The following is a 57,671-nucleotide window of genomic DNA, read 5'->3' as shown; positions in this document are numbered from 1 at the left end:
GATAGTGACTATTAAATAACTATTTAACAACACTAAAATAATTCTATATCACCTTCTACAGGTGTTTGGTCTATACGGTTTCTGTAAGCACTTTCACGGCGCGCAATAGTATCATTATGTAAATTATCAATCGTTTTAACAAAAGCCCGGCCACTTAGCGGTTCAAACAAAATTTTGCGGGGAAAAAAAGAACCTAAATCTGAACCTTCAACAGGTATTCCTTCATCTGCAAGATATTTCATCACAAAGCTAATATTTTTTTCGCCTATATCAGACATGTGCTTTAAGACTTTACCGCCACCAAATACCTTAGCGCGTAAATTTACTTTTCGACCACCATTTTTCAATATCATATTAATGAGGTGTTCCATTGCAAAGTTGCCATAACGCGTTGCATCAGATGCCATACTGCGTTGTCCCCAATCAACTTCATGGGCTTCTTTATCGGTTAGCGGCAACATAAAATGATTCATGCCACCGATACCGCTATGTTCATCCCAAATACAGGCTGAAATACAAGACCCTAACGTGGTCGCTATAGCAACATTATCTCGAGTCATATAAAACTCACCTGGAAGAATTTTAGCGATAACTTGTTGTCTTTTTGGATCCCAATAATGATTTATATGGGCAAACTCTGCTAAACATTGTTTTAAGCATTGCTTAACATAAATATTGTCTTGTCGATTTAAAACCATGATTATTTGTTCACTTATTATAGAACGGCTAAAATGCTTTTCTAAAAATGGTACGTCCGACACTTTCAAAATGTTGTTGATATTGACCTAAATTTTCACTATGCCCTAAGATAAGCAAACCACCCGGTGCTAGCATTTCATAATAACGGGCAAATAATTCTTGCTGCGTTTTTTTGTCAAAATATATAATCACATTTCGACAAAAAATGATGTCAAATGGCCCTTTCATTGGCCATTCATGTAATAGATTCAATTTTTTAAAGGTAATAAGTGCTTGTAACTGTTTACCTACCTTTACTTTACTTTCGTTAATGCCAATACCTTTGGTAAAATATTTTTCTTTAAACTTCCTGGGAACATCTTCTATGCGGCGTTCATCATAAGTCCCTTCTTTAGCAACAGCTAACACATTACTGTCAATATCTGTTGCTAATATTTTTACATCCCATTGACTTAATTGGCTTTTCATTGCTTCGAGCACCATAATAGCAATACTGTAAGGTTCTTCTCCAGTGGAGCTTGCAGACGACCAAATTCTCAGGCGTTTATCATGCGATAGGCGATTACCGAGTAACTTAGGTAGTTCATCTTGCGTCATATAATCAAAATGATGTTGCTCACGAAAAAAACTGGTTAAATTCGTGGTAATCGCATTGATAAAGTAATCTTGCTCTTTTTCTGTATCTGTCTTTAATAAGTTGCAATAAGCCGTAAAGGAGGGAAGTTTACGCTCACGAATAATACGAGTAAGACGACGGTACACCATCTCTTTTTTACTGGCATTGAGTACAATACCAGCTGTGTCATAAACAAATTGACAAAGATAATCAAAGTTATCGCCACTTAATTGAAACGCTTTATCACGCTCTGTCATTGATAGTATGCCCTAGAACTCTTCCCACTCTTGATCAGATTCTGTTTTGGTTCGAGTCACCCTTGCTCTGGGCGCTGGTCTGGTTGGTTGTCTGCTCGCGGCTCTTGTTGGTTGTCTACTTGCAGGCTGTCTACTTGCCGGTCTTCTACTTGTTTGTTGTGAGCGACGAACGGGGGTTTGAATCTCTTGTTCATCATCTTCGCCATTATTAAAGAAGGCAACTTGATCAAGGAGTGCTTGTGACTGTTCTTCCATTGACTTACTCGACGCTGCCGCTTCTTCGACTAATGCAGCATTTTGTTGAGTCATTTCGTCCATTTGACTAACGGCTGCACTGACTTCGCCAATACCGGCCGATTGCTCTTTACCCGCACTGTCAATATCGCTGATCATTTTACTGACTTCTTCAATAGCATTAACCAATTCAGTAAAAGTTTGACCGGTTTCATCAACTAACTTAGTCCCTTGACCTACCGCTTCAACACTGTCGTTTATTAAACCTTTAATCTCTTTAGCTGCACCGGCTGAACGTTGCGCTAAGTTGCGAACTTCTGCAGCAACCACCGCAAAACCACGACCTTGTTCACCCGCTCTTGCCGCTTCAACTGCAGCATTTAAGGCCAACAAGTTGGTTTGAAAGGCAATTTCATCAATAACACTAATAATGTCAGCAATTTTTTTACTCGACTTATTAATATCACTCATCGCCGTGATAGCATTTTTTACTACTGCGCCACCATTACTTGCTTTGTCCATGACCGAAGCTGACAACTTACTCGCTTCAGATGCATTCTCTGCATTCTGCTGCACAGTACTGGTTAGTTCTTCCATAGCAGAAGCTGTTTCTTCAAGGCTAGAGGCTTGAGATTCTGTTCTGTGGCTAAGTTCATTGTTTCCTTCAGCAAGTTCACGAGCCGAATCAAAAACATTGGTTGACGCGCTGCGGATATCACCAACCATATTACTCAATACATCAATAAATTCATTAATAGAAGTGCCAATAATATTAAATTCACCTACCAACTCTGTTTCAATATATTGCGTTAAGTCACCGTCAGATAAGGTCATTAACGTTTCTTTAATTTGAGCAATAGCTTGCTTTCTTCCGGTGATATCTGCGGCATATTTAACGACTTTCATGGTCTTGCCGTTTAAATCTAAAATCGGGTTGTAAGACGCTTGTATCCAAACTTCTTTTCCGCCTTTGCCTATGCGTAAGTATTCGCCACTGTCGAATTCACCGCGATTAAGTTTTTGCCAAAACTGTTGATATTCAATAGTCGACTTATGAGCAGGCTCAACAAATAAACTATGGTGTTGCCCCTGTATTTCACTAAGTGTATAACCTAACGCCGATAAAAAGTTGTCATTGGCGGTAATAATAGTTCCGTCCATATTAAATTCAATCACCGCTTGTGATTTACTTATCGCGGCAATTTGTCCAGAATAATCAGCACTTATTAATTTTTGTTTTGTTACGTCTGAGGCGAATTTTACCACTTTAAAAGGTTTATCATTTAAGTCTAATATAGGATTGTAAGAAGCTTGTATCCAAACTTCTTTACCACCTTTACCGATGCGTTTATATTCTTTTGAGTCGTATTCACCGCGATTTAAGCTTTCCCAAAAGAGTTTATATTCAACACTATTTTTGAGCTCTGGCTCAATAAACATGCTGTGGTGCTGGCCTTTTACTTCTTCTAGGGTATAACCGAGCGTTGATAAAAAGTTTTCATTCGCGGTTATAATAGTGCCGTCCATATTAAATTCAATCACAGCTTGCGCTTTACTTATCGCTTCAATCTGACCTAAAAAGTTTGCGTTGGCTAATTTTTGTTCAGTAATGTCCGTTGCAAATTTCATCACTTTATAAGGAACACCCTCTTTATTAAGGAGAGGGGTATAAGACGCCTGTATCCAAACTTCTCTGCCGCCTTTAGCAATGCGTTTATAAGTTTTTGATTCAAAATCACCACGATTCAAGCCTTCCCAAAAATTTTGATATTCTTCACTTATTTTAAAACTATGTTCGACAAACATACTGTGATGCTTACCTTGCACTTCTTCTAAGCTATAACCTAAGGTCGATAAGAAGTTTTCATTGGCGGTAATAATAGTACCGTCCATATTAAACTCAATTAGCGCTTGAACTTTATTCAGCGCTTCTATCTGAGCTAACATGTCTGCAAATTGCAATTCTTTAGCCTGCTCAACTGAAATTTCGGTATCTTTACCCATGGTAGTATTCTTCCCTATCGATTGAATGTTATCTTTTATTTTTATAGGATTAAGCACTAACTCAATAACAATGCTTCCTGCTAAACGTTTAATTGTCGAAATCCAAGCTCTTTTGAGCGCAATTTTTAACTCTTTATCGAGTATCATTGTTAATGCTAGCAACAAGGCATTTTCAACATCTGCTTGATAATTTTTAACATCATTAATAGTTACTGATGTATTAACTTTTTCTTTAGTCAGTTCAATTGGCTGTAATAAATTTATTTCTTGGCTTAATAAACAGATAAAGTCTTTATTAGCCCAGATTTTATCTTACTTATCATTTTTTAATAATGCTGCTAATTCCGGTCGTAATACAAATAATTGTTGATAAAACAAATCGCCAACATCGGGTGAAAGTATCAGTACTTTTTGCCAACTTTGCTGAACTAAATTAATCTGTTTAGCTGTCATTATATTAATACTCTTATTTATCTATATTGTCGCTTGTTCAATAACGATTAACACTGCTTGCTATGTATCATTGCTGTGAACTGTTTAGTTGATTTTCTACGTCGTAGAGTTCGTCCTGATCTAATAAACTATGACTATCAAGTAGAATAATAAGCCTGTCGTCAATTGACACTAAGCCTTGTAAAAAACAACGATCTATTTTATTACCAAAAGTAGGAGGGATCCGGATTGATTTTTTGTCAAACTTGTATACTTCTGACACAGCGTCGACCACAATGCCGACTACCATGTTTTTTTGACTATTCGGCTTTCGAAGAATAATGGTCACTGTTTGCTCATTATATGCGAGCGGTTGTTGACCAAAACGCTGGCGTAAATCTATGATAGGTACAATAATGCCACGTAAGTTAATGACCCCTTTGATATAATTTGGCTTATTTGGTAATTCGGTAACTGAACTCCACACGCGTATTTCTTGTACGCATAAAATATCAACACCATACTCTTCGCCATTTAACATAAAGGTGAGATATTCTTGCTCTTGTTCCATGGTATCTTCCTTTATTTATATTAACTGATGTTTTTCAATTTCTTGTAAAACGTTAACATTGAGTAAAGTGACAACATTTTCGCCAACATTTACTAAACCTTGTAAGTAATTTTGCGGTACATAGCCACCAAATGCTGGGGCAGGTTTTATATCGTTTGCTTCTACATTGAGCACATCTGAGACGGCGTCAACCACAAAACCTATAGTGCGGGTTTTATCTTCGGTTTCCACAGTTAAGACAATCACGACCGTTGTTTCACAATAAATAGCACTACCGATATTAAATTTCATTCGTAGATCAACTATCGGTACAATAATGCCGCGCATATTTATAACCCCTTTAATATAACAAGGTGAATTAGGGATGCGGGTTGGGTTTTCCCAACTACGTATTTCTTCAACACATAAAATATCAACCGCGTATTGTTCATCGGCTAATAAAAAAGTGAGGTACTGGTCACCACTGGTTATAAAATCGATGCCCTCTAAGGAATACTCTCCTTCAACGGGTACCTCTGCTGCTAACATTTGAATATCCATTAAGTGTTCGCTCCTGTCGATATTGACTGGGTAATTTGAGATTGAACACTTGACTGGTGTTGTTGATTTATTTGTGCTTTTGTTAACGCCATTTCAATAATACCAGGTACATCAAGAATCATAGCCACAGAACCATCACCTAGAATGGTGGCTCCTGAGACACCTTGAACTTGTTGATAATTATCATTTAAACTCTTAATGACGACTTGCTGCTGGGCAAGTAAATCATCTACCATTAAACCAATTTTTTGTCCGTCTGCTTCAACCACAACCAACAAACAACTTTCGATATGTTCAAATTCACAAGGAATATTAAATAACTGATAAATAGGGATAACCGGTACATTATCTTCCCTGAGTCGATAAAGCAGCATGTCACCTGAAACACGATTAATAAGCTCTTTTTGTGGCTGGAGAGATTCAACAATAGTAATTAAAGGAATAATATAAACTTCCTTACCCACCCGAACTAACTGACCATCAAGTATTGCTAAGGTAAGGGGTAGGTTTACCCGAAAGGTACTCCCCTTTCCTTGTTCAGACTCGACTTGTATTCTTCCACCTAATGATTGAATATTCTTTTTTACCACATCCATACCGACGCCACGGCCAGAAATATCACTGACCTCTTTAGCTGTAGAGAATCCAGGTTCAAAAAGTAAATCAAAAACTTGGCTATCAGATAAAGTGGTTTTTTCGTCAACGAGGCCTTTTTCAAGTGCCTTATTAAAAACGGCTTGGCGGTCAATGCCACCACCATCATCACTAATTTCAATACAAATACTGCCACCTTGATGATAGGCGTCAAGCACAATAGAACCCTTTTCAGGCTTACCATTAGCGAGTCTAACTTGTGCAGACTCAATACCATGATCAACGGCATTACGCACTAAATGTACCAGCGGATCGCCAATTTGTTCCATAACAGTTTTATCGAGTTCTGTTTGCTCACCTTTAAGAATAAGCTCAATTTCTTTTCCTGTTTTTTTAGACAGATCATGTACTAACCTTGGAAAACGATTAAAAACGAAACTAATTGGTAGCATGCGAATTCGCATAACACTTTCTTGTAATTCTTTAGTATTTTGCAGTAACTGCTCCAACCCCGCATTTAGGCGCTCAACTTTTGATAAGTCAAAATCATTGCCTAACTCAGACAGCATAGATTGAGTAATAACTAATTCACCAACCAGGTTAATTAAACTGTCAACTTTATCAACGCCGACTCGAATAGAACCGAGATCATTTTTAGACTTACCTGCTGGTTTATCTGGGGTGTTTTTTGGCGTAGGTTCAGGAAAGCTTACTTCAATTGGCGTTGTTATATTAGCTGCTTCATCTTGGCTTGACTGATCAATAGTATTGACTTCAATCCCCTCTTCAACTTCAACAGCTAAGAGGTGATCTTCTTTGGTAATAATTAATTCACATTCATCTTCAACCCATTCAAAGACTTCTTTTATATCCGCTTCACTGGCATTTGAGCACAATGTTAACTGCCAACTTAAATAGAGCTCTTCGGCATCAATATCATTTAGTGCTGGTAGATCTTTAGCATCAGCCTCTAAAGAAATTTCTCCTAAATCAGCCAAGGCATTAAAGAGGAGTAGAGGGTCATTACCCGTTTGCACTAAATGATGCTCTGGTATAAATTTTATCTGCCACCTTGTTATATCATTGGTGTTGTCTGTGGTGTCATCAACGTTTATGAGAAGTGCTTCAGTATTCACATTGCCACTTGAGGCTAATGTTTCCTCTAAGCGCGTTGAGTTTTCGGCTATTTTTTCACTATCACACTCTCGTTCATCTCTTATTGCTTGAATTAACAAGCGCATACAGTCAACAGACTCTAATAGTAGTTCAACGTCATCTTGTTCAATATTACGCCTGCCATCTCGCATTTCATCAAGAAGTGTTTCAACCAAGTGGGTGAACTCTGTGACATGATTAAAGCCAAAAGTGCCAGCTCCTCCTTTAATGGAATGGGCAGCACGAAATATTGAATTAATTGTTTCATCATCACCTTGCTCTAAATTTAGCAAGCTCGACTCCATTAATTCAAGACCTTCAAAACTTTCTTCTAAAAAGCTTGGAATAAACTGTGTGAGATCTACGCTCATAATAGCTACCTAATAACCCGTTTAATGGTTGCTAATAATTTTTCAGGGTTAAAAGGTTTAACTAACCATCCGGTAGCACCAGCTGCTTTGCCACGCATTTTCATATCACCAGAACTTTCGGTCGTTAGCATTAAAATAGGAGTAAACTTAAAAGGGGGTAACTTACGTAACTCTTCGCATAAAGTAATACCGTTCATAATCGGCATATTTACGTCAGAGATCACTAAGTCAAAAGCCCCACCCTGAGCTTTAGTCAAACCTTCTTGTCCGTCTCTTGCTTCAACGGTTTCATAACCGGCACTTTTTAATGTAAAACTAACCATATCGCGAATAGAGTTAGAATCATCAACAACCAAAATCTTGGTCATAGGTATCTCCTTTTTAAAGTAAATATAAACAGCAAAAGCTTAATAATATTTAGATGATATTTAGATGATATTTAGATGATATTTCACTAAAAAATTGATTCTAAGCATTTAGATATTGATTTAAAATAGCTTCATTAAGCCCTAATTGCTTAACGCTTTCTTGAATAACACGGGAGGTAGAATTCCAATTGAGTACTTTATTTTGTGCCGCGATGTAGGTTACCGCCGCTAATAATAGTTGTATACCAACGGTATCTATATGGGTAACAGCGCTGTCGTCAAAAGTTATAACATCATTTTTAGCAATTTCATCGAGTAGTTGATTTTTACAGTCATCCACTTGAGCAATGGTTAACAGAGCCGGTAATATGAACATTTAATCCCTTATAAATTCATCTAAAAATTTAATACTTAGCAATAAAGATAAACCATAAAAAATTAACTGCAAGTTTATTTTAATAGAAACCCGCCATTTTTTAGGTGTTTAGCATAAATTAATTGCTTTATTTTTTAAATACAGATAAATAAAGTAAGCTTTCGTAATGAATATATTGCTTTCCCTGTTTACAATTATTATGGTTAAAAAAAGGATATGTTTTGAGAACAGCTATGCCAGAAGATAATCAAAAAGTGCCCAGCCAAATATTTCGTTGGTTTGAAAAAATGAAAACTAACTACGAGCAGAGTGTTCAAGGTGTATTAGAGCGGTTTGAAAAATATAGTCATAGCCAACAATTAAGAATTGATCTCGCTAATCAATCAAACATTAATAACTTAAAGCAGTCTCATCAAAAACATCTTGACCAACAAAATGCTCATATCAAACAATTAAGTGAAGATGTGAGCTATTACAAAAAACAAATCAGTAAACAGCAACAAACCATAGAGCAACTCAATGGCCGCTATGATGCAGTGATAAGTTGTTTGTTAACTGAAAAAAGAAAAGACATAGACATTAAAGATATATTTTCTGACAACGAAGATGAAAACAGCGAGCTTATTGAAGACTTATACTTAGAAGTTCACCATAACAAAGCTGTTGATAGCCCCTTTAAACACCAAGGGCAAAATGATCTAAATAATGAGCCAGACATAACGACTTCGCCCTTAAGCGAAAGAGGTGAGGACTTGTTCGATAACGCTCTCTTAAAAAGGCAGTCTGGCGATGTTGAGCAAGCGTTTCAATTGTTTGAACAAGCAGCAAAGCTTGGTCATGTAAAAGCGATGGGCGCGATGGGCCGTGCTTTTTTCTTAGCTGAAGGCACAGAAGAAGATCATAGCCTTGGACTTGCTTGGCTTATTCATGCGGCAAATCAAGATCTACCACAAGCGGTTGCCCGGGTAAAATTCTTTCAAGACAATAACCCTGAGCTTTACTTGCAGGCACTTAATCTAACAGCAGACCCAATATTCCTTAAATATTAATGACGCGATAACTTAGCTTTTATAATAGGTAAAATTGCCCTTCCCAATAATGTATATTGTATAAAATAAACAATTCATGTCATAATAACGAAATAATATACATTACTTTTGGGACGCTGATGACACAAAAAATGACTATAGGTGTAGGAGGCTCTGATGCACAAACAGAGCTAGCCAAACTTAACAATATGACTGGCGATGTTGAGCCTATTTCTTCAAATGAGTTTGAGTTACGTATCGCTAAAGCTCAGCAATTAATGAAAGATAATAATATTGAGGCAACTTACTTAGATGCTGGCACTAACCTCTATTATTTTACGGGCACAAAATGGTATGCTAGTGAACGTATGGTTGGGGCAATAATCCCACAGCAAGGCGACATTCAATATATTACCCCCTTCTTTGAGGTCAATACCTTACGTCAGTATATGACCATTAAAGGTAAAGTTAATGGTTGGCAAGAACATGAAAATCCTTATCAATTATTTATAGAAACCTTAAAAAACATGGGTATTGGCTCAGGCAATATTGCGCTTGACGAGTCAACCGCATTCTTCATTGCTGATGGTATTAAACAATGTGCCGACAGTAGCCCAAACAATTACCAACTGATCAATGCAAAAGCGATTACAGCTGGTTGTCGTAGTGAGAAATCGTCAGCTGAAATAGCTTTACTCCAACAGGCTAAAAATATGACGATGGCAGTACATCAAGCCGTCGCTAAAATATTATATCAGGGGATCAGTACGCAAGAAGTTACTGACTTTATCAATCAAGCCCACATAAAGGTTGGCGCCGCTGCAGGATCTTACTTTTGTATTGTGCTCTTTGGTGAAGATTCATCTTTTCCACACGGCGTAAAAAATCCAAAGACTTTAGACATTAACGATATAGTGCTTATTGATAGCGGTTGTCAGTTAGAAGGATACAATTCAGATATCACCAGAACCTATGTTTTTGGTGAAGCTAACCCACGTCAGCGTCAAATGTGGCTGATTGAAAAAAATGCCCAAGCAAGTGCATTTAACGCAGCAATACTTGGCGTACCTTGTGGTGATGTTGATATTGCCGCTCGTGATTATTTAGCCAGCCAAGCAATGGGACCTGATTATCAAACACCGGGTTGTCCCCACAGAACCGGCCACGGCATAGGTTTAGACATTCATGAATGGCCTTATCTAGTTCGCAGTGATAAAACACCCCTGTCGGTAGGTATGTGTTTCTCTAATGAGCCGATGTTAGTGGTGCCAGACGAGTTTGGTGTTCGCCTAGAAGATCATTTTTATATGAGTGAGCATGGGGCAAAATGGTTTACTGAACCATCATATTCTATCGATGACCCATTTGGACTAATGAAGGGCTAGTTAATTTTAATTAAAAAAAGTTAATCCTTTCAGTTAATAACTTGTAACGTTTTCGCTTGTATTTCACGTTATTAGTTCACATTAGCCAAATAATTGTTTGGCTAATGCTTAAGCATTGAGTAGAATTAACTCACTTATAAACGAAGGTTGGTTGGAGATTTAATACTATGCACGCTCTGTTTGAATATCTCCCCCTCGTTGTTTTTTTTATTGTTTATAAATTTGTTGATATATATTGGGCAACTGGCGCTTTAATTATTCTTGGCGCCGCGCAAATAATTTACTATCTTTACAAAAAAGAACCCATCCCTAAACGTACCTTAATATTTTTTGTCCTTATTGCGGTGTTTGGTGGGCTGACAATATTTTTACATGATGATACTTTTCTCAAATGGAAAGTCACCATCATCAATTTATTCTTTGCAATCGCACTTATGGTCAGTGATAAAATTTTTAATAAAAACATCATCAAAGACTTCCTCGATGAGTCATTAACTTTACCTGAGAATATTTGGCGTAAGTTAAACTTAGCTTGGGCGCTCTTTTTCGCATTTTTCGCGATATTAAATTTATACGTCGCTTTTAATTTTGACCAAGACACTTGGGTAAACTTTAAAGTATTCGGTTTAACCGGACTAATGTTTGTTTTTTCAATCGCCTCAATTTTATTATTATCAAAACATTTACCCGATGATGATGAAGAAAGTGACAGAGCAATTGAAGAAAAAGAGTAATCACTTAACCTATATAACCCTCAAAATTTATGGAAACAACATGTTTTATCTTATTTATTCAGAAGACGTAGAAAATAGTTTAGCTTTAAGAATGTCAGTACGTGAGCAACATTTAGCACGTTTACGAGAATTACAAGACCAAGGGCGATTATTAGTTGCCGGTCCTTGTCCGGCAATCGATAATGAAAATCCTGGTGATGCAGGCTTTACTGGTTCGCTTATCGTTGCTGAATTTGAGAGTTTAACCCAAGCCCAAGTATGGGCAGATAAAGACCCTTATATTGACGCGGGTGTTTATAAAAAAGTGACCGTAAAACCTTATAAAAAAGTACTACCCGCATAAAGTTAAGCTATTATTACTTTACCTATGATCCGATGATTAACCATAAACTTATAAATATAATGAAAAGTATCATGAGCAAAATTTCTTTCTACTGTTTAGCCTTAGCCCTTTGTTTTTTATCCAATGTTAGCTACGCAAAAAAGTCTATTGATGAATGTGAGCTGACCCAAAAAACAACCTCAGGCTTATCAGGCTGTCTAGACATAGTTAAACAGGCGGTAGATAGAGAGTTACAAACATGGATAAACAATCAAGTGTTCATCCTTGAAGAGTTTGCCTCTGTAACCGGTAGAAAAGCGGCATTAAATATGTTTAAACGCTCACAACGTAATTTCATTACCTTTAGAGAAAATGACTGTCGATGGCAGTACCTTGCTATTTCACCGGGAACGGGTGCGGCTTCTGCCTACAAGAAGTGTTATATTTTAGTGAGTCAAAGCCGTATTAAAGAATTAGAATCAATTAACCCCTAGTACTACTATTTCAGCCCAGTACACTGTTATATAAACAGTTGCTTGGCTGAAATATAACTCGCCTTACCACCCGCGGTAATCGTCTAAAAATTGATGACTTTATGCTCGCCAAAACTTACTTTTAGTTGCTGACTTTCAAACAATTCACTTCAATGCTCATGATAATTTATTCCGTATATAAGATGTCAACGCACTGACGAACACGATTAGCTGCTAAAGATTTTTGTCATTAATAATCGATAAATTAACATATAAATCCCCGCTGCGATAACACTGAGCGACAATGCTATTGCAGCAAATAAGTCAGGTGCTTTCATTAAGCTACTCATTAATGACTCTTGATAATAAAAAAACCATTGATGATTATCAGGAAAGACCACCGTATGCAGATAGTAAAAGACATCGGTAAAACCAAACAGTGCAAACACAGCTACAAATAAAACAGTGGGAATAATTATCGCCAGATAGCGCTCTTTTTTAGCTGGCTTTGGCTGTTTAAAACGGGATACGCCAACAATCGTAATCAGTAGTAATAAGACATTAATCACTGATATTGTACGTAATTGGTTAATTAAAACACTGACATCTTGTAAATGTACGACCTCAGGTTTGGTCAGTAAAGCGCGACGCTGGTTATCGTTATTGAAATAACTTAACCTTGCCAGACCCTCGCCATTATTATGAATTTCATCAACTATTTCGCTAAAGCTTTGTAAATGTTGCTCGCGGCTTGTCTGGGCAAAGTCCTGTTTACCTTGTGTATTCTGTGGTACATAGGTTTTTATCGTTTGTTCAATATTTAATGGTGAGTACCAAAACTTATAAAAAAAATTAACACTTTTATTGACTTGCCAACTTAGCCCTAGCGAAAAAAGTAATAAAAAACAACAACAACATAGCCATAAGAAGGTCGCTGCGTGGCGTCTATTTAGTGGTAAAATGCGGTTCATTAAAATTCAAACTCAATAGCCGCGCGCAAAATATGATCTTTGCTTTCGCCATTCAGTCCAGTGATAAAGGCGAGTTCCCATTTCAACTGTTTTTGTCGATCAAAGCGTTGAATTCCCATGAAAGCTGGACCAATACCGACATAATCTTCACCTGAATATAACTCAATTGCGGGTTGAAATTGTGGTAGCCAGCGATAACGATACTGAGCGCGAAATTCCATTTCTATTTCATTTTTAATGTCATTACCCCACTCGAAAATCAAAAATGCATTAATACTTAAACTGGTCCGCCCTATTTCTTTCTCAAACAACAAGCCTGAAGTCACTTCCCAACTGTCTTTATTATGTTCTTTTTCAAATTCAAAAAGCATGCCCCAATCCGCCCAATACTGACCTTGCTCCGTTAGCATCCAACGGGTTTCTATTTCGTAAGCAGATAAACCAAAATTTCCATCGCTATCGCGTTCGCCAACGATATAAAATTCTACCATCAGATGGTCAAGTACAGACTGCCCGTAAGCAAAGCGCTGCGCTAAGTCATTGGTCTTTTCCGTTTGGTGAGACAGTAACCGCCATTCAACTTCTTTTTCATTGGGTAACACGTACGGATGATACACTTTATCAACCACTACCCCATCAGCAAAAGCAAGAACGCTGTAAAGATTGTACAAGGGTAACGTTAAAACATAAAATATTTTTTTCATGATACAGCCTGCTTAAAGTGAGGGATCCGCCAAGGTTTTTGGGGAAACTGACACCAATAAAGTGCGATAAATAAAGCGCCAAGATAAAGTCCAATTTGTAATAGCGTTGGGCTTGCATCGTAACCAAATAAAGCTTTCAAAAAATGTCCTAATTCAGACTTTTCTCTAATAATAAAATTAACATCAAAAATCATACGACTACTGGGTAAAAAATCAATTTTTAGTAATAAATCGCTGGTTTTATTAAATAATCCACAAGCAAATAAAATAAAAATAACTTCTGTGCTTCGACCATACAAACGTTCATTGAGAAACAAGCAAAAAAAGTACAATAGTATACTGATACTAATACAAATTCCTGTACCTAATACAACGCCAATAAAAAGTGAATTAACCATATCGGTTTGCGACCAATATCCAATAAAGTAAATGAGAAAGTTAGTACCTTGTAGCATAATAACGAACGCGAGTATTACGCCAGCATACCAAGATTGACGACTGTTATTGGCGGTGCTAACGCTGATATGTGAACGATGAATAAAATGTAAAATCAGAATATAAACAAGAATATGTATACTCGCATAGAACCATTCAAGCCCGGTATCATCAAACATTTGGCTAATCACATCGATATAAATCCAAAGCAATAACATAAAAAAAATCCCCAATAGCGCACCACTTATAAGGGTAAGACCACAGAGTTGAAACTTATTTTTAATCGATAACAACAAGGCTAACACCATAAAAATAACTAAACTGTTACTCAAAAACAAAAGCACGGTATTAATTAACATTAAGCACCTCCTATTATGTTTTGAACAGTAGCGTTAATTGCTTTTTTACTTTCAAGCAAAGGGGTAACGATAATGGTCCCTTTGGCACTATTAGGATTAAACTCACCAAAAAAGTTATATTTCCCCTCGGGTAATGGGCCAATAAAAATAACGGCTCTTTTATGGGGGAAAATAACTTTTTCTCGATTTAAGTCAAAACTGTCAAACTCTTCAGGGGTTGAATCTCGATTATAAATAACAAGTTTAACTTTTTTGTTCGGTGGGATTTTTATAACCGCTGGAAAAAACAAATGATCTTTCAATTCTACGACATACTCAACTCGTTCAGCCCAGACACTTGGGCTAAAGATTAAAGAGATAAAGAGACTGATGATACTGGTCTTTTTTATAAAAATAGCAGGTGCCTTCACCTATTACCCTCCCATTCTTGTTCAAACTGATGTAAATGTAAGTCAACTGCTTGAGTCTTTTGTAGAAACGTAACTGACACGCTAAGACCACCTAATTTCGTCGATTTTTCTAAAATAATATTCGCATGATGCAATTTAACAATATGCTGAACAATCGCTAAGCCTAAGCCGCATCCTACCACAGTAGAGTGATGGCTATCTCCACCTACACGATAAAAGCGATCGAAAACTCGCTGGTATTCGCTGGAGTCAATACCAGGACCAGAATCTTCAACAGTCAGAGTAAAACTGTCTTCATCAATCAGCGTTTTAACCAAAACATGCCCTCCTTTAGGCGTATATTTGCAGGCATTACCAATTAAATTTTTCACTAAGGTCAATAAAGCAAATTCATTAGCATAAATAATTGTGGCTTCACTTTCTAACAAAATATCATGCTAATGCTGCAATATTTCAGGGTATAAGTCGCTGATCACTTGTTGCAACAATCCTTGTAATTCAAGCTTAGTCGCTGCTATGGTGAGTTGTTCAGGATTAGTATGATTTAACGTTAATATTTGATCGACAACATGAGCCATTCGGTCAACACTTTGACCTAATTGCACTAACGAAGCCTGCCCTGTGCTGTCAAGGTTTTCACTTTGGGTTATTTGTAAATTGTGAACATTAATTTTGAGCACACTTAATAGCGTTCTTAATTCATGAGCGGCGTCAGAAGCAAAATAACGTTCCCTTGAAAAAGCCGCCGACAAGCGTTCAAATAACAGATTTAGTGTCTGAATAACCGGTTGTAGTTCTTTTGTTGATGTCTCACTAGAAAGCTTTGATAAGTCATTAATTTTCTTTTCTGACAATTCTCGGCGCAAAACAGTTAACGGTTTTAAGCCTTAACGAATCGCCATAAAAATAAATAAGGCAATAAAGGGGATAACTAAAATAATAGGAGTCACAGCAGATAATATAACTTGTTCAGCCAGTGAAAATCTTTGTTCAAGCGGTTGAGCAACCAGCACTGTTAATTGACTTCTTTGCGCCTGTTCGTTTGTTGATGTTTCTATATATACTCGCCAACGCTGTCCAATAAAATTAAGGTCAGTAAAACCTGCAGGTAACTCAGTAATTAACTGTTCAGGTGCATTATCTGTGCGTAGTGATAAAGTATTATTGCTAAAGACTTGATAAGCAATATGGTTAGAAGGGACCACTGTTGCTGCACTTAATCGATTTTCGGCACTCTTATCAGAAATAGTCGCAGAGGTCGCTAACAAGGTTTTACCGACAAGAACTAATTGCTCATCAAATAGATTAGTTGCTTGTTCCATACTGGCTTTATAGCCCTGTATAACAGCAAAAAATGTCATCAAAGTGATGATTGATAGTAAAACAAGCGCTAAGTAGCGACAAATCGACATTAGGTTTTATTAACCGTATAACCAACGCCTCTGACTGTTTTTATAAATTGTTCAGGCAATTTTTTTCTTAAGTTGTGTATATGTACCTCAACAGCATTACTGGCGACTTCTTCTCCCCATTCATATAAACGCGATTCAATTTGTTCTCGAGATTGGATTCGACCGGCATTTTCCATCAATGCTTTTAATACCATGTACTCTTTTTTGACGATTTTAATTCTTCATCTTTAATAAGGATTTTATGCGCCGTAGTATCAATTGCCACGTCTGAGCAAATAATCAATGCCGGCTTTGCCGTACCTAAACGCCGTTCAATCACGCGAAGGCGCGCTAACAATTCGCTAATTTCAAAAGGCTTTACCAGGTAATCATCTGCACCAAAATCTAAGCCTTTAACTTTATCTTCAAGAGGATCTCTTGCAGTTAAAATAATAACTGGAATACCGAGCTTACGATCACGAGTTCGCTTAAGCACTGCCAATCGATCAATATCAGGTAAACCCAAATCAAGAATAACTAAGTCTTGATCTGGCACAGACAATGCTAAAATTGCTGCCTTACCATTATCAACATGATTAACAACGAAGCCTTGATGACGAAGTGACTGCTGTAGTCCCAAAGCCAAGGGTATGTCGTCTTCAACTAACAATATACTCATGTTTTTCCTATAACAATTTAAAATTACTATTGATGGTTTTTATATTATCTAGCCTTTTCTAAACCAGCTTATTAATACCTTACGGTCGAAAATTATCAACAGTGAACAGAAGACTAACCATGGCGTAGTTGTGAACGACTCAAGGTGTTTTATCTCACCACTATTGTCGGTTATTACAGAAATATTCCCCATAAAATAATGAAGGTTAATAGCGTTTATTCATAGGGAGGTCTTTACCTTGAATATTTGGCTAATGAAAATAACAAACTTTTATTAAGGAAAGCTTAAGCGTTAATAATTGTCTGTCACTAAAATACCCAAGCACAGCATTGCGCCAATCAATAGTGCGGGTATCTTCAATACTGTTGGTACTACTTTCGTGCATTTACTGACGTTTATCGCATTAGATCCTTCAGTATGATCAATTAATATTAATTATAAAAAGTGCTTGAATAAACACCAAAAACGATATACTGTACATACATACAGTATATCGAGACTTTAAAAATGAACTCAATAAATCACATTAATACCAACACCTTAGCATTAGAAACTACAAATATGGCTATCACAAAACACAATTGGTGTGATGTTAGAAGTATTGCTAATACCATTGAACTATCTCAGCAGTATACTGAAATTTTCAAAAATCATGATTTAGATAACAAATGGATCCTGATGATAAACCCTGAAGAGAAGCCGCTTCAGCAATTGTCTGTTCAAGGAAAAATAGACCCTAAAAAAATCTTAAAAGTTAATCTTCATCACCGTAACATCTCACTAAATACTATTAAAGATGCTTTAGAAAAAGGTCACTGTTCGGCTGTTATTTTGTGTAATGCCACCTTAGATAAATCACAATTAAGCCAACTCACTCAATTCGCAGAAAAAGGACAAACTCAATGCATTATTTTAACCAAGCAAACTCAAAAGCGTTTAAACCAGCAACGACTAAAAAGTTACGTCACTCTTTCGGATTCTTCTTTATTGTTACATTAATTGAGTTTGAAGCGATTTTGCCGTTATTAAAACAGAAAATAAAATTTTGCTCTGCTAAAATAGATCAATTACTTTTCTAAAATAATGTCGACTTTATGCAATGCCCATGTGGTTCAAATATTAGTTTTCAGCAATGCTGCTGCTTATTAATAAATCAAGAGACCTGTGCACAATCACCAGAGCAATTGATGCGCTCTCGCTATAGCGCCTATGCAACAGAAGCAGCTGATTATATTTATCAGACTTATGCTCAAGCTAGCAGAGCATTACAATCAATCGCTGATATATCAGCATGGGCCAAAGAAACCAAATGGTTAAAACTAACCATTAATGCTGCCAGTGATTATACCGAGCTTAATGATCAAAATGCTGTAAACGCTGACAATAAAGGGCAACACTTACCGACGGTTTGCTTTTCGGCTTACTACCAATATCAAGGTGAGTATTTTCTGGTGAAGGAAACATCACGCTTTGTTGTGGAAAAGGGTCAATGGCGATATTTAGATGGAGAAGTCAGTAACAATGAAGCGCTGATAGCGCCAAAAAGAAACCAAGCTTGCTTTTGCGATAGTGATAAAAAATTTAAACAATGTTGTGGCCGGTAAATTCAACAATTAACAATCAAGCTTTTCCCAAAAGAAACCATCGATGCTTTTGTCATAGCAATAAAAAATTTAGGCAATGCTGTGTTTGTTAGATTCGACAATTAACAATCATATCTCCTGCACAAGAAACCGGCGATGCTTTTGTCATAGTAATAAAAAATGTAGACAATGCTGCAGCCAGTTAACTCAACAATTAATAATCAAGTTCAAAAATGCTCAGGCCAGTAAACTGAAAAAGTTAGTCATAAATAACCTCAACACGAACGATTTTATTAGCACGCTAATGCAATAACCTTATGCTATAGCATCAAGTAATGGCGCTTTAACGATAGTATTATGCACGGCATTAAGCCAACCTTTAGTATCAAATGCTAACCTTGAACTGTCGATTTCTTGCGGCGTATTATTCTTTTGTTGATTAAATTTTTTCTGGCAATACAGCGAGGTATTATTTAATACATCTTGTCTGATATGCTTTTTATCATCTCGAAAAGCAAGCGGTTTAGGCAACAAAGCATTTGATAAACGTAATTCTGCTAGGTTATTCTGCTGAATAAGTTCTGCTTGATCAAATATTGCCGTGCTGTGATTTTCATTTAGCGATAAAGGTGCTTTATCAGGAAGGTCAAACGTTTTACGTAAGCTTGCATCATTAATCGTTTTAGTATCAACGACAGTTTTTGGCAAAGAAAATTGACTATGGCTAGGTACGTCATCACTTAACATTGCCAATAAGAGTGAAAAGTCAGCTCGTCGAGCACTGTGCACACTTACATTAAGTTGTTCACCTAATTGTAATTCGTGTACCAGAATTTGACTGTCAACTGACTTTGTAAGCAATGTACTTCAACTTTATTATTTTCTCTAAAGCTTATATCGGCAATCCTTTAATTTAGTTGAGTTTAATTTTTATTTATTTACACATTTACCTGTCTATTAAAAAGTTGAAGTTAATAAGTACCTAATTCACTTCACGAGCAATTAATAATAACCTTCTCTGATAACTTCTGGTAGCATGTGGAAAAAATCAATATCGAGTCTTTTATGAAAATCATTAGCTTTAACATTAACGGCCTTCGTGCGCGTTTACACCAACTTCAAGCCATCATTGATAAGCACCAGCCTGATATTATTGGCTTACAAGAAATCAAAGTTCATAATGATGCTTTTCCCGTTGAAGCTGTTGAAGCTATGGGTTATCACGTTTATTTTCATGGTCAAAAAGCACATTATGGTGTGGCTATGTTATGTAAAAAAGCAGCCAACATTGTTAAAATGGGCTTTGCTAGCGATACTGAAGAGTCTCAAAAACGTATGGTGATGATTGAAACCACCAATGAACAAGGTGAAAAAGTAACGGTATTAAACGGTTATTTCCCGCAAGGCGATAACATCGCGCATGAAACAAAATATCCCTATAAGCGTCAATTTTATAAAGACTTAATGACCTATTTAAATGACAACCATACCCCAAATGAGCATGTTGTCATTATCGGAGATATTAATATTTCACCCGCTGATTTAGATATTGGTATTGGTGAGCCTAACCAAAAGCGTTGGTTAAAGACCGGCAAGTGTAGCTTTCAACCCGAAGAAAGAGAATGGCTTGCAACTTTAATGGCTTGGGGATTTAAAGATACGTTTAGAGAATTGCATCCAACAAAAGCGGAACGTTATTCTTGGTTTGACTATCGTTCTAAAGGTTTTGTTGATAATCGTGGTTTACGCATAGATGTCGTTTTGGCAACGCACAAGATGGCGGCAACATGTATCGAAGCCGATATTGATTACGAACTACGTGCTATTGAAAAACCTTCAGATCACGCGCCGATTTGGTCTACTTTTAAGTAGCTGTTGAGTAAATACTATGCTCCTTGCTCAATACGTTTGCCCCATTTGTAAAAAATCATTAGTGTTAACTGACAAAAGCTATCGTTGTCAGAACAATCATAGCTTTGATGAAGCAAAAGAAGGTTATGTAAACTTATTGCCCGTTCAACATAAACATTCAAAAGACCCCGGTGATAATAAATCCATGGTTAACGCACGTCGTCAGTTTCTAGATAAAGGCTTTTATCAGCCGCTCGCTGATGAATTACAATCTCTATATCAACAATATGGTGATATAACAAAGCCGGTATTTGATGCTGGCTGTGGTGAAGGTTTTTATACTCAACAGTATGTAAGGCCTACCAACCGTGTTTATGGTATTGACATTGCAAAAAATGCGGTTAAAAATGCCGCTAAAAAATATAAAGATTGTCAATTTAGCGTTGCCACCTTGTCACAGTTGCCTTTTAGTGAAAACTACTTTTCTTGGATCAACTCTATTTACGCACCAATTCTTGAAGAAGAATTCACTCGGGTATTAGCTATTAATGGCTATTTAGTCACAGTAACGCCAGCAAAAAATCATTTAATAGAACTAAAAGCATTAATATACCGAACAGCGCAACAACATGATATGACTAAAAGTCCTATTGAAAATTTAACATTGATTGCACAAAAAGAAGTGAACTATGAAATGAAATTTGCTGAAGGTGAAGATATTATTAACTTATTAGCAATGACCCCTTTTGCCTTTAAAACGACTGAAGCCTTACTTAACGATTTAAAAACAAGAAATAATTTCACTTGCCAAGCTGATTTTTTGATACGTCTTTATAAAAATACGGTCAATTAACGTTTAACTCAACCGTTAAACGTTTAAAATTTAGAATTTTGTGACTGATGACTGATGTTAAGCAGTTTAGCTAAATCAATAAAACGTGGTTTGTGCAGTGATAACTTTATGGAACCACCCGCCTCATTGACTCTAGCAACACTTTCTTTGTACCACGAGGCGAGTGCCAGCGGCAAAAATTTATCGGCTTTGACGCCAAGCATTAACAGTGCTTGTAGTGGAATACTTAAAATAAATAAGCTATAAACTAACGCCTGTGGTAATAATGTCATCGATCCTAGGTAAAGTTGCATAATAAAAGAAAACAACGCAATACCCGGTAAATAGCGAAAAGCCAAACGACAAATTTGAACAGCTTGATACTCGGCAAAATAATTGCCTAACTCTGCTCGCTGCGGCCAAAGTCGCATATACTCTCGACCTAGCTTAATTAGTTCTACTACACTCATACTCATACTCATACTCATAGACAATACATTATAACAACTGTTATTTAAAAGATAGCACAAAGTTGTAACTAGTTTTAATGAAGTCTACCTAAAGTTAACTTCCTTAGTTCATATTAATATTTTAACGCTATATTTGGTCTATAATCATTTCAATTAACGTATTGTAATAAAAAATTAACCACCTAATAAATGAGCATTAAATAAAACCATGAAAAAAAATCTAATTTTAGTGTTAAATTGCGGTAGTTCATCCTTAAAATTTTCTTTAATTAAACCAGAAAACGGCGAAACATTACTATCAGGACTAGCTGAGCGCTTATTATCCGAACAAGCGAGCATCAAGATTAACGTTAAGGGACAAAAAAAGCACACGGCTATACCTCATCCATTTGATCATCGAACAGCGATAATGGCTTTAGTTGACAGCTTAGTTTCACAACAATTAAATTTACAAATATGTGCCATAGGCCACCGCGTTGTCCATGGTGGTGAACACTATTGTATGCCAACGTTAATTACTGATGAAGTAAAAAACACCATCAGTAACTTGTCTCAGCTTGCCCCATTACACAACCCAGCAAATTTGATGGGTATTAACGCCGCGGAAGCTGTTTTTACTGATGTGCCGCAAGTTGCCGTTTTTGACACAGCTTTTCACCAAACGATGCCAGAAAAAGCTTATATTTATGGTATTCCCTACGCTCTCTATCAAGAGCATGGTATTCGACGCTATGGTTTTCATGGTACAAGCCATTATTTTGTTGCACAACAAGCGGCTAAAGCCCTCGATAAAAGTATTAATGAAAGTAATTTTATCAGTGCTCACTTAGGCAATGGTTGCAGTGTTACAGCGATTAAAAATGGTAAGAGTGTCGATACTAGCTTAGGTTTAACACCGCTGGAAGGTCTGATGATGGGTACACGTAGCGGCGATGTTGATGCGGGTATTATTTTTCACCTAATCAATCAACTCGGTTATACCACAGCGCAAGTGAGCCATTTGTTACATAAAGAAAGCGGCCTTCTGGGCGTTTCGGGGTTAAGCAACGATTGTCGTGAAATAGAAGAAGCTTGGTTAAAGGATAAAAATCCACGAGCAAAGTTAGCATTAGATATATTTTGCTACCGTGTTGCAAAGTCAATTGCTTCTTTTACTGCCAGCTTAACATCAATCGATGCCTTAATATTTACCGGCGGTATTGGCGAAAATTCGACGCTAATTAGAGCCAATATTATTGATCAATTGAGCCTACTTAATTTCTTTGTTGCAAGCGATAAGAATCAAGCTTGCTGCTTTGGCAAGGCGGGTAATATCAATACAGAAAACTCTCGTCCTATTTTAGTTATTCCAACAAATGAAGAGTGGGTTATTGCCGAGCAAACCTCACAACTTTTATATAATAACAGCTCAACTAAGGAATAAAGTCATGTCACATAGAATCATGTTGATCCCAGTAGGTTTTGGCGTTGGACTTAGCAGTGTTGTGCAAGGCTTACTTCATGCGTGTCAGCAAAAAGGTATAAATGTTGGCCACTTTAAACCAATAAGTCAACCCTCTCATCGTTTATTGGCCCACAAAGATAATACCGTTCAAAGTAAGCTCAATACACCAAACTTAGGGACTTCTGTATCATTAGCTTATGTAGAACAACAAATGGGCGATGGTAAGCATAATATTGTTTTAGAAAAAATTGTTGGAGATTTCAATCACTTTGAAAAACAATATGATGTAATAATTATTGAAGGACTAATACCAACAACACGCCAACCTTACGCGGGAAGGATCAACCGAGATGTTGCTCAAGCACTGTCAGCAGATATTGTTTTGGTGGCAGCCCCCGATAACGATAGCGCTGAAGAGTTTGAGGATCGTTTAGAAGTTAGTGCGGAAACGTTTGGCGGAATAAAAAACAAACGCCTTATTGGTTGTATTATTAACAACATTAATAGTCCCGACAAAGATGAGTATGGATTACTGCCTCGTGAAAGTGATTTTAATAGTGAGTTCGACCTCGCTACGCTGATTAATTTATCGATATTTAAAAATCGTCATTTTGACTTGTTAGGTACTGCCTTATGGGAAATGGACTTAATCGCACCACGGGTCATGGATATTTGTAATTACCTCAATGCTGAAGTGTTAAATACCGGTGATATGTCGCATCGCCGTATCCGTAGTATTAGTTTTTGTGCACGCAGCGTCGGCAATTTAATGAGCCATCTACAACCAAGTCGATTAATTGTTACTCCTGGGGACAGAACCGACATTATTATCGCCACTTGTCTATCAGCTTTAAATGGTACAAAAGTGGGGGCATTATTGTTGACTAACGGCTATAAACCTAACAAACAAGTAATGACACTTTGTCAACAAGCTTTAGAGGCCGGCCTACCCGTGCTTTCTGTGCCTTGGGATACTTGGCAGACGTCTCGTCATTTAATGAACTACAACCCAGAAACTCCTGCAGATGATATTCAACGTCATGAAAAAGTAAAGGAATATATTGCTGATAATTTGTCTGTGAATTGGTTACAGCAACTGTCCGAAAATGTTGCACAAAGTAGCCAAATGTCTCCACCTGCATTCAGGCATAAACTCACGGAACTTGCCCGCAGTGCAAATAAACTCATTGTTTTGCCAGAAGGCACAGATATCAGAACCATTAAGGCTGCTGCAATATGTGTTGAACGTGGCATTGCTCGTTGTCAGTTATTGGGTGATAAAGAAAGTATTTTATTGATTGCAGAACAACAGGGTATTCAATTACCAGAAGGATTATTAATTACTGACCCCAACTTAATTCGAGACCGCTTCATTGCTCCTTTAGTTGAGTTGAGAAAACATAAAGGATTAACCGAAGTGGTTGCAAAACAAGAACTACAAGACAACGTGGTCTTAGCAACAATGATGTTGCAACTCAGTGAAGTAGACGGTTTAGTCTCTGGAGCTATTAATACCACTGCAAATACGATACGCCCTGCCCTGCAATTAATTAAAACGGCTAAAGGAAGTTCATTAGTTTCATCTGTTTTCTTTATGTTATTACCTGAGCAAGTCCTAGTATATGGTGATTGTGCAATAAACCCTGAGCCGACTGCAGAACAACTCTCTGAGATAGCGATACAATCAGCAGACTCAGCAATAAAGTTTGGCATTGACCCTAAGGTAGCCATGATAAGTTACAGCACGGGCAGTTCAGGGGTTGGTGCCGATGTAGAAAAAGTAGCAAAAGCAACCAAACTCGCGCAAGCGAAACGACCTGATTTGATCATTGATGGACCACTGCAATATGATGCCGCCATTATGGAAAATGTTGCCAAGAAAAAAGCGCCTAACAGCCCTGTTGCGGGTAAAGCCAATGTATTCATCTTTCCTGATTTAAATACCGGTAATACCACCTACAAAGCGGTACAACGTTCTGCACACTTAGTCAGTATTGGGCCAATGTTACAAGGCATGCGAAAACCGGTTAACGACCTTTCTCGTGGTGCTTTAGTCGATGATATTGTCTATACAATTGCCTTAACAGCCATTCAAGCAAAAGTATAGTTTACTCAGCTAAAAGGTTAGTTTATTAACCTTTTAGCTTATATTTTTACTGGCTTGAGACTGCTTTTATATACAGTTGACTATTTTAATAACTATTTATAATTCAATCAATTTTTAGCCACTAGACAAAAAATAACCAGCTAAAATTAACCTTTAAAAACATAAAGATAACCATTAAAGCAATAGTTACCCACAATGATACCCACAGCTTTTGTGGATATTATTAATAACTATTAATGATGATTTAACAGGTTAACCAGCAAGAATACATTAACTTTTCCACGTTTGATGCTGTTTTTATAAATAACAAGTTATTATTGCCATAAAATACAATAAAATCTAAATAAACATCATATTATTTATCTATCAACAAACGAGAGGGGAGTCGCGAGACAAGATCAAGTAAACTTGCGTTATCTTATTAATATCTGCTGTTTACTGCTAAAGAAAAGCATTGACGATACTTAATCTGGTTAAGATAACTATCCTTGCTTTAACAATTAGCCAGTAAACGCTATAGTGACCTTTTTCCTAATGGTCACGTTCAATGAGCACTCTTACCCTCAAATTACTTGAAGAAACGTTTGCTATTCATAGTTTAGCCAGCGATATCGAAATACCAAAAGCTGTGTTTGATACACCAATCTTTTTTATTGCAAAAACCTATGAAGAAACATCCATTGTATTACCTCAAAGTATCAACATTGTTAGTGATGAAGTTGAAAAAGACTGGCAAGCACTTGAAGTTGTCGGCCCATTGGATTTTACGCTAACGGGTATTTTATCAAAAATATCAACAATTTTAGCCAATGAAAAAATCAGTATTTTTGCTATATCTACTTTTGATACTGATTATATTTTAGTAAAATCAAATAATGTATCTCTAGCAACCACTGCATTGATATCTAATGATTACCAAATAATTTAGTTTAAGGGATTTTCATGACCACTATTTACGGCATAAATAATTGCGACACCGTTAAAAAAGCGACAAAATGGCTTGATAAGCAAGATATTGAGTACACTTTTTTTGATTTTAAGAAACAACCATTAACGCCTGAGTTACTCAATGAATTTGTCAGCAACAGCTCTTGGGAAGTTTTACTCAATAAACGTAGTACCACTTTTAGAAACCTACCCGAAGCGATTAAGGGAAATTTAACTGATGATGTTATTTTCCAAGCAGTTTTGGCTCAACCGACCTTACTCAAAAGACCTTTAATCGCTCACAACAACGCCTTTGAAGTGGGTTTTAAAGAGCCAGTATATCAAGCACTATTTTTATCATGAGTAAGTTAAAGACAGAACATGACGTTATCATGTTAACGAAAGATCTAATTGCCCGCCCGTCAGTAACCCCTGAAGATTTTGGTTGTCAAAAAATGATGTCAGAGCGTCTAGGCGTTTTGGGATTTAACAATGAAACCATGGTTTTCGAAGATACGACCAATCTATGGTCAAGACGCGGCACGACTGAGCCAGTATTTTGCTTTGCCGGTCATACTGATGTTGTTCCCGCAGGTAACGTAGCGCTTTGGCATACTCCCCCTTTTGAGCCAACCATTATTGGTGGCATGTTATACGGGCGTGGTGCTGCAGATATGAAAGGCAGCTTAGCCGCAATGCTAATTGCTACAGAACGCTTTGTAAATGATCATCCCGACCATAAGGGCTCAATAGCTTACCTTATTACCAGTGATGAAGAAGGGCCTTTTATCAATGGCACCACGCGTGTTATCGATACCCTTGAAGCTCGTCATGAGAAAATTAACTATTGTATTGTTGGTGAGCCAACCAGCTCTGATAGGGTCGGTGATATCGTTAAAAATGGTCGCCGCGGCTCTATCTCTGGTGAACTAATCATTCACGGTAAACAAGGCCATGTTGCTTACCCTGATCATGTAAAAAACCCTATCCATTTAGCTATGCCTGCTTTAGTCGAACTTAGTCAAATGCACTGGGATAACGGTAATGCTTATTTTCCTAAAACGAGTTTTCAGTTATCAAACATCGAGTCGGGTACTGGCGCAACTAATGTTGTACCTGGCCATTTAACCGCATGGTTTAATTTACGTTTTAGTACTGAATTAAATTTTCAAAATATCATCGATAAAATTGATGCTGTCCTTATTAAACATCAATTAACCTATGAAATTAAATGGACATTTAATGGTAAGCCCTTTATTACTGAACCTGGCACTTTGCTTGACTCTGCGGTAAAAGCTATAAAGACAGTCACCAATATTGATGCTGAATTATCAACATCTGGTGGCACTTCAGATGGCCGTTTTATTGCCCCTACGGGTGCACAAGTGATTGAACTTGGACCGTGCAATGCCACTATTCATCAAGTCAACGAGAGTGTTAGCTGTAATGATTTAATTTTACTTACTGATATTTATTATCATACACTGGTTAATGCACTCACTGACCCAACAACCACAGCTTAACTTTAATGACTGAAATATTAACTAACAGACAATTAACTGGCCACGACAATAGCCATATTACTTGGTTAGATGAGCAGACAGGAATTCATCGCCAAGCGTTAACTGCATGGCAAGCTATGTCTGATGAAGCAAAGTTGGCCGGCTTTGAACTGAAAATCGCCAGTGGTTATAGAGACTTTACTCGACAATTAACTATTTGGAACCGAAAGTTTTCAGGTCAGCTCGCGATTAAAGATATGCAAGGGGCAACCCTAGATATTAATAAAATAACAGAACAACAAATTGTTCAGGGTATTTTATACTTTTCGGCACTTCCTGGGGCAAGTCGACATCATTGGGGATGCGACATCGATATCTATGCTAAAAATTTATTAGCTGACGATGAAAAGCTACAGTTAGAGCCATGGGAGTTTGCTGTTGAGGGGCCTTTTTATCCATTAAACCAATGGCTAACTCAACATGCTAGTTGCTTTGGATTTTACTTTCCTTACGATAAATTTCGCGGTGGTGTCGCTGTAGAGCCTTGGCATTTATCTTATTGGCCAATAGCGCAACATGGAGAAAGGTTATTAACTGAGAACCTGCTTAATTCGGTTCTTTTAAGCTCAGATATCTTGGGGAAAGAAGAGATTATTCAGAACCTATCAACTATTTATCAGCAATATATTCAAAATGTTGGGAGTATTCACTATGGATAATTGGTTAATCATCGTTATTATTATTGCAGCTTTCGCCTTAATAATTGGTAATTTTAGTGTTGTTCAACAAAATGCTAATACACCTTTACGAAAGCAAGGCTTAAATGATTTAGAAGAAACACTGCCGCGCAGTCATAACAAAGCCCATAAAATGCCAACTATCGTATCAACTGAACCGATAGAGTCAAAAGAAAAAAAACGAACTAGCCATTTAAATCGATGAAATAGCCAAGCAGTCTGTTTAAAAAAAGAGTAAATCTTGATAAAAATAGGCTGACTTCAACAAAATTTCAAATACCGTTAAGATGTTAAGATGCACTGTAGATAATTTACTTGTAAAAAAACGCCGCTAAAAAAATTAGCGGCGTTTTATTTTAAAAAAGCACAATTAAAGCACCTTAAAAAGCATCTCTAAAAGATAGGCCTCTTTCCATTACTGGAAAAATACGCTCTAGTACTTCAACGGGTAAAGGATTACCATCAGCATCATAGATAGTTACCGAGGTTTTACCTTGTTCATCGTTAAGTACAAATTGGTACTTAGCTTGGTCAAGATCAATAACAGGAACGTCATCTCCCCATATAACTGACCATAAGCTATTTTCAGGCTTCACAAAATCAACAAAGTATATTTTCTTACTTTCATTAAGATCTGTTATCTCAAAGCCATAATCTGTAAAAAACAATGGCATATTTGACCAAAGCATTTCAATATCAATTTCAGCGATATATGCTGGCTCTGCTTGGGCATTTTCACCAATAGTGACAAATTTTTGATTAGCTCGCATTAAACGGTTTTCACGTTGCTGCAATCGATATTTAAAATCAACCTGAGCAACAACCTCATTAAGCATCGCCATTTCTGCGCGTTGTTTGTCAATGATGTCCATTGTTTTACTTGCGCCTTTCATGTCGGTGCGCATGTAATCAATTAATTTAACACTTAAAGCGACACTTCGACCATGAGGTTTACTTTCAAACTGGTAGGTAAAGCGCATGCTCTCACTGCTATCTACCGTTTTAAATAACCAGTAACCAGAAACGTCTTCTTCATGGTACCAAGCCGACTCAAATACGTTGTTATCATTACCGATAGCCGTTAACTCTACACCATCACTCGCGAGTTGTTCACGCAGCGCTTCAGTGATAAAGTCTTTTAAATCAGTATCTTCTAATATTTGGTCAAACCAAATTTTAGCGTTCATTGTACCTGCAACAACACGTGAAGATGAAGCGACAGGAAGAACCAATGAAGGTGCTCTGACATCAACATCTTGGCCAATTGGTCCTTTATTATTGATGGCGTCTGAGATAAAAAACTTTGCATTGACTTCAGGCTTATTCAAACCTGTCGGAACACCTATTTGTTTAGCTTCTTTGACTTTGGCGTATTCAAAATCGCCCATAGCGCTTTTGTTATTAACACTGCCACAACCTGTTACTGCAAGACTTAACAAGGAAAAATAAAATATACGACGATTCATTAACACTCCTGAGGATACAATCTGAATCTTTAAAAGTTGGTTCTTATATTGAACTGACCATAAAAGTTAACTTTGAAACCATTAAATGTAGATTAAATGTAGACAACGAAAACTTTAATCTGCTCTTTGAGTAAATTATCTGTATTAAGTTCCAATATTATCTATAGATTTTATTGATCAGCATATACAAGTATACTATCAGACAAATTAATGGGCACCATGGTACTTGGCTGTTTTTACAAACACAAGAATTCAACTCGAAAAATAACAAATAAATATATTCTCGCTTTAATAGCGGTTTTTATCTGCTTTAAATACGTTACAATAGCGACTTTTTAAACTACTTAGGCTAACTATGTCTCAATATTTAGTACTCACAGCAATGGGTGCAGACAGAACAGGAAGTGTTAGTGAGCTCACTAAGCTAGCGAGTAAATGTGGCTGTAATATTATTGACAGTAGAATGGCGATATTTGGCCTAGAGTTTTCTTTGATTATGTTATTAAGTGGCAGTGCGAAAGCGATTAATCAAATTGAAAATAAGTTACCTGGCGTAGCAGTCAAGCTTGAATTAACCACCATGATGAAAAGAACCTCTGATTATAAAAAAAGAGAGTTCACCCATCATTATCAAGTTGATTATGCCGGTATCGACCAACCTGGTTTATTAAAAGCGGTGACCGCATTTTTTGCCACTCGCAATATTGACTTATCATCGTTAAAATCAGAAATTGACCCTGTCACTAATCAAATGCGCGCGACCATTTTAATAGCCTTAACCGAAGACACAAGTATTGCACAGCTAGAAAGCGACTACTTTGAACTCTGCGAACAAGTTGATGTGCAAGGCTGCATTAAAAAAGTGAATTCAAACCTTATATAAACTACATACAAGCAGGATACCCATGAAAACAATAACTGTTGGCGAAACCGCACCACTATTTACTTTACTTGATGAAAATAGCGATAAAGTCGCTTTAGCTGATTATATTGGTAAAAAACAAGTACTGGTCTATTTCTACCCTAAAGCCATGACCCCAGGTTGTACTGTGCAAGCACAAGGACTAAGAGACAGTAGAAGCGAACTTGAACAATTAAATACAATAGTCTTTGGGATTAGTCCCAACGAACCAAAGAAGTTAGTTAAGTTTTGTCTGCGCGATGCATTAAACTTCACGTTATTGTCAGATGTTGATCACAGTGTTGCTGACGCCTTTGGCGTATGGGGATTAAAGAAGTTTACCCCTGAATATTTTTCATGATAGAAAACCTTGATTTAAATTTATGATAAACTATCTTTGATATGTGGAAAACATATTAAGGAAATTTGTTGTGATAGAAAGTCATCCAGAAACCTATAATGACATTTATGATGATTACCGATTACTCTCAATAGAAGTTGACACATTAGCAAATATTAATATTTCAGAGTGCGTTGATAACGATACTGGTGAAATTACTCTTAACCCATACCTATCTCCATCTAACCTTACCTCACGTCATAAGAAAACAGATATTATCATTGCACCTGATGGCAGTGTTGCTTACCCACAATCCCTTTACCTTGTTTCTAAATTGAGAGGCGAAGCTGCTGTTAAAGATACCAAGAGTATTGCTAAAGCATTACTGATGTTTACTCGCTATCTAGACTCCACGCATTACTCTCAATTTGATGAATATGGTAACGAGATACCGCCTGAATACTTAACCTATAAGACTCTGAGTAAGTACGAAGAAGAAGGTGCACCTTGGCTATTTGCTGAATACCTTCTTGCGAACTGTCGTCATGCAAATTCCAATGGTGATGAAAGTTTAGCTCTGAGTACTGCTCGAACTTACATGAGTGCTGTCATAGGGTTTTACAAATGGATGCAAAAATACGGCTACATAAAAAATGATGAAAACCATTTACTGACTCATTTTACCAAAGTTGAGGTGATTAATGGTGTTGATCAACACGATATGCTTGCTCATATAAAATCAGCTCTGAAGCGAGAATATGAGATGTCAAACATTATGAAGATGTTCCCCAAACGTGACTCTACTCCTGCGGATAAAAAATTAAAGCCAATGACCTTCGATCATAGGGAGTTATTTGAAAAATACGTCGACCAATTACCTAAGCCTTTTCCTCTTATGTTTAAGTTAATAATTAGCACAGGGCTTCGAATTGAAGAGGTAACTCATTTTCCTGCACATGATATTGGCAAAGATGATTACAGCGATCTTGATGTTATCCCCATTCACATAACAGTTACTAAAGGTGACAAGCCTCGTACTATCGAAATTCCAGTTGAACTCTATGAAGAGCTAGAACAATACAAGGAAAGTAAACAACGTGAAAGAAATCTAATCAAGAGAAATAAATTGATTGAGTCTGGTGCAGAGCTTGATTCCACTGACTATCTGTTTATATCAAATAAAGGAAAACCATACACAGAAAATACACTAGAAAAGCATTTCTCCACTTTACGCACACTAATTCAAAAAGTGGATGATAGTTGGTACTACCGAGTCCATGATGGGCGTTCAACTTTTGCGACTCATTGGCTTTGGAAAGAGCACCAAAGCCGAGGTGTTGATTACAACTTTCTGATGGATGAATTAGCCGAACTCATGGGGCATGCAAGCACAAGGACAACACAGAAGTACGTGTTCTACATGGACAAGCGAGACCATCAATTGAGCGTAGCTAAACGCAAGAACAACAAGATTAACGGAGGCTGGTAATATGGCAAAAAGTCCGTTAAGTAGAGGCTCAATAAAAGCCAAACCCGTTAGAAATAACAACAACATTGTCTCACTACATTTAACAATCCTCTATCAGGGGTCGAGAAATAATACCCCTAGGGAGTTTGATGTTTCGCGCTTTCTGCATTTGGGTGCAGATAAAAAAAATAACAAACTTAAAAGCCGTATCCCTTACATTAGAAGCTTTTGTAAGAAAGCTAAAGAATATGTCCATAATGGCAATTCAGCAAAAACAGCTACTAGTATTTATGAAATTTTATATTCATATATTAGATTTTTAGATTCAGTTGATGTTGAACCTTTCTCAGAAGCTGGCTATTTAAAATATGCCGGAAACGATGGTGAACTGAGGCATCGTATCAAAGTTTATAAAACATCAAAAAAACTATGGGAAAGACAACATGGTGATGAACTTGGTATAAAAGAATCAACTGCAGCGCGCATACTTACATCGCTACGTATCGCTCTGTCATGGTGTGGTTTACCTGCTAATTTGTGGGTAGTTCTACACAAAGGGTTCTCAGGCATGCCGACTCCAACTAAAGGTTATTCTGATGAAGAAGAACAGATTCTCGTTTCACGATTGAGTGAGCTGTTTTTCGTTTTAGCAGCACAATTAATAGCTGCAAAGGAGAATGATTTAACACTACCCGATGAGTTATCAGTAACTATTGATTTAGGAGGTTATCAACAAGTAATCTCTATCCCAACCTCACTAGAAAATAATTTAGGTGTTAAGAACAAAAAAAACTGCACAAACAAAGCAAGTGCAGCTTTTAACATGACGATGGGCGCTGCGTATCACCTAATGTGTTTCTTCACTTCACTTAATGATAGTAATGTAAGAGCTATCACCTACCCAATAACAATCCACACAGATGAACGTGATAAAAGCCTACAAACAGTAGTAGTGTCTAGCTTTAAAGTGAGAGCAAATAAGCAAGTAGATGCCATTATTACAAGTGATACGGATAAATCTCTAGTTAAATTTGATGTTGATAAAAGGGATGGTATTACTTTTATTAAGACACTAGAAAAGTTATCTAAACTTTATAATAATGACGAAGAATGCTCACTTTTATTTTTCACCTTAAACAATAAAGGTGAAAAAAATAATGATTTTAATTCTTCCGGTATTGATAATCACCTAACTTTGCATTTGAATCTTGTATCGCCATACCGTGCATCATGCCTACCTTACTTTAAAGATCTATTTTATGCCTACCGTAACCATCAACTTATAGAACTCAAAAGAAAAAAAAACAAACTGGAAAGAGTGATAGTAAGTAAGGTGATTCACCCAATAAAAAGTAAAACTAAGGCAACTCAAGGAGCAACAAATACAAGTTACTGCATTTTATCCTGTTACACTAATTTATCACTTAAAGGTATCTTATTACCTCTATCTTACTCGGAGAAAGCCCCTAACGGTAACATCACCATTTCATTCAAATATAGAGGTGGGGATGAGGGTAGTTTCACCATCCCTGCTGTGGACAAAGAATTAATCCAAGATATTGAGCAATTTGCAACCGAGCTAGCAGATAAACAAAGATCCAAAAATAGCGTTCGGTTACTACTAAAAAGAGGTCACTCCGATGAGCCCCCTAAAGGTTGGGAAGGTATTAGCCCTATATCATCAAATCTAATGAGAACATGGTCAATTGAGCCAAATGACTATTTCATTTCACTTCAATCAAGTCGGTGGAGAGAAATGACTAGCTCGCAGGAGTACGATGATAATAATATCGGCATAGTTCAAAGCGTTCTTCAAAATACACTTAACACTATCAACAAGCATTACGCGAACGGTGATCCTCGACTCAACCAGACTATCCTCTCGCAAGGGATACAAGTTATTGAGAAAATGGCAAAAGGAAGTGCTTTAGATGAAGCTAAAAAGTACGTTGCTGCCAAACATGCAATCCCGATGCTAAGTCATGATGAATGGCTAGAAAAGAAAAAGAAGAATAAAGCTAAAACAAACCCAAATGGCATAACATGTGATGGACAACAGAGTATTGAAAACGGTAATAACTCACAACGTGAAACAAATAACGCAATGGGAGTAAAACTCCCCTGCGCTGAATATGATATGTGTTACAAATGCAAGTCCGCCAGAGCAGTTGATGACATTCAAGCTGTCTACAAGCTTATTTCTTTTATTAATGCCTTGAAAGAAGTTTTAGATCAATTTCCTAATGCAAAGCAAGAGGTTTTAGATAAAATTTCCGCTTATGAAAACACCCTAGATGGAGCAAGCGATAACGTATTCAAAGAAGCAACTGCTTTATTTAACAAAAAAGGCAGTCATCCCAGAGTATCAACCGACCACGCCATTTTGTCTATGTACCATTAATTAGGAGGTTAACATGATAAAAATCATCGACCTTGACCACTTCGAGTCTATCAAAAAAGCACAAAAAAATGTTGGGCCATATAGTAATTATCTAAATGATGTATTAAAACCAGCGATTGAACGAGGTAACTGGGATGAATTTGAAAACCTTGATATTGGGTTTACCGTTACAGGTGAGTCCATGGGTAAGATTGGTAGTAATGATGCTTGGAAAAATCTTCAATATTTTTTTGATCCAAATGCTAAAGTAACAAAGACACTAGACTTCACGCTAGGCGGAAGTGTTATTGAACGTAATCTCAGAAATCAGCTAAAAGCTCTGGCGCTAAAAATGATGTGGTTATCACCCCGTGACTACTCACTTACAAGTATTCTGAATACTATTAATAACTTGAAATATACAATCCCCCCTCTTTTACATGAGGGTTGTAACAGTTTTAAATATATTGACTTTGACCTTTTAGAATCATGGGTGTTAACGGGCACTTCAAACATAAACTTTGAAAGAGTAGGTATTTACAATGGGCTAAATAAGCTATTTAAAGAAGCATTAGGTTTACCTTTTGAAGTTGGTATCAATAAAATATTAAATGCATCTGATTTTGGTTTAACGCTTATAGAGCCAGTGCAATACAACGTTATCCCTCAGCGTTTATATTACCTTGGTTTAATAAAGTCTGAAGAGCAGATTAATAAATTTTACCTATTACGAAACGAACTTGGCAAGCTATCTGATTATATCGCTAACTATTTTGATAAATTATATCAAGGGTATGCTAGATATCTAACTAGTAATGATTCAAAGCTGGTAAATGGAAAAATCAGATGGTATTTAAGCACTCAAAATAAATGTTCAAAAGAAAAAACTCCCGCTTTTAAAGAAGCATTTCTCGCTATAACATTACCAAATGAAAGTCAAATTATTGAGCTATTAAAAACTCATAGAGTTGAGATAGGAACTCAATACATTCATAAATTCCACCATGATTTGAATTTAATAATAGGCGATAGAGAAATAGTAAACTTAAAGGGTGCTAAATCATTTTTTCAAGAGCTTAATGGAGGTTGCTTATGGGGTTTAATGTCTCGTACAGGTATGCGTGCAGATGAAGTTTATCACCTTCATACAACAAAAGGGGTCACAACAGAAATAATATCAAAACAAATTATTTATATTATTCACGCTGATCTATCCAAAACTGTAAAAGGCTCCCAGTCTAAGCAAGATCAGTTTGTGACAACAGAAGTGGGTAAAAAGGCTTATGATATACTGCAAGCGTTACATGAACCATTAAGAAAGGAGCAGCTAGAAAGCAACAACTTTTTCCACAAAATTATAGGTGATTTCACTTCTATCAAGACAAAAAACTTAAGTAAACACCCTCTAGCTTGGTTTCATAAAGTGATAGGTAATGAACTAGTTCTAACCAAAGAAGACCTGATCGATTTGAAAATTTCCGATCCTAACCTTTCATTTAATATTGGTGAAAATTATTATTTCACAGGGCATCAGCTTAGACGCTCTTTTGCTTACTACCTTATCGGGTACGAACTGCTTTCATTCCCCCAATTAAAGCAGCAATTTAGCCATGTATCCCTAGCAATGACTCGACATTACGCCAAAAACGCTAGTAAATTCCAAAAACTAAGAAGAAAAAAAGAAAACCTTATTTATGCTATTGATCAAGAAAGAATTGACCAAAAAGCACAGGTTTACCTAACTATCTTCAAAAAACTTGCTAATAATGAACGAGTAGCGGGTGGTAAAGGTAAAGGTAAAGACTTCGCCAAAAATATGATGAAAGCAGAACACAACCTCTTTAAGGATAAAGTGGACAATGACATGCTTTCACTTAACTACTGGAAAAAGCAGATACGTGACCAGAAGCGTCACATTCATGCGGTAGCTCCTGGAGTTTATTGTACATCTACAGGTTGTAGCTTACGAACCCAGGTCAATCTTATGGAATGTGTTGACTGTAAAAATGATTACATTGTCGATGCAGTTTTTGCAGAAGCAAAGCGAAAAGAAGCCGAAATACATATGCTCTGGGATATAGAAAATGATGAGTTAACCCCTCAAACAGCATCAGAAGCCTACATTAAGATCACTGCAGCAGAACGTATCATGACTGACTTAGATATTGAATATGAGCCTGTGGTGTTACCAAAACCAGTACAAGATCTTCTTATACCCTATACAGGAGTAATAGTATGAATCAATCAACAAAAAAGAAGTTCTTAGATGCCTTGGATCGATTGATTAAAGGTCAGCCTGAGAATCGTGAGTTAAGATTAAAGGCTAAAGCAGGAAAGTTAAAAATTAATGACAGCACGGTGGAGAAAGAAGCTGGATTGTCGGTAGGATCTCTTCGTAACCATGAAGATATAAAGACAATAGTGAAGAATAAATCGCTCAATAATCGTGTTGAGCAGAGTGAGTCAACTCAATGTCCTATTGAGTTGTTACAGGAAGAAGTAAAAAAACTAAAAAAAGAGAAAACTCAAGCAAATAAAAAGAGAGCTAAGTATCTTGATTTGGCTAAATCCCATGAAACAGCCCTTGCATATCAAGCAGCAAGTCATATTAAAATGGTACAAGAATTAATGGAAATGGTGCCAGCTTATGAAAGGGAAAAGGCCATGGACAAAGTTGTAAATACTCGAGCTGACAATGTGATTGACGGTAAATTCAGATAAAATCATCCAAGCTATTTTTACACTAGACAAGACATTTTTAAACACCTAAAGTAGCCCTCTTTAGCATAATAAAAATGTACCAAATAAGACGGTGATAAATCATCGTCAATGCAAACATTGAAATAAGGACAAATATTATGGCAATCGAAGCCGGACAAACTGCACCAGATTTTACCCTGAACGACCAAGATAATAATCCAGTTACGCTCTCTGAGCTGCAAAGAAAGAAAGTACTAATCTACTTCTATCCACGCGCTTCAACGCCAGGTTGCACTGTGCAGGCTCAAGGGTTACGAGATACTAAAGCTGAATTAGATGCACACAATATTGTAGTTCTTGGTGTTAGCCCCGACACGCCAAAGAAACTAACAAACTTCATTAAGAAACAAGAGTTGAACTTCACACTACTTGCTGATGAAGATCATGCTGTTTGTGAAAAATACCATGTATGGCAATTAAAGAAGTTTATGGGTAAAGAGAATATGGGCGTGGTAAGAACAAGCTTTCTTATTGATGAACAAGGCAATATTGAGCATGTGTTTAACAAGTTTAAAACAAAAGACCACCATGAAGTGGTTCTCGATTATATAAAAACCATTAGCTAATATTATAGCTACCTCAAAGTGGTCAATAATACTGGCCACAGTTCTTGCTTTAATTTAAGGACTACTTTTCTGAGTAGTCTAAGAATAGCTCGGATACTTCTACATCAAGTGCTAAAGCTAAATTATTTACTTCGATATCAGTTATCCTTCTCACATTTGATTCTATTTTAGCTACCGTACCTCTGCTAATTTCCCAATTGATTAGATTACATTTTGCTGCGAACTGTTCTTGGGTTAACTCTTTACGTTCACGAATAACTCTAACGTTTTTGCCAATAATATTCATAACATCACTTGCTCCGATTTCAGAACTTGATTGTCACAAATAAAAAGCTTAAAATTGCTCCGTATACGGAGCAATTTGATTTTAAGTAAATATAACCAGACTAAAAGTATATATATCCCTTATAGCCATTACCTTCAGGTAATTATTATTGTTAAAGCAACTTAGGATTTTTTTTGAAATTAGATATCTTTGTGGCTCAAATTATTACAGCGCCAAATGTTGATCATTTCACAACAAGTGATGTCCGATCAGCGTATATAGCATTAAAAAATGATCCTACGATTGATCCTATTGTTATTCGGCGGAAGGTTTACGCTGAATTATTAAAGTTAGAGAAAAAGGGATGGCTTAAGAAGTTAATATCTAATAAAAAAGGCTTTACACGTTTTAGTAAAACAAAGCTTTTTGATCCAAATAAACTTCCTGTAGAGAGGACAAATAATGCTTCAAAAATCAAATCATCTGAAAACGATAAACAACAGCACCTAATTACGAAGTTAAATCATTACAAAGCAGAGTTATTGTTGAATATTGGTGAGACTGAAGCTTATAAAGAGCTTTACACAGAATTCCCAGAATTAGTTGATGAAATACAGCCTAAATACAATAAAGCTAGAGATAATAATACGAAAATATTAGGAAAAATCAAGGCGATTGAAGGCTTACTTCAGCAACACAAAACAATAGAGAAAATATGAAACTAAGACAATGGCAAGTTGAGTGTATTAATTTAGCTTTAACACAATACCAGAATGGCACTAACCATTTTTTAGCCCTAGCAACACCAGGAGCAGGTAAAACCTTGATGGCATCTGAATTGGCTGATCAGTTGTTAAAAAAGGACATGGTCGATTTAATAATTTGTTTTTCACCTTCTTCAATTGTTTCTCAAGACTTTAGTGAAAGCTTGCAGTTGAAAACTCAAGAACGGTTTGATGGACTGATAGGCGCTAGAGGGAGATCTTTAACGTATCAAAACTTACAGTATTTAGATGCTAACTTTTGGCAGTTATTTGAGCGTTATCGAGTATTTGTGATATTTGATGAAATCCACCATTGTGCTGGCTCAAATATTGATAATGCGAATGCATGGGGCGAACAAATAATATTAAACATTCAAGATAATGCTAAATATACATTGGCGTTAACAGGAACACCTTGGCGCTCAGATGCTGCTCCTATCGTACTTTCAAACTATATGCATCCTAGCAACAAAATATCATGTGATTACGTTTATGGGCTGGCTGAGGCTATTAAAGATAATGTTTGCCGTGTACCGCAGATAATTGCAATTGATAATAACAATATCTCTGTTGTTGATGACCAAGAGAAAAAAACGTTTAGAAGCTTCAAATGCCTACTATCGCAATCAATCATTCCGTATCAGGAGATTATTGAAAATGAAAAGGTCATTAAATACGTAATTTCTTCTGCACAGAAAAAACTAAGTTCAATTAGAGCGACAAACTCAGACGCCGCCGGATTAATTGTTGCATCATCTGTTGAGCATGCACGACAAATATCAACGTTAATGAAAACCAGCTTTAACGAAGAAACTGTTGTTGTAACTTACCGAGAAAACGAGCCAACCAACATTATTCAACAGTTTAGACATGCAAAAACTAAATGGATCATTTCCGTAGGCATGATAAGCGAGGGAACTAATATCCCCCGATTACAGGTTTGTTGTCACCTTACCAATATCAAAACTGAAATGCACTTTAGACAGATTTTAGGTCGAATCCTCAGAATGACTGGTTCAAAGAATCAAGAGGCGGTTATGTATATGCCTGCTGAACCAAAGCTGTTGGAGTATGCTTATCGAGTTAAGCAAGATGTACCTTTTGAAGCAGATGTTGTTAAGTTTGAAAAGATGACTAATCGTATTGAAGAGGATATTGATGATGAAGCTCCCAACAAAGTTACATTCGGCAATATAAGCGCTAGCCTTCCCAAAATTAAACTTGAATTAAATGGGTTTGATAGTGTTATCGAACCGTCAACTTTTGATGAAACCAGTAAAGTAGCCGATGAACATTTTTTGACAAGTTCTTATGAAAAAGTGGTCAATATTTTTGGTCGGTTTCAGCAAGAGGCTATTGCTTTAGGGTTAAGTGAATTGAGGTGATTATGCTTATAGTTGAAAATTTCAAGGCTCGTTTAATACGTACTAATCACCCTGATGTATTACGTATTGCTGTCGACGTTATAGATAATAGCCAGCTATACATTATTGTTAATGGTGGTATTGCCAATATAAATTGTGAGCCTATTGAACAATATGCGGCAGAAATAAAAATTTGCGTACTTGAAATGATTACGCAAGGAGAGTTGTACATTAAAGCAAACGAAAAACCATTGCGAATTGGTCAAGGTCGCAGTATCTATTGCTACGCACTTAAAGCCGATGAATATTTACCACAAGGTGAAAAAAGCGCTCGAAGCCCTTACTTTTCTAGTTTGTTTATTCGTTGGCAAAGAACTCATCAACTATCAGATGAACAAGCTCAAGAAAGGCTCGGATTAACAGCAAAAGAATTTCATCTATTCAGGGAAGATGACTTAGCAATCACTCAAGCTTTAATCAATAAACTTACTGAAGTAACAGGCGTTTTAGAAAAGTTTTGGCAAAACAGATGGCATCAAAAAGCAGGAAGAAAACATGACACCGGTCATCACCGGAAATATTAAAAATGCACAATTATTAACTGTTGAAGATATGTTATTTCTCTACGGCCAAGTCGAAATAGATCACTTGCAGCGTTGGCAAAAAGGAGACTGGATGTGCAGTAGCCTGGTCAATAGAATTGATGTAGATAGAAAGCTTTTTATACCCGAAATAGTATTTATCAAGTGGATTTTATCCCTGATAATATTTCGCTGACAATTCAACAAATTTTACTGGTTAGGCAAGAAATTCCAGCTAGCTCATTCGTTTATATAGAAGACTCTAATAGAGATGAGATGAAGAAATACAACGTAGTTTCACACCAAAAAGTGACCATGTATGAAAATTCAAATATTAAGTGACATTCATAATGAGTTTGAGGTTTACAAACCTGAAAAGTGTGACGCAGATTTGGTTATTCTTGCTGGTGATATTCATACCAAGAATAGAGGTATAGAATGGGCTCAGTCACGTTTCAGTGTTCCTGTTCTCTATGTACTTGGTAACCATGAGGCATATGGAAAAACATTACCCAAGTACATCAATGAAATTCGCTCTCTAGCAGAGCAGACAAATGTTACCGTTCTTGAAAAAGAAGTCGTGACTATTGGCGGTGTTAATTTTGTAGGATGTACTTTATGGACGGACTTTGAGGTGATGACTAATCCTCGTGTGGCTGGGTACGAGTGTCAACAGGTCATGACTGACTATAAGAAAATAAAGAAGCTTCCTAGTTATTCTAAAATTCGGTCTATCGATACCGCCTTATATAATAAACTGAGTGTTAATTGGCTGGGTAAAACGCTTGGTGAATTACGTGGCCAAACAAATATTGTAATAACTCATCATGGCCCTAGCATGCGTTCTGTTCCTGCTCATAAAACAGAAGATATAACTACGTCGGCGTATGTATCAAATTTGGAAAGCTTTATTGGCGAGCATGATATTGATTATTGGATACACGGCCACCTACATAACTCTTCATCTTATAAAATAGGCTCTACTAAGGTTATTTGTAACCCTAAAGGATACCCTGGTGAGGAAAATCCAGAGTTTGAGCCAGTTAAGATAATATCGTTATGAAAAAACATCACCCAGATGGATGGACTATTTTACAGTTCGATGTACCTGGAGAGCCAATACTCTTAAAAATTTTTGCTACATGGCGCTGGAGCAATGAAAAGTGGCGACTCTCGTCAGATTCATATAATTCTCACAATATTAGAAGCTACGATTCGTATTTTGAATGGGAGCAGGAGTCTGGCAGCATCTATCATCTCCCAAAGGATGGGGAGAATGGCTATACAATGTGGCAGTCGATGAAATTGGACATTATTATTGATGCGTCAAAAAAATGCGGTGCAAGTGTTTCTGTTGTAAAACTAAATGAGTTATTTACAGGTGTAGGAGAACAATAAAGTTCTTTACTAGACAATAAACTTGTTTACTGAACAATAAAGTTCTTTACTAAAACTGATCTATTTTAATGATCACTTTGTGCGCTAAGCTGACGGTAGCATTTGCTTTATTAATGTCAGCTCCAAGACCTTGAAGCGGTCGTTAGCATCAATGATTCCCTTATGACTTCTGATCCGACATAGCGGACATTAATATATAAAACCTTTTTGCGTCTAAATTTTATAGCTTTCGAGTTGAACCATCACTGTTTTCCAATCTAAGTAGTTAACAGAGCCAAATTGCATAATTTTTCCTTCAAAATTTTCTTGTCCTCTGCCTGAAATAAGGTCATCAATTAAAATATCACCTTTGAGTAATCCCTTATTCGGGCTAATTATTAACTTTTCCGTAAACTCAATCCCAAAATACTTTTCTATCCAGACGCGTTTTTCAGTATATGAAAAAGGGTTTCTTGTCGAAGGAGCTGTAAGAATATACGGGTCAAATTTTTCTAAATTAATGAGTTTCTGTACACTTTCAATAGCTCCTATAATAGGAGCTAAATTAGCATAAAAACCATATTGAGATTGCGGGAAGGCAATGTTTGGAGTTTCTTCAATAGCGTTATTAAAAGCAGTTGTATAATCACAAAGCACATCATCCATGTCGATATAAACTATCATACTTTCTCCCTGTGTTATGTACTCAAATTACGCTCAAAATTAACGATGTCAACGCCAGATTTCACTTTGTACTGCTGGGCTAAACGACCACCGGATTTAACTTTTTCTTCACTTGTTTCAAACATGTCTGCTGATTCAATACGACGAATTAAGCTTTTACGTTGTATCGTTTTCCCTATGATTGTTTCAATAACAGACTTAAGCTGACCAACGGTGAAATATTCAGGTAAACAATACACTGGCACCATCGAGTAAAGTGCTTTTTGTTGAAGGCGCTCTTTAGCTTGTTCAATAATAACTTTATGATCAAAGGCAATTGATAAACTGTCTATTTTATCAATATCAATCCATTGAACATCATCAATAGTTTCTATGTGTGATGAAACTTCTTGTGCTGCTATTAAGGCAAAGTAAACCAGGGTTACACTAAACCCTCTAGGATCACGGTCAATACCAGAAAAGGCTTGTAGCTGTTCTAGATATTGAGGTGCAACACTCGTTTTTTCTTCCAACTTCCTTAACGCTGTTACATCTGTTGTGGTATCTGAATCAACATCGACAAAACCACCTGGAAGACCCCAACTACCGATAAACGGCTCATTTGCTCGCTTAAACATCAGAACTTTTAAAGCATCGTCTTTTACCGTAAATAGCACGCTATCAACAGTAAATAGGGGATTCTTAAATTCATTAATATCGTAAGAGTTTGTCATCGTACTCATTCAAAATAATCTTTATGTCTTAGTGACACATTAAATCAATTTCTCTTTTATATCAACAAGAACAGTTCATCAAATTAAATAAGAAATAATATTTGACAACTTAATGTCTTTGAGACATATTTAAAATAGTGTCGCTGTGACACATTCATAAAAGGAGATTATTATGTTTGGATTTAAATATATAAAAGCAGATCCTTCAACACACCTTATGTTATTCAAAGAAGGAAAAATTAAGTTAGAAGGAGTCGGTGTAAATTTTTTCTATTATGCTCCTAGCTCTTCACTTGTCGCTATACCAAGTAATAGTAAAGAGTTGCCTTTTGTTTTCAGGTTACAAACGTCTGACTTTCAAGAACTAACAGTTCAAGGACAAGTTACTTATCGAATTGAACAACCTCATGAAGCGGCAAAAATGCTGAATTTCACTATTGATACTAAAGGTAAGTACACATCAGAAGATCCAAAGAAAATGGATGAACGAGTTCAGCGTGCTGTTCAGGTATTGCTGCGAAATCATATTGAATCTAAGTCACTTAAGGACTCTTTAGTGTGTGCCCGTGAGTTAACCATTGATTTGAAAAAGGACCTATATGGTGCTGAAGCTATAACAAGTCTTGGTATAGAGATCACTGACGTTGCATTAACATCAATTAAACCAAGTCCTGAAACAGGAAAAGCACTCGAAGCTGAAATTAGAGAAAGCTTATTAAAAGAGGCTGACAATGCAATTTACGCTCGTCGTTTATCCAGTATTGAGCAAGAAAAAAGCGTGAAGGAGTCTGAATTAGAAACTGAAAAGGCAATTCAGAGGAAAGAACAAGATCTTGAAGAATCACGCTTAGAAGCACAGAGATTAAGAAAAATCCAGCAATTTAAAATTAACCAAGAGAATATCACGGCCCAAATAGAAGACGAAAAGCAACTTGAAGAATTGGTCTCAATTAACTCAGCCAATGAAAAATCACGTGGTGATGCACAGGCATATAAAATAAAAGTACAAATGCAGGCTTATCAAAATATTGATACTGATAAATTGAGAGTAATGAGCATGAGTGGCATGGCTCCAGAGCAGCTTATTGCACAAGCAATAGAAAACTTAACACAAGGCGATAACAAAATAGGTAATTTGAATATTTCACCTGATTTACTAACAGCACTGACTAACACCTAAAGGAGCTTCTTATGCTCTCTGATAGAAAAATAGTAGTTGTCACAAGAAAAACGAGATTGCAGGAGTTAAAGGAAAAATACTGCACCCTTGGGCAAGCAAAGTTTTATCTTGAACATTTAGGAGAGTCATTTAGTGATTATGAAGAAGAAAGTACTCTATATTCAAACTCAGTAACTAAGGCTGTTGGCTTTTTGAAAACGGTGAGTAGGGTTCAACAGTTAGAAAGAAGTGTACTTTCAACTTACCTATTTTCTCCTGATGATGTGATTGTAGTTATTGGTCAAGATGGTTTAGTGGCTAATACGCTTAAATACCTTAATGGACAGCCTGTTATAGCGGTTAATCCTATTCCTTCGCTTTATGATGGTCAACTTTTACCCTTCTTAGGGGATGAACTTGAAGAAGTGCTTTTACAGACGTTAAGTCATTCAATCAATTCAAAATCAATTGCAATGGCTGAAGTTAACACTAACATTGGTCAAACTCTTTTAGCGGTAAACGATCTCTTCATTGGCCCTAAAAGCCACACGTCTGCTAGGTATTTGTTAACGGTCGATAATCATCAGGAAGAGCAAAGCTCTAGTGGCGTAATTATTAGCACAGGCTTAGGCTCTACTGGTTGGTTTCGAAGCATAATTACAGGTGCGAGTGGTATTGTAGATGAACCTGTTAACCATCACCTAAAGAATGGATTTTCTTGGGATAGTGAATTTCTTTACTATTCGGTTAGGGAGCCATTCCCGTCAGCTAATACACAGTGTGACAAGATTTTTGGCAAAATAACAAATCATTCAAAATTCAGTATGTCTTCAAAAATGGCAGAGAACGGTGTTATTTTTTCTGACGGTATAGAGCAAGACTCTCTTGAGTTTAATGCGGGAACTATCGCCAATATATCGATAAGTAGTCGTGTTGGAAACTTAATCGTCGGTCACTAATTTTCTTCACTATATCAGTAACTTATTTTTACTGTTACACTCATTGACAATAAAAACACACCTTAATGTCCTTGTGACACAAAAAGAGCTTGACCAGATATAAACTCTTTGCTAAATTAGATTGTGTCCTAGCGACACAAACAATGAAAAGGAAGTAACAATGAAAATATTTAGCCATGACTCTACAGGAAATAAAACACTTATCGACTTTGACAGTTTTACTTTTTCTGGCGGAGAAGAGCACATTCGTTTTAATCCAATGGACTTTTCAACTACGGTTAAAGTAGAAATATTTGAACGCCTTACCGATTCATCAAAACTAATTCAGCTACTGGTTGCAGTTGATGCGCTAAAAAGACTTTCAAGTGAAGCTACTCCTATTGAATTGGTTATTCCTTATTTTCCCTATGCACGTCAAGACAGAGTATGTGTTGAAGGTGAGGCGCTAGGTGCCGCAGTTATGGCAAATTTTATAAACAACTTAGGCTTTGCAAAAGTAACTATTTGGGATGCTCATAGTGAAGTATCACCAGCTTTATTAAATAGAGTCGTAAACGTGCCGCAAATTAACCTGCTTGAGCGTTGCGATGAATTAAGTCAGCGCTTATCTACAGGTGAGCTTACATTAATTTCACCCGATGCTGGCGCTAGTAAAAAAACAATTAAAATTGCTGAGACATTTAATGGTGAGCCTGAAGTTATTCAAGCACAAAAAATGAGAAATTTGAAAACAGGCGAAATCATTAAAACTGAAATTATTGGTAATGTTGAAGGAAAGAAAGTACTTATCGCTGATGATATTTGTGATGGAGGTCGAACATTTATCGAGTTAGCCAAAGTACTAAGAAAAAAAGGCGCTGTGGAAGTATCACTGTTTATAACACACGGTATTTTCTCAAAAGGATTAGATGTATTTGAAGGGCTAATTGACGCTATCTATACAACTGATTCATTTAGACCAGCTAAAGAATTTAGCACAAACAATAAAATTAAATTACAAATTATAGAGATGTAAGGGGACTACCATGACTATTACCGCTGCAAGTATGCAAAAAGATGTTTATAAAGAATTCCACAGCCGCGCTTATCACCCGGATGTGACTGAAGTTTATGCTAACTTCACATCAAGAAGTGGCAGATTAAGCAATGTTGAAAATAGTGACAAAGTTGCATTCGTTGGTCTTCAATATTTTATTAAAAGTTACTTACAAGATGAGTGGGCTGAATTCTTTAATGCCGACAAAGCCTCTGCTGTAGCAAATCACAAACGTATTTTGAGTGCCATGTTGGGCTACCCTGTAAACGTAAGCTACTTAGAAGACTTGCATGACTTAGGTTATTTACCGTTAAAGGTAAAAGCATTACCAGAAGGCACGCTTGTACCTTACTTAGTGCCACCAATGACGATGGTTAACACGAAAGAAGGTTTTCAATGGTTAACAAATATGATTGAAACCGTATTAAGCTGTGAAAATTGGCCAATTCAAACAAGTGCCACTACCTCAATTGCTTACCTAAAAGTTTTCAAGGAGTTTGCTATTAAAACAGGACTTCCTTTAGATTTTGTTCCTTTCCAAGGACATGATTTTAGTTTTAGAGGGATGTTTGGTAAACACGCTGCGGCTATGAGTGGTTTTGGCCACTTAGCTTCAGGGCTTGTAGGTACAGATACCATACCAGCAGTATTATTTGCTGAAAAATACTATGGTGCCAATGTAGATAATGAACTTGTCGGTTGCTCAGTTGATGCAACAGAGCATTCTGTTACTTGTTCTTGGATTATGGAAGGTGAAATTGAATTCTTCAAATACTTAATGAAGGAACAATCACCCACTGGAATATTAAGTGTTGTGTCTGATACTTGGGATTTTTGGACATTAGTGACGGATTATCTTCCAAAACTTCAAGACGAGATAATGGCGCGTGATGGTACGTTAGTGATTCGCCCAGATTCAGGGGATCCGGTAAAAATATTAACCGGCTATAAAGTTTCACCTGTTTCTGAGTACAGTGAACTATTTCAAACTCAAGTTGAGGCAGAAAAAGATGTTATTGCAAATGGCTATGAGGCATTCCGCTGGAATGGTGAGTACTATGGTTTCGATAATAATGGCCTTGATGGTGAGCAAAGTATTCAATTAATGTTATGTGAAGTTAAAGGACTTATTGAATGTTTGTGGGATACCTTTGGCGGAACAACTAGCAGTAAAGGCTTCAAAATCCTTGATGATCACATTGGTGCTATTTACGGAGATGCGATTACCTTAAAACGTCAACGTGAAATACTACAGCGCTTAATGGATAAAGGTTTTTCTTCAAAAGTAGTGTTGGGAATTGGCTCATACAGCTATCAATATGTGACTCGCGATACTCATGGTTCAGCCGTAAAGGCTACAAGCGTTGTTAAAAATGGTGAGCGTGTGGCTATTTTCAAAGACCCTAAGACTGATACTAATAAAAAATCTGCTAAAGGGTTATTAAAAATTGAACGAGTGAACGGAGAGTTAACTTTATTTGATGACGTGACTGCTGAAGAAGAAACTCAAGGACTATTAGAGATTGTTTTTGAAGATGGAAAGTTAACAAAAGAAACAACGTTAACTCAAATTAGAGAAACAATTAATAGCCAAATATAACTTGTTTGTAATTCATAGCTTCCAACAGGGTAAAGGTTACAAACTATGAATTACTTAAGTCGGCTTTAGGCTCAAAGTGACTGCTAGATATTGTGGTCAGCTTCTCAATTTATGACCGCTTACCATCCCAAAGCTGTCGGTATGGTACTCAAGCCGTAGGTCTTCAAAGTGGCATAAGTGACGGTTAAACCAAATCCGCCAGTGGGTTCATTAAAAGCCGTATTATCGGTTTTTTTTGCGCTTTGCCATTCGCTAAATTAGAAGGTGCGCACCCTGCGCACTTTACTAATACCCTCCAAAATTAAGCCTCTAACATACATAGGTAAAGACTTGCATACATGGGGCACACTACAAATAATTTAAAAAAAATAGCGTGAATTTTTGTATCAACAACAGTTAGTTACCAAACGAACCATCATACATAGGTGATTATACTGCCAATTTAGAGTTGAAATTTAACCTTAATATTCAATTGGTTATCGCATACAACTCAAGTTTTATTATTTGCATGTTAAATATCTACTGTTTTTTGACAAGAAAGGAAAACTATATAGATTACAAAAAGGAATTCAAATTAAAAGGGAATCATACATGTCTCGTCGCGATACATTAGAAAAAAGAAAAAATAGAAAGCTACAAAATAAAATTAAGAAGAATAAAAAAGAAAAGGCTAAACTAAAACCAAGCGAGGTTGAACAAAAACGCAGCTCTCCATTATCAGCAGTTGAATATGAAGCTGGCATGAGGGCTGTATTTATTGATCATATAAATACAGCTGAAGTACCAAGAAATATTTTTTTATCAATATCTGAGGATGAAGTATTTATGATGCAAACAGATGAAATTACAATGCACTACAAAATACCTAAGCAAGAACTGCTAAACCTTGCATCAAGTGAAGATAGGAGCAAGCTTAATATCCTGTTTAATAAATATAAAGGCAAAAAGATAGCTGGATATATTGAAGATGAACTCCCTTTAATGCTTTTTGGATACGATGATAAAGAAATAGCAGCTTAACCAGAATCCGCCAAGCGGTTCCAATTTTGGCGCTAAAAATTATTTAGCGCCAACGACTTTTTAGTGGTAATTGTTAGCCTTACTTCTTAGTGGTCAAGAGGTATTATTAGTGACCACGTCATTTTCAGTAAAAAACTTTATTGCTCGGTGATTGGCGCAGAGTTATTAACTAATGGGGGTTGGTAAATAACTTTATTTATATTGCCTATGAAGTAGTTGCTACTCAATATGGCTTTAGCAAGTATAGAGTAAACAACTTTATTGTTCTCCTACAACAGGCTAAAACGGCCTGTTGCTATAGTCACAATAACCACAGGTAAATATTTTTAATGAGAAAGTGGATAATGGTGAACTTATTATGATGAAAATATCAGCTGCTGCTATCCTTAATTCTCCCAGTATCCAGCTCGTTCGTTTGCATAACAATCAGCGAGTGTTTGTCGTTGGTGATTTAGATGGCAATCATAAGAGACTTAAAGAGGCGATGAGTCGAGTTAGCTTTAACCCAAAAGCAGATAAGCTGATTTGTTTAGGCGATATGATTGACCGTGGTGACGATAGCCTCATGATATTGGAACTAATGCGAGAATTAAATGCGCTCGTTGTACTTGGAAACCATGAACATTTAATGATTGAATCCATCCTCAATAATGATGCGACTGCAAAATCACTTTGGATTAAGAATGGAGGAGCTTGGCATAGTTCAGTCCCTGATGAACAATTGACATCACACTGCCAGTGGCTACTTAATCAGCCGTTATCGATAATGGTAGTGTATCAAGGTATGAAAATTGGTATATCCCATACTCTACCAATTAAATGGAATTGGGATAATTTTCCCGCCGATAAATTAGCGATAGTTAATGCATTACTGTGGGGGCGAGAATTATTCAATAAGGAAAAATCTTTACTAAATAGTGGTGTCGATTTTTCTATCCATGGGCACAATTCTACTCAAGTACCAATATGGATAAAAAACACACTCCATATTGATACCTCTTATTACGGGCGGCCAACAATGATAGAGCTTCATACTGTTATTGAAAAATTTAACGCGAACAAGCTAACCACAGCTTCCAAACTTTTATAGCCAATATAATGAATATCCTTTTTCTTTGCACGGCTAACTTACATCGTTCTCGCACGGCTGAAGGTTATTTTCGATCAGTTAATAATAAGCATGTATTTCAATCTGCGGGCTTAAGTGAGAAGTATTGCAAACAATATAAGACTCGACTGTGCAACGTTGAATTACTTGAGTGGGCTGACAAAGTTTATGTGATGGAGCCGATACATGTTGAGCGTATTAGCCAACATACTGAGGAGCGTTATCTAGCAAAAATTGAGGTGCTTGATATCGATGATATTTATCAATACATGCAGGCTAAACTTTTAGAAAAGTTGAGATCAAGCACACAACTTCAATTTTTAAACAAATAATGGTTTGTTGAATAGATGATTATTCAATTTCAGTAAACTATAGCGCTATGTGAATAACTTCACAAAATAATCCAACCCTAGATTGGTAATTGAAAAATAAAGAACGCAACCTAAGAGGTGACGTGATTTAATGTCCCCTTTCAGCCGAGGAAGAGGAGCTTTGATGTTGCGACTCGTATCTTCTATATAGCGCACCAAGAAGTCGTTAGCATTAGATGAATTCAGAAGCCAAAATCAAACCGATTGAAGTATCACCCTTAGGCTAACTAATGCCACATACCTGACCTAATTTAGTCGTGAATTAATCACCATAAATAGTCTGCTTAGCCACCAAAGCAGACACTCAACAGGTATTTTATTTTGGTTAAAAATTATTTTTAAGACTAGCCCTAACCAACACTAGAGTCTCTTTCTCCTGTTCGATGGCTACCATGTTCATGCCCTTTCATGCTTCTAATAATCATAATTTAACCGCTCTTTCAGGAATTTCGGACAGACTTGAGTAATAGAGCATTACTTGATTATCATTATCACCTTTTTCAATTACAAAATAAGATAATGAACCTTTGAAGTAAAAGCTGTTGTCAGACATTGGTATGACTTCATATGGTAGCCCATCATCTCTTTGAGAATACACAAGTCCTTCTTCTTCAAATAATCTACGAACTGAATCTTGACCTATTTGGTATTTTCCCATCATTTTTTTTAGTTGAGAATTTTCAACTTTAGTAGACTTAAATTCAGGGTACGAAATTCCCAACATTTCAGCAGATAACAATAATAATAATTTTTGGGGATCTGACGGGCGTTCATTACTCAAAACTGCTATATAGGAATCCTGTTCTGGAAAATAAACGGCTGACGTTGAAAAGCCTGAAGTTCCCCCATTATGAGCAATTACTTTATTCTTATGAATTTCAAAATTATTAAGTCCCAATGCATAATGAGATTGTCTACCATCATTTAATTTAAATGGTTCAATCATTTGCCTATAACTGTTTAGTGAAATTAATTTCCCACTTGCTAACGAATGATACCAAACAGCCAAATCGTTAACAGTTGAAACCAATCCTCCAGCGGCATAACGCCATGAACTATCGACCCAATCTGCATTTTCGTAACCATATCTTGTTCTATGATAACCTGTCGCCCTATTAGGGACTATTTGAAGTCCATCGTACTGACTATCATTCATGCCCAGTTTTTTAAAAATATTTGTTTCTATAAATTCTGCGTAACTTTGACCACTAACCACTTCGATTATTTTACCTAATAATACGTAGCCAATATTTGAATAACGCATTTTTTCACCTGGTGAAAATTGCATTGGCTCCTTGGCAAATAGAGTCAACATTTCGTCTACAGTGGTTGAAGACTTTCTTAGCTTGTTCAACTTTCTTCTATCTGGCAAATTTCTAGCAATTCCTGACGTATGGCTCATCAAATTTTCAATGGTAATTTCGTGACCTTCAGTTGGGTAATTAGGAATATATTTGTGAATATTGTCTTTAATCGACATCTTCCCTTGCTCTTGTAATATCAATATTGCCGCACTGGTAAATTGCTTTGTAATAGAGGCAAGTTTAAAAACGCTATTAGTGCTCATAGGAGTACTTAATTCAATATTAGCCATTCCATATGCACCGCTATAAATAGTTTTTCCTTGCTTTGTCACTATGTATGCTATTCCTGGCCCCTCGGTTCTAATATTGTTCTTCAGGTATTTTTCAAAATTGGTAAATGATGCTGCAAGAGATTGATGGCTAAAAATCATAATTATTAGCACAATCAATTTATTTGAGGTGTTTTTCATAATATTCCTTATATTCCACTAAGATCTAAGCATCCGTTTATGTTAAGTGTTTTTCAGATAAGATTGATTTAAACTAGGTACTTACAATAACAAATATTACAAGGATAAATATGGAAATCTAATGATGAATTGTGGCAAAAAAAAGGCAACTAATGGTGTTGTATTCAATTAATCTTTTCAAATAATCAGGTCAACTATGAGCATTTCAAAAGCCATAGGTTTCACCTAACCAATAATTTATCCCATGACTGGCTCCTGAGCCACCATTGCCGACATACGTCATATACTTAAAAGCCGCCTCGAAAGACGGCTGTATACCAACTGCGGAAGTTGGCACCACAATCGGCTATTAGTTGATTTTCATTCCAAATTAGTCAAGCATATCGCAAGTTTTTAATTTTAAACTCAATGGTCTAAAAACACTTTCAGCCATAAGAGCAGCGTAAAATAATACTATTAAATTAACGGATGAAGCTCTTTGAATGACAAAGTTGTCATATGTATCAACATTTCCAAGAATCGAAATGGCACCAATAACTAAACCAACTAATGCCCCACCATATAAGAATTTAACTTGGCTATTATATAGCTCAGAAAGATACTTGGCTTGCGAACCTCCTACTAATTCATCAGTGAATAAATACTTTAGCCCGATTAGCGACTTTATCATTCCGTCAGTGCCAAACGCTATAATAGTAGCGGCATACAAAAACAAAACCAAAAATACTCCTGATAAACCATCAATAACTAAGTCGGTGCTGCCTGCCAAGATGACAAGCATCGCAACAGTACCCGATATAACTACTAACGCTAGTAAATTTTTCATAATTATTTTCCTCGTCCAGTTAACTTCTATTTCATTAGGCGTTGCCATTAACAATTGAGGAGATAGATTAAAAACTGACGCTATAGCAAGGGCTGATTCAGCAGAAGCTTTACCATCGGATTCAATACGCTGAATAGTTCTCGCAGATAAACCTGTAGCCTTAGCCAATACTTCTTGTGACCAACCATTTTCACTTCGCAGTTTTTTTATTTTATCAGTTGAAAGTAACATTTTTATTTCTCACAGCTCATTAATAACAACGAATACAATTATGAATAATTTTATCTTCAAATATAGATATATAGCACGACATTATAGCGACACAATACGACAACACAATAAAATCAACATGTTACAAAGACAGATGACTAATAGTAACTGTCGGTTTCTCGCTCTCAGTAGTCTTTAGTTATTTAAGCTTCAGTGTCGGCAATGAGCTTTCAGAAGTCAGTGCCCCATCAAACTTAATTGTTCACCACTGACGGTCGCAAAGCCACCAAAGCAGTCATAGATATCTGCTAACTTTGAAGCTAAGAATTAATTATTTAAAAGAAATTTCTAAAATTACAGCCGTGATGCAAATGATAGTAACTGTCAATAATCCATACGTTTTTAACATATCTTCATTTAGCTTATTTTCTTCATTGACTGCTAATTGTTTAAATTGTCCTTTAGAGTTAGCTTGAAGTGAAATCATGAGCGGTTTTATAAAGCAAAGGTATATAACCACCGCAGTAATGGGGCCTACTAAAGATTCGGATATACGCAAATATAACTTTGCTTGATCATCAATAGTACTGAGTATTGATACTAGGTCTACTAAAAGATAAATAATGCCAGAAGAAATAGTTAAGCGGCTTAAATAATTTAAGAACATATGAATAGTGATAATTTGTCGTTCTTCTGTTACCCCCTTTAGTGCACCAATTATCAATGGTACAGTAAGTTTTCCGTAAGAAATTACTGCACCAACGATTACTAATGATAAAATGAAGGTAAGTGCAGGAATGAATAATATATTGGCACCTATAATTGATGTCGCTAATAAAACAGACAATGAAATTAAAAGCATACCTGCGATGCGTGTTATTGTCGCTTTTCCACTTGATTGTTCTGATTTATATTTCAATGCAGTGCAATGAAGTTTATGTCTTATTAAATTATGTTTTAGTACCTGTAACACTAATTCAGAAAATATAATTGCGTAAAGAAAAGAGATTATCAGTACTGCTAATGCAGGCCCCATCATTTTTGGTTCTGAATAATTTTTTAGTATTAGTAGCATTTCCACACCCATAGCAACTAGAAAACCGTACAATGTGAAGTTAGACAGAGAATTAAATACCGCAATTTTGTTAAATAACCAACTATATGTACCTTGTGAGTTTACTGAGAAAGATGAACTAGAAAGCTTAGGGTTACTTGCATAAGTCAATAAAGTACAACCAATTAGAACACCACCAACAAACATACCAGAAGCAACATCCACAAACATTGTTAGTTGCCCGAACTGTAGCATTAAAAATATAACTATAGATAGCATGAGTGAAATGCCTAACAACTCTGGTAATTTCTTTATTTCACTTTCTTCATTTATTTGGAAATTTTCTTCTAATAAGCTAGATTTATCTATATTAAAAGCCGAACAAAGGGAAGATAAGGTTTCCATCGATGATATACCCGTTTTTTCAACACGCTGAATAGTTCTTAAGCTCACATCGCAAATCTCAGCTAATTGTTGCTGAGTCCAGTTTTTTTCAGCTCTAAAAACTTTAATTGCTTCAGTATCAAGTTGTAAGTTCATAATATTTCCAGTTATTAGTAATGTAAGTAGCATAGACTTATTAATCTATTTATCTACGTCTTTACTATGATGTCATATGTCATGACATATACGTGTCATATTACTTAATGGTAAAAATAACTCAATTAAAGATATTTATAAAACTACGTTTAATGTTCTATATTGCTTTTGTGGAAAATGAAATTGACGTTTTTAAACGTTTATATGATAAAACAAAGCTTAAAAGTTGTTTAAATGGGAATATAACGATGGGCTATCCAACTGATATTTTCTGCTTGCCGAATGTACCGAGGCAAAAGTTAATGTGAATTCAGTACTAACTGATTAGTGCTGTTGTCTTCAATGTAGTAATAAACCTTCAGGTATCAAATTTCATCGTCCCCAATGAGCTTTAAACCAGCCCCACAAAAAACCATCGTATTTCAGTTTAAATCGCCTTAAATATGCTCTTTGTTTCACAGAAGCTCAATGACCGCAATAGGCTCTGAATTGCCGTTAACAAATCTAAATTCTACGGCAGGAGTTCCGACTAAGCAGTCATAAGACATAACTCATTTATGCCCCAAAATGAGTTATGTGATAGTCTGCTTGAAGTTCAATTTCATCAACGTAACCTTTAATTTTTATTACTTACTTCCACGATGCTTTTTATGAGATTATTGTTTCAATTTCATCTGGCATTATTTCTATTTTAGTTTCTTCTTTTAATGTCGAAGGCTTAAATATGACAACAGCTTTGTACCCTTCATTCGATGGATTATCATTTACAGCCTTAATACCTGTAAGTAGGGGAGCTAATAATGCACTTATACGTTTTGACCACATGTTCTGAGGTAAAAACGTACTTAAGACGTAACCAAAATCACATTGGTATTTTTTTTTGAACTTCCCTTCAAAAGTCATAAGTCTTACATAAGCATATGAGTCTTCTGTTAACATCCTAATTTCATTATCTTCCAGCATACTATCACAGGCTTTTTCATTTTGAATTAATGCCGTAATATACGATCTACATGTCTGTAAAATAAGGCCTATATTATCGATTCCTAAACGCTCAACTATACGCTCAAGAAAGTGCCTTTCAATAAAAATAGCGTGACTAAATTGTTGAGGATTAAATGGTTTCTTGGAGTTCACTCTTACTTCAGTAATGGGAAATATTTTTTCTTCAATGTGTTTTATTTTTATATTATCGATGTTGTCTAAAAATACCCATCGTGTAGTGGTATGTTTAGAGGTTTTTTGATTGTTATAACAAACCCCTTTATGGATCAGTCTTTCATCACTAATTAAGTCAAGCTCTTGTGATATTAAAGATAGTTGCTTTTTTAAGTTACCTTTTCGTTTAGGTAGATTTCCTAATAGTATTTCTTTTCGTTTATCTATTGTTTCAAGTACAGCGTAAGAAGATTTTAATACATTCCTAGTAGTATTCTTAGCCTTTGTTTCTTTATCCATTGCTGTAATCCAATCCCTGTAAGAGAAAAACTATAGCATGATAACACCTCTAATTAGGTGGTCAAATTAACTATGCCACTTCAGTTAGGCATAGTTTCAGTTATCAATAGATGTGAAGTTTTTAATTTTAAACGGTGAATTTAGGCTCAAAGTTAGCATCAAGTGATGGAAGTTTAACGGCAGCAATGAGCTTGAAGCGGACCTTAGGACTAAAGAGTTGCTAACTTCCGCTTAGCGCACCACAATGTCATTAACTTAAGGATTTAACACATACGTTTATAATTCATTGGGTACTTATTTGTTTTGTTTCTACGGTCTTGTCGAAAAAACTTCCGGTCAGGTCGAATAGCACTTAAATTCTTTGAT

The 57,671-nt window shown here is 36.3% G+C and carries 60 protein-coding genes and 2 pseudogenes; 35 read left to right on the top strand and 27 right to left on the bottom strand.

Annotation, left to right across the window (positions count from 1 at the left end):
• Nucleotides 1-32: 32 nt before the first annotated feature.
• The 9 genes from cheD to H4J66_RS13595 all read right to left on the bottom strand — a co-directional run bounded on the left by cheD (nt 33) and on the right by H4J66_RS13595 (nt 8,217).
• Complete coding sequence (gene cheD / locus H4J66_RS13635) at nt 33-698, bottom strand: chemoreceptor glutamine deamidase CheD (protein ID WP_182175572.1); 666 nt, start codon at nt 696-698, stop codon at nt 33-35.
• 28 nt (nt 699-726) lie between these two features.
• Nucleotides 727-1,572, bottom strand: a complete 846-nt coding sequence (locus tag H4J66_RS13630) for a protein-glutamate O-methyltransferase CheR (RefSeq protein ID WP_182175571.1) — start codon at nt 1,570-1,572, stop codon at nt 727-729.
• A 12-nt stretch (nt 1,573-1,584) separates the two neighbouring features.
• Nucleotides 1,585-3,957, bottom strand: coding sequence for a methyl-accepting chemotaxis protein (locus H4J66_RS20660; protein ID WP_182175570.1), 2,373 nt, complete (start codon nt 3,955-3,957; stop codon nt 1,585-1,587).
• Between the two features lie 165 nt (nt 3,958-4,122).
• Nucleotides 4,123-4,263 (bottom strand): hypothetical protein, encoded by a 141-nt coding sequence (locus H4J66_RS13620; RefSeq protein WP_182175569.1) that lies wholly within the window; start codon nt 4,261-4,263, stop codon nt 4,123-4,125.
• Nucleotides 4,264-4,330: 67 nt separating this feature from the next.
• Nucleotides 4,331-4,813, bottom strand: coding sequence for a chemotaxis protein CheW (locus H4J66_RS13615; RefSeq protein WP_182175568.1), 483 nt, complete (start codon nt 4,811-4,813; stop codon nt 4,331-4,333).
• 15 nt (nt 4,814-4,828) lie between these two features.
• Nucleotides 4,829-5,353: a chemotaxis protein CheW gene (locus H4J66_RS13610; protein ID WP_182175567.1), complete on the bottom strand. Its 525-nt coding sequence runs from the start codon at nt 5,351-5,353 to the stop codon at nt 4,829-4,831.
• A complete protein-coding gene (locus H4J66_RS13605) occupies nt 5,353-7,473 on the bottom strand; it encodes a chemotaxis protein CheA (RefSeq protein WP_182175566.1) in 2,121 nt (706 codons plus the stop codon). Before H4J66_RS13605 ends, H4J66_RS13610 begins: the two co-directional genes overlap by 1 nt.
• A gap of 5 nt (nt 7,474-7,478) precedes the next feature.
• Nucleotides 7,479-7,841 (bottom strand): response regulator, encoded by a 363-nt coding sequence (locus H4J66_RS13600; protein ID WP_182175565.1) that lies wholly within the window; start codon nt 7,839-7,841, stop codon nt 7,479-7,481.
• Between the two features lie 100 nt (nt 7,842-7,941).
• Nucleotides 7,942-8,217, bottom strand: a complete 276-nt coding sequence (locus H4J66_RS13595) for a lipid asymmetry maintenance protein MlaB (protein ID WP_182175564.1) — start codon at nt 8,215-8,217, stop codon at nt 7,942-7,944.
• Nucleotides 8,218-8,438: 221 nt separating this feature from the next.
• Between H4J66_RS13595 and H4J66_RS13590 the strand changes: the two genes are divergently transcribed.
• The 5 genes from H4J66_RS13590 to H4J66_RS13570 all read left to right on the top strand — a co-directional run bounded on the left by H4J66_RS13590 (nt 8,439) and on the right by H4J66_RS13570 (nt 12,180).
• Nucleotides 8,439-9,266: a tetratricopeptide repeat protein gene (locus H4J66_RS13590; RefSeq protein ID WP_182175563.1), complete on the top strand. Its 828-nt coding sequence runs from the start codon at nt 8,439-8,441 to the stop codon at nt 9,264-9,266.
• Between the two features lie 131 nt (nt 9,267-9,397).
• Entirely contained in the window at nt 9,398-10,630 is a 1,233-nt protein-coding gene (locus tag H4J66_RS13585; RefSeq protein WP_182175640.1) for a Xaa-Pro peptidase family protein, read from the top strand.
• Nucleotides 10,631-10,797: 167 nt separating this feature from the next.
• Nucleotides 10,798-11,364 (top strand): septation protein A, encoded by a 567-nt coding sequence (locus H4J66_RS13580; protein WP_182175562.1) that lies wholly within the window; start codon nt 10,798-10,800, stop codon nt 11,362-11,364.
• Nucleotides 11,365-11,404: 40 nt separating this feature from the next.
• A complete protein-coding gene (locus H4J66_RS13575; RefSeq protein ID WP_182175561.1) occupies nt 11,405-11,707 on the top strand; it encodes a YciI family protein in 303 nt (100 codons plus the stop codon).
• Between the two features lie 71 nt (nt 11,708-11,778).
• Nucleotides 11,779-12,180 carry a lysozyme inhibitor LprI family protein gene (locus H4J66_RS13570; protein ID WP_182175560.1) on the top strand — a complete coding sequence of 134 codons (402 nt, stop codon included), beginning with the start codon at nt 11,779-11,781 and terminating at the stop codon, nt 12,178-12,180.
• A 206-nt stretch (nt 12,181-12,386) separates the two neighbouring features.
• Here H4J66_RS13570 and H4J66_RS13565 read toward each other — a convergent pair whose 3' ends face one another.
• The 8 genes and pseudogenes from H4J66_RS13565 to H4J66_RS13530 all read right to left on the bottom strand — a co-directional run bounded on the left by H4J66_RS13565 (nt 12,387) and on the right by H4J66_RS13530 (nt 17,108).
• Nucleotides 12,387-13,130 carry a DUF1461 domain-containing protein gene (locus H4J66_RS13565; protein WP_182175559.1) on the bottom strand — a complete coding sequence of 248 codons (744 nt, stop codon included), beginning with the start codon at nt 13,128-13,130 and terminating at the stop codon, nt 12,387-12,389.
• The gene (locus H4J66_RS13560; RefSeq protein WP_182175558.1) at nt 13,130-13,834 is read right to left on the bottom strand and encodes a hypothetical protein; all 705 of its coding nucleotides are present in this window, start codon (nt 13,832-13,834) and stop codon (nt 13,130-13,132) included. Before H4J66_RS13560 ends, H4J66_RS13565 begins: the two co-directional genes overlap by 1 nt.
• Nucleotides 13,831-14,628: a hypothetical protein gene (locus tag H4J66_RS13555; protein WP_182175557.1), complete on the bottom strand. Its 798-nt coding sequence runs from the start codon at nt 14,626-14,628 to the stop codon at nt 13,831-13,833. Before H4J66_RS13555 ends, H4J66_RS13560 begins: the two co-directional genes overlap by 4 nt.
• Nucleotides 14,628-15,002 (bottom strand): cupredoxin domain-containing protein, encoded by a 375-nt coding sequence (locus H4J66_RS13550; protein ID WP_182175639.1) that lies wholly within the window; start codon nt 15,000-15,002, stop codon nt 14,628-14,630. Before H4J66_RS13550 ends, H4J66_RS13555 begins: the two co-directional genes overlap by 1 nt.
• Nucleotides 15,003-15,034: 32 nt before the next feature.
• On the bottom strand, nt 15,035-15,466 hold the full coding sequence (locus H4J66_RS13545) for a cell wall metabolism sensor histidine kinase WalK (protein ID WP_182175556.1): 432 nt from the start codon (nt 15,464-15,466) through the stop codon (nt 15,035-15,037).
• A gap of 9 nt (nt 15,467-15,475) precedes the next feature.
• A complete protein-coding gene (locus H4J66_RS13540; RefSeq protein ID WP_182175555.1) occupies nt 15,476-15,892 on the bottom strand; it encodes a histidine kinase dimerization/phospho-acceptor domain-containing protein in 417 nt (138 codons plus the stop codon).
• A 33-nt stretch (nt 15,893-15,925) separates the two neighbouring features.
• Nucleotides 15,926-16,450 carry a sensor histidine kinase N-terminal domain-containing protein gene (locus tag H4J66_RS13535; RefSeq protein ID WP_182175554.1) on the bottom strand — a complete coding sequence of 175 codons (525 nt, stop codon included), beginning with the start codon at nt 16,448-16,450 and terminating at the stop codon, nt 15,926-15,928.
• Nucleotides 16,450-17,108 (bottom strand): annotated as a pseudogene (locus H4J66_RS13530) (response regulator). Before H4J66_RS13530 ends, H4J66_RS13535 begins: the two are co-directional and overlap by 1 nt.
• Before the next feature lie 507 nt (nt 17,109-17,615).
• On the opposite strand from H4J66_RS13530, the gene H4J66_RS13525 reads away from it, so the two are divergent.
• Together H4J66_RS13525 and H4J66_RS13520 are read left to right on the top strand one after the other, a co-directional pair.
• The gene (locus H4J66_RS13525) at nt 17,616-18,107 is read left to right on the top strand and encodes a hypothetical protein (RefSeq protein WP_182175553.1); all 492 of its coding nucleotides are present in this window, start codon (nt 17,616-17,618) and stop codon (nt 18,105-18,107) included.
• A gap of 95 nt (nt 18,108-18,202) precedes the next feature.
• Nucleotides 18,203-18,712 (top strand): YchJ family protein, encoded by a 510-nt coding sequence (locus tag H4J66_RS13520; RefSeq protein WP_182175552.1) that lies wholly within the window; start codon nt 18,203-18,205, stop codon nt 18,710-18,712.
• Between the two features lie 294 nt (nt 18,713-19,006).
• On the opposite strand, the gene H4J66_RS13515 is transcribed toward H4J66_RS13520, so the two are convergent.
• Entirely contained in the window at nt 19,007-19,552 is a 546-nt protein-coding gene (locus tag H4J66_RS13515; protein ID WP_182175551.1) for a VC2046/SO_2500 family protein, read from the bottom strand.
• Nucleotides 19,553-19,756: 204 nt separating this feature from the next.
• Here H4J66_RS13515 and xthA point away from each other — a divergent pair, with 204 nt between their 5' ends.
• Complete coding sequence (xthA, locus tag H4J66_RS13510) at nt 19,757-20,563, top strand: exodeoxyribonuclease III (RefSeq protein WP_182175550.1); 807 nt, start codon at nt 19,757-19,759, stop codon at nt 20,561-20,563.
• 16 nt (nt 20,564-20,579) lie between these two features.
• Nucleotides 20,580-21,395, top strand: coding sequence for a 23S rRNA (guanine(745)-N(1))-methyltransferase (rlmA, locus tag H4J66_RS13505; protein WP_182175549.1), 816 nt, complete (start codon nt 20,580-20,582; stop codon nt 21,393-21,395).
• A 23-nt stretch (nt 21,396-21,418) separates the two neighbouring features.
• On the opposite strand, the gene yfbV is transcribed toward rlmA, so the two are convergent.
• On the bottom strand, nt 21,419-21,844 hold the full coding sequence (gene yfbV / locus H4J66_RS13500; protein ID WP_259369125.1) for a terminus macrodomain insulation protein YfbV: 426 nt from the start codon (nt 21,842-21,844) through the stop codon (nt 21,419-21,421).
• A 208-nt stretch (nt 21,845-22,052) separates the two neighbouring features.
• Here yfbV and H4J66_RS13495 point away from each other — a divergent pair, with 208 nt between their 5' ends.
• From H4J66_RS13495 to H4J66_RS13465, 7 genes are all read left to right on the top strand, one after another.
• Nucleotides 22,053-23,267, top strand: a complete 1,215-nt coding sequence (locus H4J66_RS13495) for an acetate kinase (RefSeq protein ID WP_182175547.1) — start codon at nt 22,053-22,055, stop codon at nt 23,265-23,267.
• 4 nt (nt 23,268-23,271) lie between these two features.
• On the top strand, nt 23,272-25,395 hold the full coding sequence (gene pta, locus H4J66_RS13490; protein ID WP_182175546.1) for a phosphate acetyltransferase: 2,124 nt from the start codon (nt 23,272-23,274) through the stop codon (nt 25,393-25,395).
• Between the two features lie 547 nt (nt 25,396-25,942).
• The gene (locus H4J66_RS13485) at nt 25,943-26,323 is read left to right on the top strand and encodes an ACT domain-containing protein (RefSeq protein ID WP_182175545.1); all 381 of its coding nucleotides are present in this window, start codon (nt 25,943-25,945) and stop codon (nt 26,321-26,323) included.
• A 14-nt stretch (nt 26,324-26,337) separates the two neighbouring features.
• Entirely contained in the window at nt 26,338-26,685 is a 348-nt protein-coding gene (locus tag H4J66_RS13480; protein ID WP_182175544.1) for a Spx/MgsR family RNA polymerase-binding regulatory protein, read from the top strand.
• A complete protein-coding gene (dapE, locus tag H4J66_RS13475; protein WP_182175543.1) occupies nt 26,682-27,845 on the top strand; it encodes a succinyl-diaminopimelate desuccinylase in 1,164 nt (387 codons plus the stop codon). Before H4J66_RS13480 ends, dapE begins: the two co-directional genes overlap by 4 nt.
• Before the next feature lie 5 nt (nt 27,846-27,850).
• The gene (locus H4J66_RS13470) at nt 27,851-28,543 is read left to right on the top strand and encodes a M15 family metallopeptidase (protein WP_182175542.1); all 693 of its coding nucleotides are present in this window, start codon (nt 27,851-27,853) and stop codon (nt 28,541-28,543) included.
• Nucleotides 28,536-28,766, top strand: coding sequence for a hypothetical protein (locus H4J66_RS13465; protein ID WP_182175541.1), 231 nt, complete (start codon nt 28,536-28,538; stop codon nt 28,764-28,766). Before H4J66_RS13470 ends, H4J66_RS13465 begins: the two co-directional genes overlap by 8 nt.
• 175 nt (nt 28,767-28,941) lie before the next feature.
• Here the strand turns inward: H4J66_RS13465 and bamC are convergent, their stop codons facing one another.
• Nucleotides 28,942-30,027 carry an outer membrane protein assembly factor BamC gene (gene bamC, locus H4J66_RS13460; RefSeq protein ID WP_182175540.1) on the bottom strand — a complete coding sequence of 362 codons (1,086 nt, stop codon included), beginning with the start codon at nt 30,025-30,027 and terminating at the stop codon, nt 28,942-28,944.
• Nucleotides 30,028-30,382: 355 nt separating this feature from the next.
• Between bamC and H4J66_RS13455 the strand changes: the two genes are divergently transcribed.
• From H4J66_RS13455 to bcp (H4J66_RS13425), 7 genes and pseudogenes are all read left to right on the top strand, one after another.
• Entirely contained in the window at nt 30,383-30,910 is a 528-nt protein-coding gene (locus H4J66_RS13455; protein ID WP_182175539.1) for a glycine cleavage system protein R, read from the top strand.
• Between the two features lie 22 nt (nt 30,911-30,932).
• Nucleotides 30,933-31,268, top strand: a pseudogene (bcp, locus tag H4J66_RS13450) (thioredoxin-dependent thiol peroxidase); the annotation flags it as partial.
• A 91-nt stretch (nt 31,269-31,359) separates the two neighbouring features.
• Complete coding sequence (locus H4J66_RS20650) at nt 31,360-32,757, top strand: site-specific integrase (RefSeq protein ID WP_182175537.1); 1,398 nt, start codon at nt 31,360-31,362, stop codon at nt 32,755-32,757.
• A 1-nt stretch (nt 32,758) separates the two neighbouring features.
• Nucleotides 32,759-35,137 carry a hypothetical protein gene (locus H4J66_RS13440; protein WP_182175536.1) on the top strand — a complete coding sequence of 793 codons (2,379 nt, stop codon included), beginning with the start codon at nt 32,759-32,761 and terminating at the stop codon, nt 35,135-35,137.
• Nucleotides 35,138-35,150: 13 nt separating this feature from the next.
• A complete protein-coding gene (locus H4J66_RS13435; protein ID WP_182175535.1) occupies nt 35,151-37,355 on the top strand; it encodes a site-specific integrase in 2,205 nt (734 codons plus the stop codon).
• The gene (locus H4J66_RS13430) at nt 37,352-37,837 is read left to right on the top strand and encodes a bacterioferritin comigratory protein (protein WP_182175534.1); all 486 of its coding nucleotides are present in this window, start codon (nt 37,352-37,354) and stop codon (nt 37,835-37,837) included. Before H4J66_RS13435 ends, H4J66_RS13430 begins: the two co-directional genes overlap by 4 nt.
• A gap of 137 nt (nt 37,838-37,974) precedes the next feature.
• A complete protein-coding gene (gene bcp / locus H4J66_RS13425; RefSeq protein WP_182175533.1) occupies nt 37,975-38,442 on the top strand; it encodes a thioredoxin-dependent thiol peroxidase in 468 nt (155 codons plus the stop codon).
• A gap of 61 nt (nt 38,443-38,503) precedes the next feature.
• Here bcp (H4J66_RS13425) and H4J66_RS13420 read toward each other — a convergent pair whose 3' ends face one another.
• Nucleotides 38,504-38,728 carry a helix-turn-helix domain-containing protein gene (locus tag H4J66_RS13420; protein WP_182175532.1) on the bottom strand — a complete coding sequence of 75 codons (225 nt, stop codon included), beginning with the start codon at nt 38,726-38,728 and terminating at the stop codon, nt 38,504-38,506.
• 173 nt (nt 38,729-38,901) lie between these two features.
• Here H4J66_RS13420 and H4J66_RS13415 point away from each other — a divergent pair, with 173 nt between their 5' ends.
• From H4J66_RS13415 to H4J66_RS13395, 5 genes are all read left to right on the top strand, one after another.
• Nucleotides 38,902-39,426 (top strand): hypothetical protein, encoded by a 525-nt coding sequence (locus H4J66_RS13415; protein WP_182175531.1) that lies wholly within the window; start codon nt 38,902-38,904, stop codon nt 39,424-39,426.
• Entirely contained in the window at nt 39,423-40,856 is a 1,434-nt protein-coding gene (locus H4J66_RS13410) for a DEAD/DEAH box helicase (RefSeq protein ID WP_182175530.1), read from the top strand. Before H4J66_RS13415 ends, H4J66_RS13410 begins: the two co-directional genes overlap by 4 nt.
• Nucleotides 40,857-40,858: 2 nt before the next feature.
• A complete protein-coding gene (locus tag H4J66_RS13405; RefSeq protein ID WP_182175529.1) occupies nt 40,859-41,419 on the top strand; it encodes a hypothetical protein in 561 nt (186 codons plus the stop codon).
• Between the two features lie 316 nt (nt 41,420-41,735).
• Nucleotides 41,736-42,479, top strand: coding sequence for a metallophosphoesterase (locus H4J66_RS13400; protein ID WP_182175528.1), 744 nt, complete (start codon nt 41,736-41,738; stop codon nt 42,477-42,479).
• Entirely contained in the window at nt 42,476-42,814 is a 339-nt protein-coding gene (locus H4J66_RS13395) for a hypothetical protein (RefSeq protein ID WP_182175527.1), read from the top strand. The genes H4J66_RS13400 and H4J66_RS13395 overlap by 4 nt, the downstream gene beginning before the upstream one ends.
• 213 nt (nt 42,815-43,027) lie before the next feature.
• On the opposite strand, the gene H4J66_RS13390 is transcribed toward H4J66_RS13395, so the two are convergent.
• Together H4J66_RS13390 and H4J66_RS13385 are read right to left on the bottom strand one after the other, a co-directional pair.
• Nucleotides 43,028-43,477 (bottom strand): 5' nucleotidase, NT5C type, encoded by a 450-nt coding sequence (locus H4J66_RS13390; protein ID WP_182175526.1) that lies wholly within the window; start codon nt 43,475-43,477, stop codon nt 43,028-43,030.
• A 14-nt stretch (nt 43,478-43,491) separates the two neighbouring features.
• The gene (locus tag H4J66_RS13385) at nt 43,492-44,190 is read right to left on the bottom strand and encodes an NrtR DNA-binding winged helix domain-containing protein (RefSeq protein ID WP_182175525.1); all 699 of its coding nucleotides are present in this window, start codon (nt 44,188-44,190) and stop codon (nt 43,492-43,494) included.
• A 172-nt stretch (nt 44,191-44,362) separates the two neighbouring features.
• Here H4J66_RS13385 and H4J66_RS13380 point away from each other — a divergent pair, with 172 nt between their 5' ends.
• From H4J66_RS13380 to H4J66_RS13350, 7 genes are all read left to right on the top strand, one after another.
• Nucleotides 44,363-45,370: an SPFH domain-containing protein gene (locus H4J66_RS13380; protein ID WP_182175524.1), complete on the top strand. Its 1,008-nt coding sequence runs from the start codon at nt 44,363-44,365 to the stop codon at nt 45,368-45,370.
• A gap of 11 nt (nt 45,371-45,381) precedes the next feature.
• On the top strand, nt 45,382-46,308 hold the full coding sequence (locus H4J66_RS13375) for a sugar kinase (protein ID WP_182175523.1): 927 nt from the start codon (nt 45,382-45,384) through the stop codon (nt 46,306-46,308).
• A 160-nt stretch (nt 46,309-46,468) separates the two neighbouring features.
• The gene (gene prs, locus H4J66_RS13370) at nt 46,469-47,323 is read left to right on the top strand and encodes a ribose-phosphate diphosphokinase (RefSeq protein ID WP_182175522.1); all 855 of its coding nucleotides are present in this window, start codon (nt 46,469-46,471) and stop codon (nt 47,321-47,323) included.
• Between the two features lie 10 nt (nt 47,324-47,333).
• Nucleotides 47,334-48,944, top strand: a complete 1,611-nt coding sequence (locus H4J66_RS13365) for a nicotinate phosphoribosyltransferase (protein WP_182175521.1) — start codon at nt 47,334-47,336, stop codon at nt 48,942-48,944.
• Between the two features lie 591 nt (nt 48,945-49,535).
• Complete coding sequence (locus tag H4J66_RS13360; RefSeq protein WP_182175520.1) at nt 49,536-49,964, top strand: hypothetical protein; 429 nt, start codon at nt 49,536-49,538, stop codon at nt 49,962-49,964.
• Between the two features lie 358 nt (nt 49,965-50,322).
• Nucleotides 50,323-51,054, top strand: coding sequence for a metallophosphoesterase (locus tag H4J66_RS13355; RefSeq protein ID WP_259369124.1), 732 nt, complete (start codon nt 50,323-50,325; stop codon nt 51,052-51,054).
• 8 nt (nt 51,055-51,062) lie between these two features.
• Nucleotides 51,063-51,404 (top strand): phosphotyrosine protein phosphatase, encoded by a 342-nt coding sequence (locus tag H4J66_RS13350; protein WP_182175519.1) that lies wholly within the window; start codon nt 51,063-51,065, stop codon nt 51,402-51,404.
• A gap of 460 nt (nt 51,405-51,864) precedes the next feature.
• Here the strand turns inward: H4J66_RS13350 and H4J66_RS13345 are convergent, their stop codons facing one another.
• From H4J66_RS13345 to H4J66_RS13330, 4 genes are all read right to left on the bottom strand, one after another.
• Nucleotides 51,865-53,217, bottom strand: a complete 1,353-nt coding sequence (locus tag H4J66_RS13345) for a serine hydrolase (protein ID WP_182175518.1) — start codon at nt 53,215-53,217, stop codon at nt 51,865-51,867.
• Nucleotides 53,218-53,587: 370 nt separating this feature from the next.
• Nucleotides 53,588-54,274, bottom strand: a complete 687-nt coding sequence (locus tag H4J66_RS13340) for a helix-turn-helix domain-containing protein (protein WP_182175517.1) — start codon at nt 54,272-54,274, stop codon at nt 53,588-53,590.
• Between the two features lie 310 nt (nt 54,275-54,584).
• Nucleotides 54,585-55,847 (bottom strand): helix-turn-helix domain-containing protein, encoded by a 1,263-nt coding sequence (locus H4J66_RS13335; RefSeq protein WP_182175516.1) that lies wholly within the window; start codon nt 55,845-55,847, stop codon nt 54,585-54,587.
• A gap of 648 nt (nt 55,848-56,495) precedes the next feature.
• On the bottom strand, nt 56,496-57,305 hold the full coding sequence (locus H4J66_RS13330; protein WP_182175515.1) for a hypothetical protein: 810 nt from the start codon (nt 57,303-57,305) through the stop codon (nt 56,496-56,498).
• Between the last annotated feature and the right edge of the window lie 366 nt (nt 57,306-57,671).

The organism is Colwellia sp. MB3u-55 (genome assembly GCF_014076785.1).
GTDB lineage: Bacteria > Pseudomonadota > Gammaproteobacteria > Enterobacterales > Alteromonadaceae > Colwellia_A.
This window is presented reverse-complemented; position numbering and strand designations above follow the sequence as displayed.

What these genes read in the sequence shown, in the direction of transcription:
- cheD (WP_182175572.1), bottom strand. Translation starts at nt 698, where the DNA reads ATGGTTTTAAATCGACAAGACAATATTTATGTTAAGCAATGCTTAAAA.
- H4J66_RS13630 (WP_182175571.1), bottom strand. Translation starts at nt 1,572, where the DNA reads ATGACAGAGCGTGATAAAGCGTTTCAATTAAGTGGCGATAACTTTGAT.
- H4J66_RS20660 (WP_182175570.1), bottom strand. Translation starts at nt 3,957, where the DNA reads ATGATACTCGATAAAGAGTTAAAAATTGCGCTCAAAAGAGCTTGGATT.
- H4J66_RS13620 (WP_182175569.1), bottom strand. Translation starts at nt 4,263, where the DNA reads ATGACAGCTAAACAGATTAATTTAGTTCAGCAAAGTTGGCAAAAAGTA.
- H4J66_RS13615 (WP_182175568.1), bottom strand. Translation starts at nt 4,813, where the DNA reads ATGGAACAAGAGCAAGAATATCTCACCTTTATGTTAAATGGCGAAGAG.
- H4J66_RS13610 (WP_182175567.1), bottom strand. Translation starts at nt 5,353, where the DNA reads ATGGATATTCAAATGTTAGCAGCAGAGGTACCCGTTGAAGGAGAGTAT.
- H4J66_RS13605 (WP_182175566.1), bottom strand. Translation starts at nt 7,473, where the DNA reads ATGAGCGTAGATCTCACACAGTTTATTCCAAGCTTTTTAGAAGAAAGT.
- H4J66_RS13600 (WP_182175565.1), bottom strand. Translation starts at nt 7,841, where the DNA reads ATGACCAAGATTTTGGTTGTTGATGATTCTAACTCTATTCGCGATATG.
- H4J66_RS13595 (WP_182175564.1), bottom strand. Translation starts at nt 8,217, where the DNA reads ATGTTCATATTACCGGCTCTGTTAACCATTGCTCAAGTGGATGACTGT.
- H4J66_RS13585 (WP_182175640.1), top strand. Translation starts at nt 9,398, where the DNA reads ATGACTATAGGTGTAGGAGGCTCTGATGCACAAACAGAGCTAGCCAAA.
- H4J66_RS13580 (WP_182175562.1), top strand. Translation starts at nt 10,798, where the DNA reads ATGCACGCTCTGTTTGAATATCTCCCCCTCGTTGTTTTTTTTATTGTT.
- H4J66_RS13575 (WP_182175561.1), top strand. Translation starts at nt 11,405, where the DNA reads ATGTTTTATCTTATTTATTCAGAAGACGTAGAAAATAGTTTAGCTTTA.
- H4J66_RS13570 (WP_182175560.1), top strand. Translation starts at nt 11,779, where the DNA reads ATGAGCAAAATTTCTTTCTACTGTTTAGCCTTAGCCCTTTGTTTTTTA.
- H4J66_RS13565 (WP_182175559.1), bottom strand. Translation starts at nt 13,130, where the DNA reads ATGAACCGCATTTTACCACTAAATAGACGCCACGCAGCGACCTTCTTA.
- H4J66_RS13560 (WP_182175558.1), bottom strand. Translation starts at nt 13,834, where the DNA reads ATGAAAAAAATATTTTATGTTTTAACGTTACCCTTGTACAATCTTTAC.
- H4J66_RS13555 (WP_182175557.1), bottom strand. Translation starts at nt 14,628, where the DNA reads ATGTTAATTAATACCGTGCTTTTGTTTTTGAGTAACAGTTTAGTTATT.
- H4J66_RS13535 (WP_182175554.1), bottom strand. Translation starts at nt 16,450, where the DNA reads ATGTCGATTTGTCGCTACTTAGCGCTTGTTTTACTATCAATCATCACT.
- H4J66_RS13525 (WP_182175553.1), top strand. Translation starts at nt 17,616, where the DNA reads ATGAACTCAATAAATCACATTAATACCAACACCTTAGCATTAGAAACT.
- H4J66_RS13520 (WP_182175552.1), top strand. Translation starts at nt 18,203, where the DNA reads ATGCAATGCCCATGTGGTTCAAATATTAGTTTTCAGCAATGCTGCTGC.
- xthA (WP_182175550.1), top strand. Translation starts at nt 19,757, where the DNA reads ATGAAAATCATTAGCTTTAACATTAACGGCCTTCGTGCGCGTTTACAC.
- rlmA (WP_182175549.1), top strand. Translation starts at nt 20,580, where the DNA reads ATGCTCCTTGCTCAATACGTTTGCCCCATTTGTAAAAAATCATTAGTG.
- yfbV (WP_259369125.1), bottom strand. Translation starts at nt 21,844, where the DNA reads ATGAGTGTAGTAGAACTAATTAAGCTAGGTCGAGAGTATATGCGACTT.
- H4J66_RS13495 (WP_182175547.1), top strand. Translation starts at nt 22,053, where the DNA reads ATGAAAAAAAATCTAATTTTAGTGTTAAATTGCGGTAGTTCATCCTTA.
- pta (WP_182175546.1), top strand. Translation starts at nt 23,272, where the DNA reads ATGTCACATAGAATCATGTTGATCCCAGTAGGTTTTGGCGTTGGACTT.
- H4J66_RS13485 (WP_182175545.1), top strand. Translation starts at nt 25,943, where the DNA reads ATGAGCACTCTTACCCTCAAATTACTTGAAGAAACGTTTGCTATTCAT.
- H4J66_RS13480 (WP_182175544.1), top strand. Translation starts at nt 26,338, where the DNA reads ATGACCACTATTTACGGCATAAATAATTGCGACACCGTTAAAAAAGCG.
- dapE (WP_182175543.1), top strand. Translation starts at nt 26,682, where the DNA reads ATGAGTAAGTTAAAGACAGAACATGACGTTATCATGTTAACGAAAGAT.
- H4J66_RS13470 (WP_182175542.1), top strand. Translation starts at nt 27,851, where the DNA reads ATGACTGAAATATTAACTAACAGACAATTAACTGGCCACGACAATAGC.
- H4J66_RS13465 (WP_182175541.1), top strand. Translation starts at nt 28,536, where the DNA reads ATGGATAATTGGTTAATCATCGTTATTATTATTGCAGCTTTCGCCTTA.
- bamC (WP_182175540.1), bottom strand. Translation starts at nt 30,027, where the DNA reads ATGAATCGTCGTATATTTTATTTTTCCTTGTTAAGTCTTGCAGTAACA.
- H4J66_RS13455 (WP_182175539.1), top strand. Translation starts at nt 30,383, where the DNA reads ATGTCTCAATATTTAGTACTCACAGCAATGGGTGCAGACAGAACAGGA.
- H4J66_RS13440 (WP_182175536.1), top strand. Translation starts at nt 32,759, where the DNA reads ATGGCAAAAAGTCCGTTAAGTAGAGGCTCAATAAAAGCCAAACCCGTT.
- H4J66_RS13435 (WP_182175535.1), top strand. Translation starts at nt 35,151, where the DNA reads ATGATAAAAATCATCGACCTTGACCACTTCGAGTCTATCAAAAAAGCA.
- H4J66_RS13430 (WP_182175534.1), top strand. Translation starts at nt 37,352, where the DNA reads ATGAATCAATCAACAAAAAAGAAGTTCTTAGATGCCTTGGATCGATTG.
- bcp (WP_182175533.1), top strand. Translation starts at nt 37,975, where the DNA reads ATGGCAATCGAAGCCGGACAAACTGCACCAGATTTTACCCTGAACGAC.
- H4J66_RS13420 (WP_182175532.1), bottom strand. Translation starts at nt 38,728, where the DNA reads ATGAATATTATTGGCAAAAACGTTAGAGTTATTCGTGAACGTAAAGAG.
- H4J66_RS13410 (WP_182175530.1), top strand. Translation starts at nt 39,423, where the DNA reads ATGAAACTAAGACAATGGCAAGTTGAGTGTATTAATTTAGCTTTAACA.
- H4J66_RS13405 (WP_182175529.1), top strand. Translation starts at nt 40,859, where the DNA reads ATGCTTATAGTTGAAAATTTCAAGGCTCGTTTAATACGTACTAATCAC.
- H4J66_RS13400 (WP_182175528.1), top strand. Translation starts at nt 41,736, where the DNA reads ATGAAAATTCAAATATTAAGTGACATTCATAATGAGTTTGAGGTTTAC.
- H4J66_RS13395 (WP_182175527.1), top strand. Translation starts at nt 42,476, where the DNA reads ATGAAAAAACATCACCCAGATGGATGGACTATTTTACAGTTCGATGTA.
- H4J66_RS13390 (WP_182175526.1), bottom strand. Translation starts at nt 43,477, where the DNA reads ATGATAGTTTATATCGACATGGATGATGTGCTTTGTGATTATACAACT.
- H4J66_RS13385 (WP_182175525.1), bottom strand. Translation starts at nt 44,190, where the DNA reads ATGACAAACTCTTACGATATTAATGAATTTAAGAATCCCCTATTTACT.
- H4J66_RS13380 (WP_182175524.1), top strand. Translation starts at nt 44,363, where the DNA reads ATGTTTGGATTTAAATATATAAAAGCAGATCCTTCAACACACCTTATG.
- H4J66_RS13375 (WP_182175523.1), top strand. Translation starts at nt 45,382, where the DNA reads ATGCTCTCTGATAGAAAAATAGTAGTTGTCACAAGAAAAACGAGATTG.
- prs (WP_182175522.1), top strand. Translation starts at nt 46,469, where the DNA reads ATGAAAATATTTAGCCATGACTCTACAGGAAATAAAACACTTATCGAC.
- H4J66_RS13365 (WP_182175521.1), top strand. Translation starts at nt 47,334, where the DNA reads ATGACTATTACCGCTGCAAGTATGCAAAAAGATGTTTATAAAGAATTC.
- H4J66_RS13360 (WP_182175520.1), top strand. Translation starts at nt 49,536, where the DNA reads ATGTCTCGTCGCGATACATTAGAAAAAAGAAAAAATAGAAAGCTACAA.
- H4J66_RS13355 (WP_259369124.1), top strand. Translation starts at nt 50,323, where the DNA reads ATGATGAAAATATCAGCTGCTGCTATCCTTAATTCTCCCAGTATCCAG.
- H4J66_RS13350 (WP_182175519.1), top strand. Translation starts at nt 51,063, where the DNA reads ATGAATATCCTTTTTCTTTGCACGGCTAACTTACATCGTTCTCGCACG.
- H4J66_RS13345 (WP_182175518.1), bottom strand. Translation starts at nt 53,217, where the DNA reads ATGAAAAACACCTCAAATAAATTGATTGTGCTAATAATTATGATTTTT.
- H4J66_RS13340 (WP_182175517.1), bottom strand. Translation starts at nt 54,274, where the DNA reads ATGTTACTTTCAACTGATAAAATAAAAAAACTGCGAAGTGAAAATGGT.
- H4J66_RS13335 (WP_182175516.1), bottom strand. Translation starts at nt 55,847, where the DNA reads ATGAACTTACAACTTGATACTGAAGCAATTAAAGTTTTTAGAGCTGAA.
- H4J66_RS13330 (WP_182175515.1), bottom strand. Translation starts at nt 57,305, where the DNA reads ATGGATAAAGAAACAAAGGCTAAGAATACTACTAGGAATGTATTAAAA.